Annotated in this window: 53 protein-coding genes (1 of these 53 only partly in view); 16 read left to right on the top strand and 37 right to left on the bottom strand. The window is 66.1% G+C overall.

The window, feature by feature from the left end; translation table 11 throughout:
• The 25 genes from JMF86_RS00490 to JMF86_RS00370 all read right to left on the bottom strand — a co-directional run.
• A protein-coding gene (locus JMF86_RS00490) for an AMP-binding protein (protein ID WP_078040517.1) crosses the window boundary here: on the bottom strand, positions 1-861 show its 5' portion. Its footprint begins 867 nt before the window's first position; the window shows 861 of its 1728 coding nt (coding positions 1-861); its start codon is at positions 859-861; its stop codon lies off the left edge, out of view.
• 263 nt (positions 862-1124) lie between these two features.
• On the bottom strand, positions 1125-1550 hold the full coding sequence (locus tag JMF86_RS00485) for a F0F1 ATP synthase subunit epsilon (RefSeq protein ID WP_006477288.1): 426 nt from the start codon (positions 1548-1550) through the stop codon (positions 1125-1127).
• Positions 1551-1670: 120 nt separating this feature from the next.
• Complete coding sequence (atpD, locus tag JMF86_RS00480; protein WP_006477287.1) at positions 1671-3065, bottom strand: F0F1 ATP synthase subunit beta; 1395 nt, start codon at positions 3063-3065, stop codon at positions 1671-1673.
• 66 nt (positions 3066-3131) lie between these two features.
• Positions 3132-4007 (bottom strand): F0F1 ATP synthase subunit gamma, encoded by an 876-nt coding sequence (atpG, locus tag JMF86_RS00475; protein WP_006482709.1) that lies wholly within the window; start codon positions 4005-4007, stop codon positions 3132-3134.
• 69 nt (positions 4008-4076) lie between these two features.
• Entirely contained in the window at positions 4077-5618 is a 1542-nt protein-coding gene (gene atpA / locus JMF86_RS00470) for a F0F1 ATP synthase subunit alpha (RefSeq protein ID WP_006477285.1), read from the bottom strand.
• Between the two features lie 44 nt (positions 5619-5662).
• Positions 5663-6202 carry a F0F1 ATP synthase subunit delta gene (locus JMF86_RS00465; protein ID WP_006477284.1) on the bottom strand — a complete coding sequence of 180 codons (540 nt, stop codon included), beginning with the start codon at positions 6200-6202 and terminating at the stop codon, positions 5663-5665.
• Between the two features lie 2 nt (positions 6203-6204).
• Positions 6205-6675 carry a F0F1 ATP synthase subunit B gene (locus tag JMF86_RS00460; protein WP_006477283.1) on the bottom strand — a complete coding sequence of 157 codons (471 nt, stop codon included), beginning with the start codon at positions 6673-6675 and terminating at the stop codon, positions 6205-6207.
• 129 nt (positions 6676-6804) lie between these two features.
• Positions 6805-7074, bottom strand: coding sequence for a F0F1 ATP synthase subunit C (gene atpE / locus JMF86_RS00455; protein WP_006482730.1), 270 nt, complete (start codon positions 7072-7074; stop codon positions 6805-6807).
• Positions 7075-7149: 75 nt separating this feature from the next.
• A complete protein-coding gene (atpB, locus tag JMF86_RS00450; RefSeq protein ID WP_006477281.1) occupies positions 7150-8001 on the bottom strand; it encodes a F0F1 ATP synthase subunit A in 852 nt (283 codons plus the stop codon).
• Positions 8002-8111: 110 nt separating this feature from the next.
• On the bottom strand, positions 8112-8636 hold the full coding sequence (locus tag JMF86_RS00445) for an ATP synthase subunit I (protein ID WP_006477280.1): 525 nt from the start codon (positions 8634-8636) through the stop codon (positions 8112-8114).
• 565 nt (positions 8637-9201) lie between these two features.
• Positions 9202-10332, bottom strand: coding sequence for an SLC13 family permease (locus tag JMF86_RS00440; protein ID WP_175810053.1), 1131 nt, complete (start codon positions 10330-10332; stop codon positions 9202-9204).
• 10 nt (positions 10333-10342) lie between these two features.
• Entirely contained in the window at positions 10343-11236 is an 894-nt protein-coding gene (locus JMF86_RS00435) for a ParB/RepB/Spo0J family partition protein (RefSeq protein WP_011546803.1), read from the bottom strand.
• A 31-nt stretch (positions 11237-11267) separates the two neighbouring features.
• The gene (locus JMF86_RS00430; protein ID WP_011546804.1) at positions 11268-12047 is read right to left on the bottom strand and encodes a ParA family protein; all 780 of its coding nucleotides are present in this window, start codon (positions 12045-12047) and stop codon (positions 11268-11270) included.
• A 51-nt stretch (positions 12048-12098) separates the two neighbouring features.
• Positions 12099-12785 (bottom strand): 16S rRNA (guanine(527)-N(7))-methyltransferase RsmG, encoded by a 687-nt coding sequence (gene rsmG, locus JMF86_RS00425; RefSeq protein WP_027808854.1) that lies wholly within the window; start codon positions 12783-12785, stop codon positions 12099-12101.
• Complete coding sequence (gene mnmG, locus JMF86_RS00420) at positions 12782-14752, bottom strand: tRNA uridine-5-carboxymethylaminomethyl(34) synthesis enzyme MnmG (RefSeq protein ID WP_201316668.1); 1971 nt, start codon at positions 14750-14752, stop codon at positions 12782-12784. Before mnmG ends, rsmG begins: the two co-directional genes overlap by 4 nt.
• Positions 14753-15285: 533 nt before the next feature.
• Entirely contained in the window at positions 15286-16041 is a 756-nt protein-coding gene (locus JMF86_RS00415) for an ABC transporter ATP-binding protein (RefSeq protein WP_011546807.1), read from the bottom strand.
• Positions 16041-17825 (bottom strand): ATP-binding cassette domain-containing protein, encoded by a 1785-nt coding sequence (locus JMF86_RS00410; protein ID WP_011694017.1) that lies wholly within the window; start codon positions 17823-17825, stop codon positions 16041-16043. The genes JMF86_RS00415 and JMF86_RS00410 overlap by 1 nt, the downstream gene beginning before the upstream one ends.
• Before the next feature lie 4 nt (positions 17826-17829).
• On the bottom strand, positions 17830-18885 hold the full coding sequence (locus JMF86_RS00405) for a branched-chain amino acid ABC transporter permease (RefSeq protein ID WP_054928206.1): 1056 nt from the start codon (positions 18883-18885) through the stop codon (positions 17830-17832).
• A gap of 200 nt (positions 18886-19085) precedes the next feature.
• Positions 19086-20243, bottom strand: a complete 1158-nt coding sequence (locus JMF86_RS00400; RefSeq protein WP_011546810.1) for an ABC transporter substrate-binding protein — start codon at positions 20241-20243, stop codon at positions 19086-19088.
• A gap of 1064 nt (positions 20244-21307) precedes the next feature.
• Positions 21308-22285 (bottom strand): branched-chain amino acid ABC transporter permease, encoded by a 978-nt coding sequence (locus JMF86_RS00395; RefSeq protein WP_006477270.1) that lies wholly within the window; start codon positions 22283-22285, stop codon positions 21308-21310.
• Positions 22285-23169 (bottom strand): branched-chain amino acid ABC transporter permease, encoded by an 885-nt coding sequence (locus tag JMF86_RS00390; protein ID WP_012327599.1) that lies wholly within the window; start codon positions 23167-23169, stop codon positions 22285-22287. The genes JMF86_RS00395 and JMF86_RS00390 overlap by 1 nt, the downstream gene beginning before the upstream one ends.
• A gap of 128 nt (positions 23170-23297) precedes the next feature.
• Positions 23298-24497 carry an ABC transporter substrate-binding protein gene (locus JMF86_RS00385; protein ID WP_011546813.1) on the bottom strand — a complete coding sequence of 400 codons (1200 nt, stop codon included), beginning with the start codon at positions 24495-24497 and terminating at the stop codon, positions 23298-23300.
• 77 nt (positions 24498-24574) lie between these two features.
• Positions 24575-25330, bottom strand: coding sequence for an ABC transporter ATP-binding protein (locus JMF86_RS00380; RefSeq protein ID WP_006477267.1), 756 nt, complete (start codon positions 25328-25330; stop codon positions 24575-24577).
• The gene (locus JMF86_RS00375) at positions 25327-26106 is read right to left on the bottom strand and encodes an ABC transporter ATP-binding protein (protein WP_006477266.1); all 780 of its coding nucleotides are present in this window, start codon (positions 26104-26106) and stop codon (positions 25327-25329) included. The genes JMF86_RS00380 and JMF86_RS00375 overlap by 4 nt, the downstream gene beginning before the upstream one ends.
• 433 nt (positions 26107-26539) lie before the next feature.
• Positions 26540-28225: a GMC family oxidoreductase gene (locus tag JMF86_RS00370; RefSeq protein WP_041489276.1), complete on the bottom strand. Its 1686-nt coding sequence runs from the start codon at positions 28223-28225 to the stop codon at positions 26540-26542.
• A 282-nt stretch (positions 28226-28507) separates the two neighbouring features.
• Here JMF86_RS00370 and JMF86_RS00365 point away from each other — a divergent pair, with 282 nt between their 5' ends.
• Both JMF86_RS00365 and JMF86_RS00360 read left to right on the top strand, forming a co-directional pair.
• Entirely contained in the window at positions 28508-29407 is a 900-nt protein-coding gene (locus JMF86_RS00365; protein WP_041489277.1) for a LysR family transcriptional regulator, read from the top strand.
• Between the two features lie 208 nt (positions 29408-29615).
• Entirely contained in the window at positions 29616-30149 is a 534-nt protein-coding gene (locus JMF86_RS00360; protein ID WP_011546816.1) for a class IV adenylate cyclase, read from the top strand.
• Between the two features lie 66 nt (positions 30150-30215).
• Here the strand turns inward: JMF86_RS00360 and JMF86_RS00355 are convergent, their stop codons facing one another.
• Complete coding sequence (locus tag JMF86_RS00355; RefSeq protein ID WP_006408082.1) at positions 30216-30701, bottom strand: Lrp/AsnC family transcriptional regulator; 486 nt, start codon at positions 30699-30701, stop codon at positions 30216-30218.
• A 138-nt stretch (positions 30702-30839) separates the two neighbouring features.
• Between JMF86_RS00355 and phhA the strand changes: the two genes are divergently transcribed.
• Both phhA and JMF86_RS00345 read left to right on the top strand, forming a co-directional pair.
• Positions 30840-31733: a phenylalanine 4-monooxygenase gene (gene phhA / locus JMF86_RS00350; protein ID WP_041489343.1), complete on the top strand. Its 894-nt coding sequence runs from the start codon at positions 30840-30842 to the stop codon at positions 31731-31733.
• 62 nt (positions 31734-31795) lie between these two features.
• Positions 31796-32173, top strand: coding sequence for a 4a-hydroxytetrahydrobiopterin dehydratase (locus JMF86_RS00345; RefSeq protein ID WP_011546818.1), 378 nt, complete (start codon positions 31796-31798; stop codon positions 32171-32173).
• Between the two features lie 99 nt (positions 32174-32272).
• On the opposite strand, the gene JMF86_RS00340 is transcribed toward JMF86_RS00345, so the two are convergent.
• The gene (locus tag JMF86_RS00340) at positions 32273-32503 is read right to left on the bottom strand and encodes a DUF3717 domain-containing protein (RefSeq protein WP_006401493.1); all 231 of its coding nucleotides are present in this window, start codon (positions 32501-32503) and stop codon (positions 32273-32275) included.
• 122 nt (positions 32504-32625) lie between these two features.
• Here JMF86_RS00340 and JMF86_RS00335 point away from each other — a divergent pair, with 122 nt between their 5' ends.
• Both JMF86_RS00335 and JMF86_RS00330 read left to right on the top strand, forming a co-directional pair.
• Entirely contained in the window at positions 32626-33318 is a 693-nt protein-coding gene (locus tag JMF86_RS00335) for a response regulator transcription factor (protein WP_006401494.1), read from the top strand.
• Positions 33319-33439: 121 nt separating this feature from the next.
• Complete coding sequence (locus JMF86_RS00330; protein WP_006477258.1) at positions 33440-34924, top strand: sensor histidine kinase; 1485 nt, start codon at positions 33440-33442, stop codon at positions 34922-34924.
• Between the two features lie 157 nt (positions 34925-35081).
• On the opposite strand, the gene JMF86_RS00325 is transcribed toward JMF86_RS00330, so the two are convergent.
• The 7 genes from JMF86_RS00325 to mnmC form a co-directional block, all read right to left on the bottom strand.
• Entirely contained in the window at positions 35082-35612 is a 531-nt protein-coding gene (locus JMF86_RS00325; protein ID WP_027808863.1) for an SET domain-containing protein, read from the bottom strand.
• Between the two features lie 177 nt (positions 35613-35789).
• Positions 35790-36902 (bottom strand): NADH:flavin oxidoreductase/NADH oxidase, encoded by a 1113-nt coding sequence (locus JMF86_RS00320; protein WP_054928205.1) that lies wholly within the window; start codon positions 36900-36902, stop codon positions 35790-35792.
• Between the two features lie 227 nt (positions 36903-37129).
• On the bottom strand, positions 37130-37840 hold the full coding sequence (locus JMF86_RS00315; protein WP_027811016.1) for a glutamine amidotransferase: 711 nt from the start codon (positions 37838-37840) through the stop codon (positions 37130-37132).
• Positions 37841-37868: 28 nt separating this feature from the next.
• On the bottom strand, positions 37869-38507 hold the full coding sequence (locus JMF86_RS00310) for a MarR family winged helix-turn-helix transcriptional regulator (protein ID WP_006477254.1): 639 nt from the start codon (positions 38505-38507) through the stop codon (positions 37869-37871).
• Positions 38508-39011: 504 nt separating this feature from the next.
• Complete coding sequence (locus JMF86_RS00305) at positions 39012-40127, bottom strand: YbdK family carboxylate-amine ligase (RefSeq protein ID WP_006490006.1); 1116 nt, start codon at positions 40125-40127, stop codon at positions 39012-39014.
• Between the two features lie 14 nt (positions 40128-40141).
• Positions 40142-41356 (bottom strand): cation:proton antiporter, encoded by a 1215-nt coding sequence (locus tag JMF86_RS00300; protein WP_012327590.1) that lies wholly within the window; start codon positions 41354-41356, stop codon positions 40142-40144.
• 670 nt (positions 41357-42026) lie between these two features.
• On the bottom strand, positions 42027-43958 hold the full coding sequence (gene mnmC, locus JMF86_RS00295) for a bifunctional tRNA (5-methylaminomethyl-2-thiouridine)(34)-methyltransferase MnmD/FAD-dependent 5-carboxymethylaminomethyl-2-thiouridine(34) oxidoreductase MnmC (RefSeq protein WP_054928204.1): 1932 nt from the start codon (positions 43956-43958) through the stop codon (positions 42027-42029).
• Between the two features lie 388 nt (positions 43959-44346).
• On the opposite strand from mnmC, the gene JMF86_RS00290 reads away from it, so the two are divergent.
• A complete protein-coding gene (locus tag JMF86_RS00290; protein ID WP_006401505.1) occupies positions 44347-44625 on the top strand; it encodes an HU family DNA-binding protein in 279 nt (92 codons plus the stop codon).
• Positions 44626-44753: 128 nt separating this feature from the next.
• Here JMF86_RS00290 and JMF86_RS00285 read toward each other — a convergent pair whose 3' ends face one another.
• Both JMF86_RS00285 and JMF86_RS00280 read right to left on the bottom strand, forming a co-directional pair.
• On the bottom strand, positions 44754-46064 hold the full coding sequence (locus JMF86_RS00285; RefSeq protein ID WP_054928226.1) for a GTP-binding protein: 1311 nt from the start codon (positions 46062-46064) through the stop codon (positions 44754-44756).
• A gap of 153 nt (positions 46065-46217) precedes the next feature.
• Entirely contained in the window at positions 46218-46703 is a 486-nt protein-coding gene (locus JMF86_RS00280) for a lytic transglycosylase domain-containing protein (RefSeq protein WP_023476565.1), read from the bottom strand.
• Positions 46704-47071: 368 nt separating this feature from the next.
• Between JMF86_RS00280 and gspD the strand changes: the two genes are divergently transcribed.
• Genes gspD through gspF form a run of 3 tightly spaced genes read left to right on the top strand, consistent with a single transcriptional unit; the run spans position 47072 to position 52102 of the window.
• Complete coding sequence (gene gspD, locus JMF86_RS00275) at positions 47072-49384, top strand: type II secretion system secretin GspD (RefSeq protein ID WP_054928203.1); 2313 nt, start codon at positions 47072-47074, stop codon at positions 49382-49384.
• Positions 49381-50880, top strand: coding sequence for a type II secretion system ATPase GspE (gene gspE, locus JMF86_RS00270; RefSeq protein WP_006490004.1), 1500 nt, complete (start codon positions 49381-49383; stop codon positions 50878-50880). Before gspD ends, gspE begins: the two co-directional genes overlap by 4 nt.
• A gap of 4 nt (positions 50881-50884) precedes the next feature.
• Positions 50885-52102 (top strand): type II secretion system inner membrane protein GspF, encoded by a 1218-nt coding sequence (gene gspF, locus JMF86_RS00265; RefSeq protein ID WP_201316667.1) that lies wholly within the window; start codon positions 50885-50887, stop codon positions 52100-52102.
• A 37-nt stretch (positions 52103-52139) separates the two neighbouring features.
• Here the strand turns inward: gspF and JMF86_RS00260 are convergent, their stop codons facing one another.
• Positions 52140-52550, bottom strand: coding sequence for a type II secretion system protein N (locus JMF86_RS00260; RefSeq protein WP_011544450.1), 411 nt, complete (start codon positions 52548-52550; stop codon positions 52140-52142).
• 175 nt (positions 52551-52725) lie between these two features.
• On the opposite strand from JMF86_RS00260, the gene gspG reads away from it, so the two are divergent.
• The 6 genes from gspG to gspL all read left to right on the top strand — a co-directional run.
• Positions 52726-53178 carry a type II secretion system major pseudopilin GspG gene (gspG, locus tag JMF86_RS00255; protein ID WP_006477246.1) on the top strand — a complete coding sequence of 151 codons (453 nt, stop codon included), beginning with the start codon at positions 52726-52728 and terminating at the stop codon, positions 53176-53178.
• A gap of 39 nt (positions 53179-53217) precedes the next feature.
• Positions 53218-53787 (top strand): GspH/FimT family pseudopilin, encoded by a 570-nt coding sequence (locus tag JMF86_RS00250; RefSeq protein WP_054928202.1) that lies wholly within the window; start codon positions 53218-53220, stop codon positions 53785-53787.
• Entirely contained in the window at positions 53784-54191 is a 408-nt protein-coding gene (gspI, locus tag JMF86_RS00245; protein WP_063934015.1) for a type II secretion system minor pseudopilin GspI, read from the top strand. Before JMF86_RS00250 ends, gspI begins: the two co-directional genes overlap by 4 nt.
• Positions 54169-54867, top strand: a complete 699-nt coding sequence (locus JMF86_RS00240) for a type II secretion system protein J (RefSeq protein WP_125380906.1) — start codon at positions 54169-54171, stop codon at positions 54865-54867. Before gspI ends, JMF86_RS00240 begins: the two co-directional genes overlap by 23 nt.
• A 2-nt stretch (positions 54868-54869) precedes the next feature.
• Positions 54870-55979 carry a type II secretion system minor pseudopilin GspK gene (gene gspK, locus JMF86_RS00235; RefSeq protein WP_054928224.1) on the top strand — a complete coding sequence of 370 codons (1110 nt, stop codon included), beginning with the start codon at positions 54870-54872 and terminating at the stop codon, positions 55977-55979.
• Between the two features lie 26 nt (positions 55980-56005).
• A partial coding sequence (gspL, locus tag JMF86_RS00230; protein ID WP_236592993.1) for a type II secretion system protein GspL occupies positions 56006-56466 on the top strand: 461 nt, incomplete at its 3' end.

The raw sequence follows: 56466 nt of genomic DNA, 5'->3' as shown, positions 1-56466 counted from the left end.
GAACACCATCGCGGCGCCCTTCGACACGCAGGCGAGCACGGCCAGCACCATCCCGAAGCAGTGATAGAGCGGCACCGGGATGCAGAGCGAATCCTGTTCGGTGAAACGCATCGCCATCGCGATCGAGCGCGCGTTGTTGACGACGTTGCGGTGCGTGAGCGTCGCGCCCTTCGGGCTGCCGGTCGTGCCGCTCGTGAACTGGATATTGATCGGATCGTTGGCCGTGAGCGCCGCGCCGATCGCATCGAGCAGCGCCGGATCGACGGCCTGGCGGCCGCGCGCCATCAGGTCCGCGAAGCGGAACATGCCGGCAGGCGCCACCTCGCCCATCGACACGATCGTGCGCAGTTTCGGCACGCGCGCCGCATGCAGGTCGCCCGGCGTCGCGGTCGCGAGCTCCGGCGCGAGGGTCTGCAGCATCTCGACGTACGCGGAGCTCTTGAAGCGCTCGGCCGCGATCACGGCCTTGCAGCCGACCTTGTTCAGCGCGTATTCGAGTTCCGACAGCCGGTAGGCCGGGTTGATGTTGACGAGCACCGCGCCGATTCGCGCGGTCGCGAACTGCGTGAGCAGCCATTCGCTGCGGTTCGGCGACCAGATGCCGACGCAGTCGCCCTTCACGATCCCGAGCGCGGCGAGGCCCGCCGCCAGCACATCGACCTCGTTCGCGAACTCGCGCCAGGTCCAGCGCACCTGCTGCTCGCGGAACACGACCGCCGGGCGGTCGGGGAAGCGGCCGGCCGTGTCGAGCAGGAACCGGCCGATCGTCGCGTCGGATAGCGGCACGTCGGTCGCGCCGCGCACGTACGACAGTCCGTTTTCGGGCGCGATCAGCGCCCCCTTGCCAAGGTCTGCTGCCATCGATGTCTCCGTCCGTTTTTGTCTGATCGGCCCGCGCGCGCCTGCTGCGCGCCTCCGCCGCACGATCGCGACGGCCGGCCTCACCGCGGATGATGCCGCGCTCCGCTGACGATACTCTGACATCGAATCGCGGCGGACGGGTGAAATAGCACGACCGGCCGATACGATCCGGCCCGCAAAAAGATGGACGAAATGCAGGCGAAACGCGGGCGAAAAAAAAGCAGCCCGAAGGCTGCTTTCTTTCGCGGGATACGCGGCGCGGCTCAGTGCCGGCTGCGGATCTTCGCCAGACGCTGGATCGCCTCGAGCTGCGCCATCGCGGTCGCGAGCTCGGATTGCGCTTTCGCGAGGTCGAGATCCGACTTCGCGTTCTGCAGCGTTTCCTCGGCACGCTTGCGCGCTTCCTCGGCTTTCGCCGCGTCGAGGTCCTTGCCGCGGATCGCGGTATCGGCGAGCACCGTCACGGCGCCCGGCTGCACTTCGAGAATGCCGCCTGCGACGAACACGAATTCGTCGTTGCCGCCCTCGACCTCGATGCGCACCGCACCCGGACGAATCCGGGTAATGAGCGGCGTGTGACCCGGCAGAATGCCCAGCTCACCCGTTTCGCCCGGCAGCGCGACGAATTTCGCCTCGCCCGAGAAGATCTGCTCTTCCGCGCTGACGACGTCTACTTTGATGGTTGCCATATCGACTCCAATCTCATCCACGGGTTGAGCGTATTGCGGCCGGCGCAGGCGGCCGGAATACAAGTCATCACTGACTTATCGTTCCGGCCGGCGCTCGCCGGCTTGCGACTCACTCAGCCCTTACTGGATCTTCTTGGCCTTTTCGAAGGCTTCGTCGATCGTGCCGACCATGTAGAACGCCTGTTCCGGCAGGTGGTCGCACTCGCCGTCGACGATCATCTTGAAGCCACGGATCGTTTCCTTCAGCGGCACGTACTTGCCCGGCGAGCCCGTGAACACTTCAGCGACGTGGAACGGCTGCGACAGGAAACGCTGGATCTTACGCGCACGTGCGACCGACAGCTTGTCTTCCGGCGACAGTTCGTCCATGCCCAGAATCGCGATGATGTCGCGCAGTTCCTTGTAGCGCTGCAGCGTCTGCTGAACGCGACGGGTGATCGAGTAGTGCTCTTCACCGATCACGTTCGGGTCGATCTGGCGCGACGTCGAGTCGAGCGGGTCGACCGCCGGGTAGATACCCAGCGAAGCGATGTCACGCGACAGAACGACGGTTGCGTCCAGGTGGCCGAAGGTGGTTGCCGGCGACGGGTCGGTCAAGTCGTCCGCAGGGACGTACACGGCCTGAACCGACGTAATCGAGCCCTTCTTGGTCGACGTGATGCGCTCTTGCAGCTTGCCCATTTCTTCAGCCAGCGTCGGCTGATAACCCACTGCCGACGGCATACGACCGAGCAGTGCCGACACTTCGGTACCGGCCAGCGTGAAACGGTAGATGTTGTCGACGAAGAACAGCACGTCGAGGCCCTCGTCACGGAAGTGCTCGGCCATCGTCAGGCCGGTCAGCGCGACGCGCAGACGGTTGCCCGGCGGCTCGTTCATCTGGCCGTACACCAGCGCGACCTTGTCGAGAACGTTCGAGTCCTTCATTTCGTGGTAGAAGTCGTTCCCTTCACGGGTACGCTCGCCCACGCCCGCGAACACGGAGTAACCGCCGTGTTCCTTCGCGATGTTGTTGATGAGCTCCATCATGTTGACGGTCTTGCCCACGCCTGCACCACCGAACAGGCCAACCTTGCCGCCCTTTGCGAACGGGCAGATCAGGTCGATGACCTTGATACCCGTTTCGAGCAGTTCGGTCGACGGCGACAGTTCGTCGAACGCCGGTGCCTTCTGGTGGATCGAACGCGTCACGTCGCTCTCGATCGGGCCGGCTTCGTCGATCGGACGGCCGAGCACGTCCATGATTCGGCCGAGGGTCGGCTTGCCGACCGGCACCGAGATCGGCTTCGCCGTGTTCTTCACGGTCAGGCCGCGGCGCAGGCCGTCGGATGCACCCAGACAAATGGTACGGACCACGCCGTCACCCAGCTGCTGCTGGACTTCGAGCGTCAGTTCCGAGCCATCGAGAATGAGCGCGTCGTAGATCTTCGGCATGCTGTCGCGCGGGAATTCCACGTCGATAACGGCGCCGATGCACTGTACGATCTTGCCTTCTACCAAAGCAGCAGTACTCATCGCTTTTCCTTTAAATACCTGATTCTTTACTCGCGCAAAGGCGCAGTTGTCGTCCCGGGCGCGCGCTTAAACAGCGGCTGCGCCGCCGACGATCTCCGACAGTTCTTTCGTGATCGCGGCCTGACGGCTCTTGTTGTATACGAGCTGCAGTTCGCTGATCACCGTCTTCGCGTTGTCGGACGCGGCCTTCATCGCGACCATGCGCGCCGATTGCTCGGACGCCATGTTTTCCGCGACGGCCTGGTACACCAGCGCCTCGACGTAACGCACGAGCAGTTCGTCGACGACTGCCTGCGCGTCCGGCTCGTAGATGTAGTCCCACGACGTCGCCGGCGTACCGTCATCGGCTTCGAAGTGGTCCGACGACAGCGGCAGCAGCTGCTCGATCACGGCTTCCTGCTTCATCGTGTTGACGAAGCGCGTGTAAGCGATATAAACCGCCGACAGCTTGCCTTCCGAGTACAGATCGAGCTGCGTCTTCACGGCGCCGATCAGCTTGTCCAGGTGCGGGGTGTCGCCGAGGTGCACGACCTGCGACATCACCTTCGCGCCGAAGCGGTTCAGGAACCCGAGGCCCTTGCCGCCGATCGCGGTGGCTTCGACCTTCTGGCCCTTCTCTTCCAGCTCCTTGAACTTCTGCACCGTCGCACGCAGCACGTTGGTGTTCAGACCACCGCACAGACCCTTGTCCGTCGTGACGAGGATGATGCCGGCCGTCTGCGCGCCGTCGTTCGCCACCATGAACGGGTGACGGTACTCGGGGTTCGCACGGCTCATGTGCGCGGCGATGGCACGGACCTTGTCTGCATACGGACGAGCGGCGCGCATGCGTTCCTGCGCGCGACGCATCTTCGATGCAGCCACCATCTCCATCGCCTTCGTGATCTTGCGCGTGTTCTGCACGCTCTTGATCTTGCCGCGAATTTCCTTCATTCCAGCCATAGCTTGCTCCTTGACCAAGGCGGCGCGGGCGCATCAGCACCCGCGCGGCCTCAGTGTGTCACTCGCGGATCAATAGGCACCGGACTTCTTGAAGGCTTCGATCGCCGAGCGCAGCGCGCCTTCGTCGTCCTTCGAGAGATCCTTGGTGTCTTCGATGCGCTTGATGAGGTCAGCGTGGCTGGTCTTCAGGTTGTCGCGCAGGCCCTTCTCGAACGGCAGCACTTGCTTGACGTCGAGATCGTCGAGGTAGCCGTTGTTCGCGGCGTACAGCGACACGGCCAGTTCCCAGACCTGCAGCGGCTGGTACTGCGGCTGCTTCAGCAGTTCCGTCACGCGGCGGCCGCGCTCGAGCTGCTTGCGGGTCGCTTCGTCGAGGTCCGATGCGAACTGCGCGAATGCGGCCAGTTCACGGTACTGCGCGAGGTCGGTACGGATACCGCCCGACAGCTTCTTCACGACCTTCGTCTGCGCGGCGCCACCGACACGCGACACCGACACGCCGGCGTTGATTGCCGGGCGGATGCCTGCGTTGAACAGGTCGGTTTCCAGGAAGATCTGGCCGTCGGTAATCGAGATCACGTTCGTCGGAACGAACGCGGTCACGTCGCCAGCCTGCGTTTCGATGACCGGCAGTGCCGTCAGCGAGCCGCTCTTGCCCTTCACTTCGCCGTTCGTGAACTTCTCGACGTACTCTTCCGACACGCGAGCCGCACGCTCCAGCAGACGCGAGTGCAGATAGAACACGTCGCCCGGGTACGCTTCACGGCCCGGCGGGCGGCGCAGCAGCAGCGAGATCTGACGGTATGCCCAGGCCTGCTTGGTCAAGTCGTCATAGATGATCAGCGCGTCTTGGCCACGGTCGCGGAAGTATTCGCCCATCGTGCAGCCGGCGTACGGTGCCAGGTACTGCATCGCAGCCGAATCCGACGCCGAAGCGGCGACGACGATCGTGTATTCCATCGCGCCCGTTTCTTCGAGCTTGCGAACCACGTTCATGATCGACGAAGCCTTCTGGCCGATCGCGACGTAGATACAGATCAGGTCCTTGCCCTTCTGGTTGATGATCGCGTCGAGCGCCACCGCGGTCTTGCCGCACTGACGGTCGCCGATGATCAGCTCACGCTGGCCACGGCCGATCGGCACCATCGCGTCGATCGACTTGATGCCCGTCTGCACCGGCTGCGACACCGACTTACGCCAGATCACGCCCGGGGCGATCTTTTCGATCGCGTCGGTCAGCTTCGCGTTGACCGGGCCCTTGCCGTCGATCGGGTTGCCGAGCGCGTCGACCACGCGGCCGACGAGTTCCGGGCCGACCGGGACTTCGAGAATGCGGCCCGTCGTCTTGACGATGTCGCCTTCCGAGATGTGTTCGTATTCGCCGAGAATCACCGCGCCGACCGAGTCGCGCTCGAGGTTCAGCGCGAGACCGAACGTGTTGCCCGGAAACTCGAGCATTTCGCCCTGCATCACGTCCGACAGGCCGTGGATACGCACGATACCGTCGGTCACGGAGATCACGGTGCCCTGGTTGCGAACGTCTGCGCTCGCTTCAAGGCCCTGGATCCGGCTCTTGATCAGCTCGCTGATCTCAGAGGGATTGAGTTGCATTATTCGCTCCTGATAGTCAATTCTGTTGCGTGCCGGCGTGGCGCTCAGGCGGTCAAGGCAGCCTGCATCGATGCGAGGCGCGCGCGAACCGAGGTGTCGAGCACTTCGTCGCCGACCGTCACGCGCACGCCGCCGATCAGCGACGAATCGACTTCGACCGTCGGTTTCAGCTTGCGCTTGAACTTGCGTTCGAGGCCCGAGACGAGACTGTCGAGATCCGCGCCGTTCAGCGGGAACGCGCTCACGATCTCGGCGTCGGCTGCGCCTTCACGTTCGTTCTTGAGCGCCTCGAACTGCTCGGCAATTTCCGGCAGCAGCGCGATGCGATGATTGTCGACCAGCATCTGCACGAAGTTCTTCGCTTCGGCGCCGGCCGCGACGGGCGACTTCACCGCAGCAAGCAGCAACTCGGCTACTTGCGTGCGCGTCACCTTCGGGCTCGACGCGACCGACAGTACTTCCGGCAGACGCGCAACCTGGGCCAGCTCTTGCACGAGCGTGGACCAGGCGGCGATGTCACCGCCCTCGGCCACGCGGAACAGCGCTTCTGCGTAAGGGCGGGCGATGGTTGCAAGTTCGGCCATGATCAGAGCTCGGCTTTCAGTTGATTCAGCAGTTGGGCGTGGGCCGTTTGATCGACTTCGCGCTTCAGGATCTGCTCGGCGCCCTTCACGGCCAGCGCGGCGACTTCGCCACGCAGCGCTTCGCGCGCCTTCACGATTTGCTGTTCTGCTTCCGCCTTCGCCTGGGCGACGATGCGGGCGGCTTCAGCCTGGGCGTTGGCCTTGATTTCCTCGGCGACCGCCTGGGCACGCTTTTCAGCGTCGGCGATGCGCTGCTGGCCGTCGTTGCGGGCCTGCGCGAGTTCCTGGTCCACGCGCTTGTGCGCTGCGTCGAGTTCCGCCTTGCCCTTCTCCGCGGCGGCGAGGCCGTCGGCGATCTTCTTCGAACGTTCGTCGAGGGCGTTGATCAACGGCGGCCACACGAATTTCATCGTGAACCACGCGAGGACCAGGAACACGACCATTTGCGCAAACAGAGTTGCGTTGAGATTCACGGTGTTTCCTTATCTGCTATTCCGGAAAAATGAAACGGTAAGGCGCTCATCGAGTTGCATTCGATCAGCGCCCCAAGTCTCCGTTCCGCCCTGCGCCGGCTCACGCCGGACGCATATTTCCGAGGAACCTTAGCCTGCGAGCTTCGACAGGAGCGGGTTCGCGAACGCGAACAGCATTGCGACACCAACGCCGATCAGGAATGCAGCGTCGATCAGACCAGCCAGCAGGAACATCTTCGTTTGCAGCGGGTTGATGAGTTCCGGCTGACGTGCGCAGGCTTCGATGTACTTGCCACCCATCAGCGCGATACCGATACAGGCGCCGATTGCACCCAGGCCGATGATGATGCCGATACCGATGGCGGTCAGACCCTGGATGTTGGCGATGTAAGCTTGCATGATCACTCCTTTGTGAAAAGACTTGGAACTGAGATTTAAAAAACTAAAACGAAGACTCTTTGTTGCACGCCACGCTTAGTGCGTGTCGTGCGCCTGGCCGAGATACACCAGCGTCAGCATCATGAAAATGAATGCCTGCAACAGAACAATCAGAATGTGGAAGATTGCCCAGACGCTACCCGCGATCACATGACCAACGAAGCCGAGGAACGTTGCGTCGCCACCGAAGCTCCACATGCTGCCGAGCAGGGCGATCAACAGGAACAACAGCTCACCCGCGTACATGTTGCCGAACAGCCGCATGCCGAGCGAAACGGTCTTTGCAACGTATTCGACGATGTTGAGCGCGAGGTTCGGGATCCACAGCGCCGGGTGGCCGCCGAACGGCGCCGACAGCAGCTCATGCGCAAAGCCGCCCGCGCCCTTGATCTTGATGCTGTAGTAGATCATCAGGACGAACACGCCGAGCGCGATGCCGAGCGTGCCGTTCAGGTCGGCCGTCGGGACGATGCGATGGTGGGAAATCACGTCCGACAGACCGAGCAGGCCGATCACGCGGCCCGGCAGGTCGACCGGGAGGAAGTCGAGGGAGTTCATCAGCGCGACCCACACGAACACCGTGAGGGCGAGCGGCGCGATGAAGGTACGATTGCCGTGGACGATGGCCTTCGACTGGTCTTCGACCATTTCGACGAGCATCTCGATCGCGCACTGGAAACGGCCCGGCACGCCCGACGTCGCCTTGCGGGCGGCCAGACGCAGCAGGACGATCGTCACGATGCCGCAAACGATCGACCAGAACAGCGTGTCGAGATTCCAGACGTGAATGTCGAAAATCGACGTCTGATGCGAGGTGGAGAAATTCTGCAAGTGGTGCGCAATGTACTCGGACGGATCCGGACCGCGCGTGCCTTCGCTAGCTGCCATATCGTTAATGCCACCCAAATTGTCGAAAATCGTTTTGCCCCGTTCCGCAACACGCTATTGCGGGAACGGGCCGGTGCGGTTCGTTGTCGAAACCGCACGCTGCTTGTTCCTTACCGCCAGGCCAGCGCGATCCAGTACGTCTTCAGCACGACGAGGTACGTGACGAGGAACGGCACCCAGTGCACGCCGGCCCAGCCGAACGCCACCGCGGTGAACATCCCGATCGTCAGAGCCAGTTTCAGGGCTTCGCCCATCACCCAGCTCATCACGGTGGCCGAGCCACCTGCCTTCAGTCGTGCCACGAATACCGCACTGGGCACCCAGCCGATCGCTCCGCCCAGAAACGCGGATTGCGCAGCGGCGCCCGGCGACTTCGAAAACAGCCACCACGCCAGCGTTGCAACCAGGGACAGGACCACTTGCGCGAACACCACCTTGTAGGGGGTCACGCGCGAGGGCTTGCTCACGTTCGGGCCAAACAGCCTTTCGGCCTCGGCCCGCGTCAGCGGAACGATGTTGTTATCTTGCTGCTCGACATCCCAGTCATCGTCGGATTCACGCCGCGCGCCAACCGCCGAAGCGGTGCGTTGCGTGCGCTGATCATCGTGCCTGTCGTCCGGCGCCTGACCCGCCATCGCAATCTTCCGCAGAATCCTTCAAACCGACCCCAAGCTTTCTGAAAGCTTTCAGGGGTGCCTAGCTAACAAATCCGGGCGATTGTAAGCGATAGTTGCAAGTGATTCAAGGCTTTAGACGCGACAAAAACCTGCATAAAACGACGCCTCATGATGTGAAAAAACGCCCGATTCGACGACGTACGATGACAGTTGTAAGGTCGGTTTTTCGCACCGGTATTTCCTGCGCGAAAAAGTCCGGTGACGGGGTAAATGGCGGGGAAACGATGCCTGATGCGGGCCAGGCGGAAGCGGTGCGATCGCCGCGGGAAATGGGCTGCAAGCGAACCATCTCGAATGACTCGGCGCAACGCGGCGGAACAAGCAACGCGCGGCGACCGGACCACCACGCGCGACGCATGAAATTCGCCGGATGTTCGCGCATCGATTCATCCAATCAGTTGTCGCGCCGCCACAGATGTTCGACTGTGAGTTGCGGCACTTATCAACAATCCTGATCACTGCGCACGCTGTGCGCCCTGCCCGTCACCCGAGCGGCATGCCTGTGCCGCACGCACCGGCTCGCTCAACCGTGCATGAGCAACCACGCACCGAGCGCCGCGCTCACCAGCGCGAACGGAATCGAAACGAGGTGGAACGGCAGCCACATGCGCGGCTCCTTCGCGAGACGCACTGCGATCAGGTTCGCGAGCGAGCCGATCGCGAAACCGAAGCCGCCGACCGATACGCCGAACGCAAGCGCGCGCCAGTCGTGCGTGAACTCCGACAGCAGGATCGCGGCCGGCACGTTGCTGATCACCTGTGACAGCACGGCGCCGGCGGCATAGACGCGCAGCGGCGAATCGAGTTGCGCGTGCGCGATCGCGTCGTGCACGACGGGCAGCGCAGCCGCGCTGCGCAGCACGACGAACATCAGCACGAAGATCAGCAGCAGCAGCCAGTCGATCTTCAGGACTGCGTCACGTTTGACGGCGAATAGCACGATGGCGACACCGACGAGGCCCGGCAGCGGATGGTGCGCATCGGCGAGCAGCACGAACGCGGCGAACAGCACGGCCGCGATCAGCGCGTGCATGCGCTGTACGGGCAACGCGGCGGCGTCGCCCGACAAGTCGAGCGGCTTCGCGCGAAACATCAACGCGGTCAGCACGAGCAGCAGCGCCATCAGCGCGAGGGCGAGCGGCCCGAGCGTGACCACGAAACGACCGAACGACACGCCGCTCAACTGCCATAGGAAAAGATTCTGCGGATTGCCGAGCGGTGTCGCGACGGACCCCGCGTTGACGGCCAGCGCGACGACGATCACGAGCCGCCGGAACGGCAGCGGTGTCAGCGCGCGCAGCGACACCATCAACGGCACGACGACGAACAAGGCGACGTCGTTGGTGAGCCACATCGACAGCACGGCGGCGAAGCCGACGAGCAGCATCGCGAGCCCGCGTTCGGAATGCACGTGATGCACGATGCGATGCGCGAGCCACATCAGGCAGCCGGACAACTCGAGCGCCTTGGTCAGCATCAGCAGGCCCGCGAGCGTCGCGACCGTCTGCCAGTCGACGCGTTCGGCCAGTACCGAAAATGGTTGCGGACGCACCCATTGCAGCACGATCAGCCCAAGCGCAAGCACCGACAGCACCGGTTCCTGCGCAAGCCAGCCGAGCCACCGGCGCGGTGCCGGTGCACCCGTTTGCTCCATGGCCGGCCCGTTATTCTTCCGTTGCGACGTTGCCGCGCAGTCGCGCGAGAATGCCCTCGAGTGCATCGAGGTTGCCGAAGTCGATCAGCACCTGCCCTCGCCCGCGGCGGCCCAGCTTGATCTTCACCGTCGACGCGAGCAGGTCCGACAACTCCTCTTCGAGGCGACGCGTATCGCGGCCGCCATCGTCCTTCGCACGCGCCTTCACGGCCGGCGCTTCCTTCGTCGTGTGCGAGACGAGCTTCTCGGTCTCGCGCACCGACATGCGCTTGTTGACCACCTGATGCGCGAGCGTGATCTGCGTGGCCGCGTCGACCGCGAGCAGCGCGCGTGCGTGCCCCATGTCGAGATCGCCGGCCAGCAGCATCGTCTGCACCGGCGATGCGAGGTTAAGCAGGCGCAGCAGGTTCGATACCGCGCTGCGCGAACGGCCGACCGATTCGGCCGCCTGTTCGTGCGTGAAACCAAACTCGTCGAGCAGGCGCTGGATACCGTGTGCCTCTTCGAGCGGATTCAGATCCTCGCGCTGGATGTTCTCGATCAGCGCCATCGCGGCGGCAGCCTGATCGGATACGTCCTTCACGAGCACCGGCACTTCATCGAGGCCGGCCAGGCGCGCCGCGCGGAAACGCCGCTCGCCCGCGATGATCTCGTATTTGTCTGATGAAATGGGCCGTACCAGGATCGGCTGCATCACGCCCTGCGCGCGAATGCTGGCCGCGAGCTCCTGCAAGCTGCCCTCGTCCATCCGCGTACGCGGCTGGTACTTGCCGGCTTGCAGCTTGCCGAGCGCGAGCGTGTTCGGTGCCCCTTCGATCTTCACCGCTTCGGTGATATCGGCACTGCCGCCGAGCAGCGCTTCGAGGCCACGTCCCAAGCCCTTCTTCTTTGGTACCGCGTTCATGTCTTTCTTCCTCGCTTCGCTCATGTCCGGATCACGACACCTCGAACGCGCGCACGCGCTCGATCATTTCGGCACCGAACTGGATATACGCTTGCGCACCGCGCGAACTGCGGTCGAACACGACGCCCGGCAACCCGTAACTCGGCGCTTCCGCCAGGCGCACGTTGCGCGGAATCACCGCGTCGAACACCTTGTCGCCGAAGTGCGCTTTCAGTTGATCGGAGACTTGCTGCTGCAGCGTGATGCGCGGGTCGAACATCACGCGCAGCAAGCCGATGATCTTCAGGTCGCGGTTCATGTTCGCGTGAACCTGCTTGATCGTATTGACGAGGTCCGACAGCCCTTCCAGCGCGAAGTACTCGCACTGCATCGGGATCACGACGCCATGCGCCGCGCACAGTCCGTTCAGCGTCAGCAGCGACAGCGTCGGCGGGCAATCGATCAGCACGAAATCGTAGTCGTCGGCCACGCGCTCGAGCGCGGCCTTCAGGCGGCGCTCGCGGTTGTCGATGCTGATCAGTTCGATCTCCGCGCCGGACAGCTCACGATTGGCGGGAAGCACGTCGTAGGTGACGCCCTCCGGACGCACGCGCGCATCGGCCACCGACACGCCGTCGACCAGCACTTCGTACACGGTCGCTTCGCAGGCGGCCTTGTCGATCCCGCTGCCCATCGTCGCGTTGCCCTGCGGGTCGAGATCGATCAACAGGACTCGTTGCTCCTGCGCTGCAAGGCTTGCGGCGAGATTGACCGATGTCGTCGTCTTGCCGACGCCCCCCTTCTGGTTCGCAACGCAGAAGATCTTTGCCATCGTTGGTGTGTTCCCTTTACCTTCAAACAAACGGCGCGCTACCGCGCGCCTTCAATTCGCGTCGTCGACGGCCACTTCGAACAGATGCCGCTCCGCATCGAGCATCGGCACCGCCAGCCGGATCGTCTGCGTGACACGGCTGCCTTCCGGCAACCGCGCAATCTCGTCGTCCGGGTGAACGCCCTTCATCGCCCAGATCGAACCGCCCGGCGCGACCAGATGTCGAGCAAGTTTAACGAAGTCGGACAGATCCGCGAAAGCGCGGGATACGATCATGTCGAATTTTTCCGGCACTTCGACACCCGGTTGCAGCGATTCGACCCGCCCGGTGACCACCGACAGGTTCGCGAGCTTCAGCTCTGCGCGCATCTGCGTCTGGAAGGCAGACTTCTTCTGCACGATATCGTTCAGCGTGACCTGCCAGCCCGGCTCGACGATCGCGAGCACGATACCGGGCAGCCCGCCGCCCGAGCCGACGTCGAGCACGCGCGCCGACGTACGGCCGCGCAGATGCGGGACGATGGAAAGCGAATCGAGGATGTGCTGGATCAGCATCTGCTTCGGGTCGCGGATCGCGGTCAGGTTGTAGACCGCGTTCCACTTGCCGAGCAGCGCGACATAATCGAGCAACTGGTTGCGTTGCGTATCCGTCAGCGTGAGGTCGAGCGCCGCCGTACCTTCGACGAGCATCCCTTCCAGTACGTCCCGATTAACCGCCGGCGCGCGACGCGCCGTCATTGTTGCGTCGGGACGGCGCCGTCCCCCTGCTCCGCGGCCTCTGCCGCCGTACCGTTACGGCGGCCCAGGCCGCGACGCTTCAGGTGCACCATCAGCAGCGAGATTGCCGCCGGTGTGACGCCCGAGATACGCGACGCCTGCCCGATCGTTTCCGGCCGGAATTCGTTGAGCTTCTGGCTCACCTCGAATGACAGGCCGCGCACTTCGCGGTAATCGATACCGTCCGGCAGACGTGTGTTCTCGTTCGCGTCGTTGCGCTCGATTTCGGACGCCTGACGCTCGATATAGCCCTGATACTTGATGCCGATCTCGACCTGCTCCTTGATCTGCTCGAGCAGCACCGGATCGTCCGCCAGCGGCTCCGCGGGGCCGCACTCGCCGCCCTTCAGTCCGCACACGCCGTCGTAGCTCACGCCCGGCCGACGCAGCAGTTCGGCGAGGCTGTACTCGTGATCGATCGCCTTGCCGAGCAACGCCGTCGCTTCTTCCGCCGGCAGCGTCTTCGGCGTGACCCAGGTCGACTTCAGGCGTTCGGTTTCACGTGAAACAGCGTCGCGCTTCCGGCTGAATGCGTCCCAACGCGCATCGTCAACGAGCCCGAGCTCGCGGCCGATTTCGGTCAGACGCATGTCGGCATTGTCTTCGCGCAGGCTCAGGCGATACTCGGCGCGGCTCGTGAACATGCGGTACGGCTCGGCCACGCCGCGCGTGACGAGATCGTCGACCAGCACGCCCAGATAGGCCTGATCGCGACGCGGGCACCACGCATCCTTCTCCTGCACGTAGCGGCCCGCATTGAGGCCGGCCAACAGCCCCTGCGCCGCCGCTTCTTCGTAGCCGGTCGTGCCATTGATCTGGCCCGCAAAGAACAGCCCATTGATCGCCTTCGTCTCGAGCGACGCCTTCAGCGCGCGCGGGTCGAAGTAGTCGTACTCGATCGCGTAGCCGGGGCGCAGGATGTGCGCGTTCTCGAGGCCGGGCATCGAATGCACGAGTTCGAGTTGGACATCGAACGGCAGGCTGGTCGAGATCCCATTCGGGTAGAACTCGTGGGTCGTCAGCCCTTCCGGCTCGAGGAAGATCTGGTGCGACTCCTTCGAGGCGAACCGGTGGATCTTGTCCTCGATCGACGGGCAATAGCGCGGGCCGACGCCTTCGATCACGCCTGTATACATAGGCGAACGATCGAGACCGCCGCGAATGATGTCGTGCGTGCGCTCGTTCGTGTGTGTGACCCAGCACGGCAGCTGCTGCGGATGCTGTTCAGCGCGGCCCAGGAACGAAAACACGGGAATCGGATCGAGGTCACCCGGCTGCTCGTCGAGCTTCGAGAAGTCGATCGTGCGACCGTCGATACGCGGCGGCGTACCGGTCTTCAGCCGGCCCTGCGGCAGCTTCAGCTCCTTCAGGCGCGACGACAGCGACACGGCCGCCGGATCGCCCGCGCGACCGCCCGTGTAGTTGTTCAGGCCGACGTGGATCTTGCCGTCGAGGAACGTCCCGGCCGTCAGCACGACCGCGCGAGCGCGAAAGCGGATGCCGATCTGCGTAACGGCGCCGACCACGCGGTCGCCTTCGACCATCAGGTCGTCGACAGCCTGCTGGAACAGCCACAGGTTCGGCTGATTTTCGAGCCGATGGCGGATCGCGGCCTTGTACAGGATACGATCGGCCTGAGCGCGTGTCGCGCGCACGGCCGGGCCCTTCGACGAATTGAGGATCCGGAACTGAATACCGCTTTCATCCGTCGCGGCGGCCATTGCGCCGCCGAGCGCATCGACTTCCTTGACCAGATGGCCCTTGCCAATACCGCCGATCGACGGATTGCAGCTCATCTGCCCAAGCGTTTCGATGTTGTGGGTCAGCAGCAGTGTCTTCGCGCCCATACGGGCCGACGCCAGCGCGGCTTCCGTGCCGGCATGGCCGCCACCGACGACGATGACGTCAAATTCTGTGGGAAAAAGCATGGTGGATTCCGTACGCGGAGCTGCGCACGAACCTATCAGAGAAATGTATGGGCCGAATTATAGCGGGTTCGCTTTTCACCCGAAGGCCATCCGAATGGTAGGGCCTGTGCATTTGGGCGTTTTTTTCGCTGTGAGCGAGCGGATTTGTCGTTCCGAGCCGCCGTGGCAATGCTTCGCGCGGTTCAATGCACATCTTCGCGCCTGTGCAAAAACCGGAGTACTAGCCCCCAACAGGCGTGGAACGCCTGACTCGACCCGGCGCCTGTGCCCGGCACAAGAGGCGAACGCGATGCCCTGTGCCCCTCATCCACACAGCATTTCTGTCGATTGTCCGGGCGCTTATCCACCGAGATGCGGTGCGTCGCCCAGCCTGCGGGGGCCTAACAGCCGGCACCGCACAGCGCTTCCGATTGTTCCCGCATGACTTATCCCCGGCCTTGAACCGTCGAAGCCTCGACACTCGTGGCTCACAAACAAAAGCGGCGTGTTTCACGTGAAACACGCCGCCCGTTTCCCGCCCACCGCGTCACCAATCAAGCCGTCTTCTTCGCCAACCCCAGATACGTCTCGATCACCTGCGGATTCTGCGCAAGCTCGGCCGCCGGCCCTTCCAGCGCAAACTCGCCCGTCTCCAGCACGTAGCCGTAGTCCGAGATCTGCAACGCAGCCCGCGCGTTCTGTTCGATCAGCAGCGTCGCCACGCCCGTACCGCGCAACGCGCTGATGATATGAAAGATCTCCTTCACGATCAGCGGCGCCAGCCCGAGGCTCGGCTCGTCGAGCATCAGCAGGTCGGGCTTGCCCATCAGCGCACGGCCGACCGCCAGCATCTGCCGCTCGCCGCCGGACAACGTGCCGGCCGCCTGCCTGCGGCGCTCCTTCAGCCGCGGAAACAGCGCGAACACGTGATCGAGCTGATCGAGGAAGTTCGATTCCCCCGCCTGCTTGCGCCGATACGCGCCCAGCACGAGGTTGTCTTCGACCGTCATCGTGCTGAACAGCTCGCGCTTCTCCGGTACGAGGCACATGCCGCGGGCGACACGCTGCTCGACCGGCAACGCGCCGACGTCGTTGCCGCGATACACGACCGCGCCCGACGCATGCCCCGTTACCGGCAGCGCCCCCATGATCGCGTTCAGCAGCGTCGATTTACCGGCGCCATTCGGGCCGATCACGCTGACGATCTGCCCCGCCCCGACCTTGATTGCGGCCCCGTGCAGCGCCTCGACCTTCCCGTACCGCACCGCCAGCCCGCGCACTTCGAGAATCGGCATCGTCGTGTCCGTCATCACTCCACCCCGCCCAGATACGCTTCCAGCACGGCCGGGTCCTGCTGCACATCCTGCGGCAGCCCTTCCGCGATCCGCGTGCCGAATTCCATCACCACCAGCCGGTCGGTGAGATTCATCACGAAATCCATGTCATGTTCCACGAGCAACACGCTCATGCCTTCGGCCTTCAGCCGCCGCAGCAGGTCGGCGAGTTGCTGTTTCTCCTGGTAACGCAGCCCCGCGGCCGGTTCGTCGAGCAACAGCAGCGTCGGATCGCAGCACAGCGCCCGCGCGATTTCGAGAATCCGCTGCTGGCCGAGCGCGAGACTGCCTGCTTCGTCGTACATGTGCTTCTCGAGCCCGACGCGGCGGATCTGGCGCGCGGCTTCGGCCAGCAACTGCGCTTCCTCGTGCGCATTGAGCCGCGCGATGCTGCGCCACACGCCGGTATGACCACGCAGGTGGGCGCCGATCGCGACGTTCTCGAGCACCGTCATCGCCGGCAACAGCTTCACGTGCTGGAACGTGCGACCGATGCCGCGGCGCACGATCTGACGCGACGTCAGCCCGTCGATGCGCTCGCCACGGAACGTGATCGCACCGCCAGTGGGCCTCAGCACCCCGGTCACGAGGTTGAACGTGGTCGACTTGCCCGCGCCGTTCGGGCCGATCAGCCCGATGATCTGCCCCGCTTTCACGTCGAAGCTGACGTCGTTGACGGCCACCAGCCCGCCGAACTGCTTGCGTGCGTTGTCGACGACCAGCAGAGGCTCGCCGGCCACGGGTTTCGCGCGCTGCGGCAGCGGGTCGGCCTGCTCCGGCACATGCGCGCGCGGTCCGCGCGGGAACAGCCTCGCGACGAACGGCCATACGCCCTGGCGCGCGTACTGCAGCAGCAGCACCATCAGCACGCCGAACACGATGATTTCGAAGTTGCCTTCCGAGCCGAGCAGCTTCGGCAGCAGCGTCTGCAGGTAGTCCTGCAGGACGGTCAGGATCGCGGCGCCGAGCACCGCGCCCCACACGTGCGACACGCCGCCCACCACGGCCATGAACAGGAATTCGATCCCGTGGTTCAGGCCGAACGGCGTCGGGTTCACCGCGCGTTGCAGGTGCGCGTACAGGAAGCCCGATACCGCCGCGAGCACGGCTGCGTAGACGAAGATCACGACGCGCATCCACGCGGTGTTCACGCCCATCGCCTCGGCCATCACGCCGCCGCCGCGCAGCGCGCGGATCGCGCGACCCGGGCGGCTGTTCAGCAGATTCTGTACCGACACGATCGCGGCCAGCACCACGGCCCAGATCAGGAAATACAGGCTGCGGCCGCTCTCGAGCACGATGCCGAACAGGTTCAGCGCCGGAATCCCGTTGATCCCGTCGTACTTGCCGAGCAGTTCGAGGTTGCCGAACAGGTAGAACAGCGCGAGGCCCCACGCGATCGTACCGAGCGGCAGGAAATGCCCGGACAGCCGCATCGTCACGGCGCCGAGCACGAGCGCGACGAGCGCCGTCAGCACGACGCCGACGATCAGCGCAAGCCACGGCGACACGCCGTAGCGTGTCGTCAGGAACGCAGTCGCATACGCGCCGATGCCGACGAACGCGGCCTGCCCGAAACTCGTCATCCCGCCGACGCCCGTCAACAGCACGAGCCCGATCGCGACGATCGCGTACAGGCCGATGTAGTTCAGCAGCGTGATCCAGTACTCCGGTACCTGGAGCGCGCCGGGTAGCACCGGCAGCGCGAACAGCACCACGAGAAACAGCCAGAAGGTCTTGTTGCGTACCATCGTCTTCATCGCGTCACTCCTCTTCCTCTTCCGCATGCGGCGTCACGAAGCTCCGCCACAGCAGCACCGGAATGATCAGCGTGAACACGATCACCTCCTTGTAGGCGCTCGCCCAGAACGACGAATACGATTCGAGCACGCCGACGAGCAGCGAGCCGGCGGCCGCGAGCGGATAGCTGACGAGCCCGCCGATGATCGCGCCGACGAAGCCCTTCAGCCCGATCAGGAAGCCCGAGTCGTAGTAGATCGTCGTCAGCGGGCCGACGAGGATCCCCGACAGCACGCCGAGCCCCGCCGCGAACGTGAACGCGAGCCGCCCGGCTTCGGTCGTGCCGATGCCGACGAGCCGCGCGCCGAGCCGGTTCACCGAGGTCGCGCGCAGCGCCTTGCCGGCGATCGTGCGGCCGAAGTACACGTAGAGCGCACCGATCAGCACGAGCGCCGTGACGACGACCAGGACGCTCTGCACCGACACAGTCATGCTGCCGATCGCGAGCGACGCGTCCGAGAACCCGTTGGTGCGCGAGCCTTCCGCGCCGAACATCACGAGGCCGAGGCCGACCATCGCGAAATGGACGGCCACCGACACGATCAGCAGCAGCAGCGTCGTGCCTTCGGCGATCGGCTGGTACACGAGCCGGTAGACGAACGGCCCCATCGGCACGACGATCGCGAGCGTCAGCGCGATCTGCGCGAGCATCGGCATCGGCTGCGCGGTGAAGCTGCGCGTGATCGCGAACACCGCGAGCGGCAGCAGGATGTAGCGGCTGCCGAGCGTCGCGAGCGTGCGGCCGAGCTGATGGCGGCGTTCGCGATGCCGGATCAGGCCGCCGACTTCGAGCAGGAAGCACGCGATGCCCATCACGAACAGCAGCCAGCAGGTGGCGGGGAATTTCTGCGCCTGCAACGCGGCGAGCGTCAGCGCACCGTAGGCGACGAACTCGCCCTGGGGAATGAAGATCACCCGCGTGACGGAAAACACCAGCACGAGCGCCAGCGACAACAATGCATAAATGGCGCCGGTCGTGATGCCGTCTTGCGCGAGGATCGCCGCAATCGAGAGATCCATACGTTTCGTGTATCGAGAGAAGGCTGCGGAGAAACGAAAGGCGGAAACGGCCGGGACGCGCGCGACGCGATCGGCACGTCGCGCGCCATGCGGCGGGCCCCGGTGGTTCCAGGCGGCACGGCGGCGGCCATGAGGCGCACCACCCTGCCGACGGCACACGCGGCGCCGTTCGCGCCGCGCATGCCGGTTTCACGTGATGCTTACTCGGCCTGCAGCTTCCACTTGCCGTCGACGATCTGCACCATCACGCGCGCACGCGTGTCGAAGCCATTGTGATCGGTCGCCGTCATGTTGATCACGCCATGCGAGACCGGCAGATCCTTCACGCTTTCGAGCGACGCGCGCAGCGCTTCGCGGAACGCCTCGGTGCCCGGCTGGCCCTTCTTCAGCGCTTCCGGGATCGCCCGCTGCAGCAGCAGGCCCGCATCCCACGCATGGCCGCCGAACGTCGACAGCGAACCCGCGCCGTAGGCCTTCTCGTACGCGGCCTTGTAGCCGAGCGCCGGCTTCTTCACCGGATTCGAGTCGGGCAGCTGGTCGGTCACGAGCACGGGGCCGGCCGGCAGGATCTCGCCTTCGCAATCCTTGCCGCACACGCGCAGGAAATCGTTGTTCGCGACGCCGTGCGTCTGGTACACCTTGCCCTTGTAGCCGCGCTCCTTCAGCGTCTTGGCCGGCAGCGCCGCCGGCGTGCCGGAGCCGGCGATCAGCACCGCATCCGGGTTCGCGCCCAGCAGCTTCAGCACCTGCCCCATCACCGACGCGTCGGTCCGGTTGTAGCGCTCGTTCGACACGAGCTTCAGCCCGTTCTTCGCGGCCGCCGCGTCGAACGTCTTGTACCAGCTGTCGCCGTACGCATCGGCGAAGCCGATGAAGCCGACCGTCTTCACGCCGTGCTTGGCCATGTAGCCGGCGATCGCGTCGGCCATCAGCTGGTCGTTCTGCGGCACCTTGAACATCCATGCGCGCTTCGCGTCCATCGGCGCGATGATCTGCGCGCTCGCCGCGAGCGAGATCGCCGGCGTCTTGCCCTGCGACACGGGATCGAGCATCGCGAGCGAATTCGGCGTGACGGACGAGCCGATGATCGCGTCGACGTGGTCCTCGTCGATCAGCTTGCGCACGTTCTGCACCGCGCGGCTCGTGTCGGACGCGTCGTCCAGCACGATGTACTGCACGCTCTTGCCCGCGATTTCCTTCGGCAGCAGCGCGATCGTGTTCTTTTCCGGAATCCCGAGCGACGCGGCCGGGCCGGTAGCCGACAGCGTCACGCCGATCTTCACCTGCGCCGACGCCGTGGCCGCCGCACACACGAGACCCGCGGCAAGCAGGGCCTCCATCCATCGATTCATCTTCATTTACGTTGTCTCCAAACGCTGCTCGAAAAAACCACGGTCGCTCGGGCGGCTCCCCGTTCCCAAACAAGTTAATATATTAATTATTGCGTTCATCCGCGCCATGCTCGTTTTCCCGTGAAACGCCGCACCCATGCGTCGCACGCCAGTCGAAACGGTCATTCGACCATCACGATGCGCAGCAGCAATGTCGTCAGGATGAAGCAGACAGAAAAATGCGGAATCGCGAGGAAAATCGGTGCGTGCGCAACGATGGCGGGAACGCCCGCCGTGCCGGCCCGAGGCGGCCGACCACGCGTGTGATGAAACGTCGGAAAGCCGGCGGCTCATGAGAATGCGGATACGGATGCGAACGCAACGACATTCAATGGCATCGGAGCACGCATACAGGCCGCAAAACGGCTCGGTAAAGCCGCGCCGACCATTGCCCCACCCCGCGACGAGCGAACGGCGCCAGCCGCCCTTCCTGCCCCTAACCATCGTCCCGCGCTGCTCATCCAACCGTACTCCCTCTTCTGCATTTTGCTTGTAGGAGAACTGCCGACCGTTTTCCCGACCGCTCGGTCGGCGAAAGCTGAGTGTAACGGACGCGTTTCGCGCACGCCAACCGGGTAAGCCCGGACAGCAGGTACGCGAAGGCGCTGTCTGCAAACGAATTACTGGAACGGAAAAACGGAGAACGCGGCGAAGCGCGGAAAGACGCGGTGCGAACGCAAACGCGGAAGATGGCCGTCACGCGGGCCGATGCACCATCGAGGGAATCCGTGCACGCAAATGAAAAAGCGCTGTTGGATTCCGTCCAACAGCGCTTTGGGGTCCGGGCACTTGGTGCCTCGATTGTCTCCTCGTTCTCCACCTGCAAATTCGTTTCGCGGTGCATCAGAACTAAGGTGAATCTTAAAGAGGCTTAAGCACCACGACAACTTAGCATTTACCCCTATGGTGCATCGCCGCACGAAAATGGGGCACCAATCTGCCGCGCGGTGACGGCCCGAGCCCGCCGCAGCGCCCTTCCCGCGCATGCCGGATGGTGCTTCGCATCAACGCGCGGGCCACGCGCCGCAGGTTCACGACGAGGCCCTGAGCGGCTTGATCCGCGCGACCATCTCGCCGACGATGCCGCGCCGGAACGCCAGCACGCATGCGATGAAGATCAGCCCGGTGACGATCGTCGCCGATTCGCCGAGCGAATGGAACCACGCGACGCCCGTCGTCGACGCGAGCCATTCGCCGATGTCGCCGAGCCGGTCTTCCAGCGCGACGATCAGCGCGGCGCCGAGCAGCGGCCCGAACAGCGTGCCCATCCCGCCGACGAGCGTCATCAGTACGACGAGGCCCGACATCGTCCAGTACGCGTCCGATAGCGTCTCGAAGCCGAGCACCAGCACCTTCAGCGAGCCGGCCAGCCCCGCGAGCCCGGCCGACAGGATGAACGCGAGCAGCTTGAAGCGGTCGGTGTCGTAGCCGAGCGAGATCGCGCGCGCTTCGTTCTCCTTGATGGCGACGAGCACCTGGCCGAACGGCGAATGGACGACCCGCACGATGAACGCGCACGCGGCCACGACCACCGCCAGCACGACGTAGTACAGCGCGACGTCGTTCGACAGGTCGAGCAGCCCGAACAGGCGGCCGCGCGGCACGCCCTGCAGGCCGTCCTCGCCGTGCGTGAACGGCGCCTGCAGATAGATGAAGTAGACCATCTGCGCGAACGCGAGCGTGATCATCGCGAAGTAGATGCCCTGCCGGCGGATCGCGAACAGCCCGACGACGAGCCCGAGCACCGTCGCGGCGACGGTGCCGGCCAGCACGCCGAGCTCCGGCGTGAAACCGAGCGTCTGCATCGAATAGCCGGTCGCATAGCCGGCCGTCGCGAGGAACATCGCATGGCCGAACGACAGCAGCCCCGTATAGCCGATCAGCAGGTTGAACGCCGCCGCGAACAGCGCGAACGCGAGCACCTTCATCACGAACACCGGATACGCGCCGATGAACGGCGCGGCGAGCAGTGCGGCGAGCAGCACGCCGTAGAGCACTTTTCTCTGCATCATTTTTCCTTGCCGAAGAGGCCCGCCGGGCGGAACAGCAGCACGATCGCCATGATCACGAACACGACGGTGGCCGACGCTTCGGGATAGAACACGCGCGTGAAGCCCTCGATCACGCCGAGCAGCAGGCCCGTGACGATCGAGCCGAGGATCGAGCCCATCCCGCCGATCACGACCACCGCGAACACGGTGATGATCATCGGCTGGCCCATCAGCGGCGACACCTGGATCACCGGCGCGGCCAGCACGCCCGCGAACGCGGCGAGCGCGACGCCGAAGCCGTAGGTGAGCGTGATCATCATCGGCACGTTCACGCCGAACGCCTCGACGAGCTTCGGGTTCTCGGTGCCGGCACGCAGATACGCGCCGAGCCGTGTCTTCTCGATCACGAACCAGGTGGCGAGGCACACCGCGAGCGATGCGACGACGACCCACGCGCGATAGTTCGGCAGGAACATGAAGCCGAGGTTGGTCGCGCCGGACAATTGCGACGGCACGTCGTACGGCTGGCCCGACGATCCGTAGATCGACCGGAACACGCCTTCGACGACCAGCGTGAGGCCGAACGTGAGCAGCAGCCCGTACAGGTGATCGAGCTTGTACAGCCAGCGCAGCATCGAGCGCTCGATCGCGATCCCGAACGCGCCGACGAGCACGGGCGCGAGCACGAGCATCGCCCAGTACGGCAGCCCGAAATACGACAGGCCCATCCACGCGAGCATCGCACCCAGCATGAACAGCGCGCCGTGCGCGAAGTTGATCACGTTGAGCAGCCCGAAGATCACCGCGAGCCCGAGGCTCAGGATCGCGTAGAACGAGCCGTTGACGAGCCCGAGCAGCAACTGGCTCAGCATCGCCGGCAACGGAATGCCAAAGATGTCCATCGACTTAGCCGTCAGAATGAGTTTCGTTGCGTGCGCAACGTTCCTGCATCGCGCACGCGGGCGGCGCAGCGGGCACATCGCTGCAGCCGCCACCATGCGACGCGCCCGTGCGCGCCGCTACGCGATGCCTACTTCCACAGCGCGCAGCGCGTTTCCTGCTTGGTGCCGAACGCCTGGTCGCCCGGAATCGTCGCGAGCACCTTGTAGTAGTCCCACGGCTCCTTCGATTCGGACGGCTTCTTCACTTCCATCAGGTACATGTCGTGGATCATGCTGCCGTCCTGACGGATGTAGCCCTTCGCGTAGAAGTCGCTGATCTTGATCTTCTTCAGCTCGGCCATCACCTTGTCGGAGTCGGTCGTCCCGGCGGCCTGCACGGCCTTCAGGTAGGTCGTAACCGACGAGTAGTCGGCCGCCTGCAGGCTCGACGGCATCTTCTTCATCTTGCCGAAGTAGCGCTGCGCCCACTGGCGCGACGCCGCGTCGCGGTTCCAGTACCAGCTGTCGGTCAGCACGAGGCCCTGCGTCGTCTCGAGGCCGAGGCTGTGCACGTCGTCGATGAACATCAGCAGCGCGGCGAGCTTCATCGTCTTCGTGATGCCGAATTCCTTCGCGGCCTTGATCGAGTTGATCGTGTCGCCGCCCGCGTTCGCGAGGCCGAGGATCTGCGCCTTCGACGATTGCGCCTGCAACAGGAACGACGAGAAATCCGACGCGGACAGCGGGTGACGCACCGCGCCGAGCACCTGGCCGCCGTTCGCCTTCACGACGTCCGACGTGTTCTTCTCGAGCGCCTTGCCGAACGCGTAGTCGGCCGTCAGGAAGAACCAGCTCTTGCCGCCCTGCTTCACCACCGCCGAGCCGGTGCCCTTCGCGAGCGCCATCGTGTCGTACGCGTAGTGGACCGTGTACGGCGTGCACTGCTCGTTGGTCAGCGTGTCGGCGCCCGCGCCGATGTTGATGTAGACCTTCTTCTTCTCGGCCGCGACCTGGTTCATCGACAGCGCGGTGGCCGAGTTCGTGCCGCCGACCAGCAGATCGAGGCCGCCGCGGTCCATCCATTCGCGCGCCTTCGACGCGGCGATGTCGGCCTTGTTCTGGTGGTCGGCATAGACGACCTCGATCGGCTTGCCGAGCACCTTGCCGCCGAAGTCCGCGACCGCCATGCGGATCGCCTCGAGACCGCCCTGCCCGTCGATATCCGCGTAAAGCCCCGACATGTCGGTGATGAAGCCGATCTTCACGGTATCCGCCGCGTGGGCGGCGCCGGCGGTGAGCGCGGCGGTCGCGAGCGCGAGACAGGCCTGTGCGAGGGTCTTCATTTTCATTGACGTCTCCTGTTGTTCTGATGCGTTGTGGTTGTTCGAGGGCCGCCACGGCTAGCGGCAAGGGAAACGGGGCGGCGTCACACCCCGAGCAGGTCGTGCAGCGTCGGCATCTTGCCTTCCAGTTCGGAGGCGCGGAAATGCTCGACGATGCTGCCGTGCTCCATCACGTAGAAGCGGTCGGCGAGCGGCGCGGCGAAGCGGAAATTCTGCTCGACCATCACGATCGTATAGCCGCGCGCCTTCAGCGCGACGATCATCCGTGCGAGCGCCTGGACGATCACCGGCGCGAGGCCTTCGGAGATTTCGTCGAGCAGCAGCAGGTTCGCGCCGGTGCGCAAGATCCGCGCGACCGCGAGCATCTGCTGCTCGCCGCCCGACAGCCGCGTGCCCTGGCTCTGCCGGCGCGACGCGAGGTTCGGGAACATCGCGTAGATCTCGTCGAGCGACATCGCGTGCTCGCGCGGCCCGATCAGCGGCGGCAGCATCAGGTTCTCCTCGCACGACAGGCTCGAGAAGATCCCGCGCTCCTCCGGGCAGTAGCCGATGCCGAAATGCGCGATGCGATGCGTCGCGAGGCCGATCGTCTCGTGGCCCGCGACCTTGATCGACCCGCTGCGGCGTCCCGTGAGGCCCATGATCGCGCGCAGCGTCGTCGTGCGGCCCGCGCCGTTGCGGCCGAGCAGCGTGACGACCTCGCCGCGATGCACGGTCAGGTCGACACCGTGCAAGATGTGGGATTCCCCGTACCAGGCCTCCAGGCCCGTGATCTCCAGCGCAGGCGTACCGCTCTCGACGCCGCTCAATTCGCGTTCCTCCCGTTCGCTGTGCTTCATGCGTGCGCCCCCGCGAGCGCCGCGTCGGCGCTGCCCATGTAGGCCTCGATGACGAGCGGATTCTTCGACACTTCCGCATACGAGCCTTCGGCCAGCACCTCGCCGCGTTGCAGGACGGTGATCGTGTCGGAGATCCCCGCGATCACGTTCATGTTGTGTTCCACCATCAGGATCGTGCGGCCGCTCGCGACCTTCTTGATCAGCGCGGTCACGCGGTCGACGTCCTCGTGGCCCATCCCCTGCGTGGGCTCGTCGAGCAGCATCAGTTCGGGCTCCATTGCCAGCGTCGTCGCGATCTCGAGCGCGCGCTTGCGGCCGTAGGCCAGCTCGACGGTCGGCACGTGCGCGAAATCGGTGAGACCGACCTGCGTGAGCAGGTCCATCGCGCGATCGTCGAGCCGCTTCAGCGTGCGTTCGCTGCGCCAGAAATGGAATTCGGTGCCGAGCGCGCGCTGCAGGCCGATGCGCACGTTCTGCAGCGCGGTCAGGTGCGGGAACACGGCCGAGATCTGGAACGAGCGGATGATGCCGCGCCGCGCGACCTGCGCGGGCCGCTCGTCGGTGATGTCGATGCCGTTGAAGACGATCTGGCCGGCCGTCGGCGTCAGAAATTTGGTGAGGAGGTTGAAACAGGTGGTCTTGCCCGCGCCGTTCGGCCCGATCAATGCGTGGATCGCACCGCGGCGCACACGCAGGTTGACACCGTTCACGGCGGTGAAGCCCCTGAATTCCTTCGTCAGTCCGCGTGTTTCCAGAATCGTGTCGCCGAGAATCATGTTCCCTTCCGTACGAAGTCAGGCGAAGCACCGGGAAGCCTGGCGCAAGCGGCCGCGAACAGGTCAGCGGATCAGCGGGCTGCCCCCGGGCGCCGTGGTACGCCTCGAGGGTTGGTCTCCCGCGCCGACGCGTATGCACATTACAGAACATTGTCGCGCCGTTGGTGCAGTGCAATCATCGGGATTTGCACTTATAGGGCTGGCCGCCATATCGGCCGAGACTGCGCGCGGTTATTCACCGCGCTTTTTTGACACGTGCATCATCACGCGTTGACCTGCTGCAGGACCGGGCACACACGCGATGAAAAAAGCCGCGCGACGGCGCGGCTTGCACGGATCTTGCCGTTCGAGCGGATGCGACGGCAGCTTGTTTCGCATAGCGAATCAGCGGGCGTTCGCATGACCGCCCGCTGGCGTGCGCGTCAGCGGGTCGTCATGCCGCCGTTACCGCGGCTTCGGTGCGCACCGCCATCGCTTCGCGCGCCGCACGGCGGTCGGCACGAATCATGTCGCTCGCGCGCTCGGCGATCATCAGCGTCGGCGAATTGGTGTTGCCCGACGTGATGAACGGCATCACCGACGCATCGACGATCCGCAACCCGGCGATGCTGCGCACGCGCAGCCGGCTGTCGACCACCGCGCGCGCGTCGTCGGCGCGCCCCATCCGGCACGTGCCGACCGGGTGGAAGATCGTCGTGCCGACGGCGCCGGCTGCGTCGATCAGTTCGGCCTCGGTCCGGTACTGCGGGCCGGGCAGGATTTCCTCGGGGCGATAGCGTGCGAGCGCCGGTGCGGCGGCGATCCGGCGCGTGAGGCGCAGCGCGTTCGCGGCGACGTGGCGATCGTGGTCGGTCGACAGATAGTTCGGCGCGATCGCCGGTGCGCTGGCCGGATCGGCGCTCGTGACGTGCACGCTGCCGCGCGAGCTCGGCCGCAAATGGCAGACCGACGCCGTAAAGGCGTTGAAGCCGTGCAACGGCTCGCCGAAGCGTTCGAGCGACAGCGGCTGCACGTGGTACTGGAGATCGGGGCGCGTGAGTGCGGGATCGTCCGGATCGGATTTCGCGAACGCGCCCAACTGCGATGGCGCCATCGACATCGGCCCGCGCTGCAGCAGCGCATATTCGGCGCCGATCATCAGCTTGCCCCACCAGCGCGCGGACAGCGTGTTCAGCGTGCGCACGCCGTCGACACGAAACGCCATCCGCAATTGCAGGTGATCCTGCAGGTTTTCGCCGACGCCCGGCAGATCCTGCACGACGTCGATGCCGAGCGCCTGCAGCCGCCGGCCATCGCCGATACCCGACAGTTCGAGCAGTTGCGGCGAATTCACCGCGCCCGACGTCAGCAGCACTTCCGAGCGCGCCCGCGCGACGTAGTCGGTGCCGCCGCCGTGGTACTCGACACCCACCGCGCGCCGCCCGTCGAAAATCACGCGTTGCGCATGCGCGCCGGTGATCACGGTCAGGTTCGGGCGCGCCATCGCGGGCCGCAGGAACGCCTTCGACGTATTCCAGCGCACGCCGCGCTTCTGGTTCACTTCGAAGTAGCCGACCCCGGCATTGTCGCCGCGGTTGAAATCGTCGGTGGCGGGGATGCCCGTCTGCTGCGCGGCCTGCGCGAACGATTCGAGGATTTCCCAGCGCAGCCGCTGCTTCTCGACGCGCCAGTAGCCGCCCGCGCCGTGCGCATCGCTCGCGCCCGCATGATGATCCTCGCTGCGCTTGAAGATCGGCAGCACGCTGTCCCACGACCAGCCGGCGTCGCCGGTTTCCTGCGCCCAGTTGTCGTAGTCCTCGCGCTGGCCGCGCATGTAGATCATTCCGTTGATCGACGAGCAGCCGCCGAGCACACGGCCGCGCGGATACGACAGCGCGCGGCCGTTGAGCGCCGCTTCGGGCTGCGTCTTGTACAGCCAGTCGGTGCGCGGGTTGCCGATGCAATACAGATAGCCGACCGGGATATGAATCCAGTGGTAGTCGTCCTTGCCGCCCGCTTCGAGCAGCAGCACGCTGATGTCGGGATCCTCGGTCAGGCGGTTTGCGAGCACGCAGCCCGCGGTGCCCGCGCCGACGATCACGTAGTCGAATTCGCCCTCGAGCGTGCGTTGAGTACTCACGGCGTGTCTCCTGTCGACCCGAGCGACTGCTTTGGCACTGACTCGGGCCTCATGCTTCGCGGTCGACCCGGACGAGCGCTCCAGCGCTGACTCCGGCCCCTGCGAGCGCGTTGTTGTGTACCGCGCGGCGCGATACCGCGCGTCATTTTCAGCATAGTGCGTCGCGAGCCGCGCCTGCAGCCCCGCGCGCCATGACGACCCGATGAAGCGTACTCCCGCGCCCGGCCGCCGATCCAATGAGTTATGCTGAACTGCGTTATAAGCCACGCTCATATCACGACGATGGATCTCACCCTGCTCCGCGCGTTCGCGACGGTCGCGCGCGAAGGCAACCTGACGCGCGCCGCCGCGCAACTGCACGTCACGCAGCCGGCCGTCAGCCTGCAGATCAAGCATCTGCAGGAAACGCTCGGCGTCGCGCTGTTCACGCGCACGTCGCGCGGGCTCGCGCTCACGCGCGACGGACAGACGCTGCTGCCGCATGCGGAACGCGCGCTCGCCGCGGCGGCCGACGTGCAGCGCGCCGCTGCCGCGCTGCGGCACGAAGTGCGCGGCCGGCTGCGGATCGGCACGATCCTCGATCCGGGCTTCCTGCGGCTCGGCGGCTTCCTGCGCGCGCTGGTCGAGACCCATCCGCAGATCGAGACCGCGCTGCGGCACGGGATGTCGGGCTGGGTGATCGAACAGGTGCGCGCGCAGGCGCTCGACGTCGGCTACTACATCGGCCGCCCCGAAGAGGACTCGCCGCGCGACGACGCGCTGTTCCACACCGTCACGCTCACGCGCTTCGAATATCGCGTCCTGGCGCCGGCCGGCTGGAAGGAGCGCGTGCAGCGCGCGCACGACTGGCGCGCGCTCGCCGCGCTGCCGTGGATCTGGACGCCGCCGGCGTCCGCGCACCATCGGCTGCTGTCGCGACGTTTCGCGGCGGCCGGCGCGCAGCCGGTGAAGGTCGCCGAGGTCGACCAGGAGCAGTCGATGCTCGATCTCGTCAAATCGGGGATCGGCTTGACGCTCGCGCGCGATTCGACCGCGCTGGCCGAAGCGCACGCGCATGCGCTGACGATCGTCGAACCCGTGACGGTGCCGACCGAACTGACGTTCGTGACGCTCGCCGCGCGGCGCGACGAGCCGGCGATCGCGGCCGCGCTGCGGCTGATCGAAGCGCAGTGGGCGATATGAGCGTGGCTGATGTCGAGGTGACCGGTTGCGCAGCGGGTTTCGGTGCCTGATGCCTGCCGCGGATCGCCATCGCGGGCGAAATCGCCGCCGAGCCCGCCCCGCCCCGCGTCGCGTCGCCGCGCCCCGTCCGCTCGTCACGCCACCATCGCAGGCTTTTTGCTAGATTGTGCGTTCGCACACCGCGAGACCCCGATTGAAGGAGACCCGCATGGCCCGCAACATCGAGATCAAAGCCCGCGCCCGCGAATTCGACCGGCTGCGCGAACAGGCGGCCCAACTCGCGACCGAAGCACCGCTGTTCTACCGCCAGCAGGATTTCTTCTATGACGTGCCGCGCGGCCGGCTCAAGCTGCGCCGCTTCGAGGACGGCACGCCGGCCGAGCTGATCTTCTACCAGCGCGACGACCGCGACGGCCCGAAGGCGTCGTACTACACGCGCAGCCCGGTCACGAACCCCGACGCGATGCATTCGCTGCTCGCGACCGCGCTGACCACGCGCGGGATCGTGACGAAGGAGCGGCACGTGTACCTCGCGGGCCGCACGCGCATCCACCTCGACCGCGTCGACGGCCTCGGCGATTTCATCGAGCTCGAGGTCGTGCTCGGCCCCGACGACGACGAAGCGGGCGGCGAAGCGGAAGCGCACGAGGTGTTCGCGAAGCTCGGCGTGGCGCAGGACGACCTCGTCGCGGTCGCGTACGTCGATCTGCTGAACGCCGACACCGAGCCCGAAACGGCCTGATCCGGCCCCACCGAAGGCGGCGCCGCGCGTGCCACCTTCAGCGCCCCTGCCGCTGCCGCCTCCCGGTCACGCAGCGCCGGGCGCCAGATGCGCGAGTGGCAGCGCACCGTTGCGCTTGAAGGTGGTCAGCACGATGTTCGAGCGCACGCTGTCGACGCCCGGCACCCGCATCAGCTTCTTCATCACGAACTGCGACAGCGCGTTGAGATCCGGCGCGACGATCCGCAGCAGGTAGTCGGCATCGCCCACCACCGCATGGCATTCGAGCACTTCGGGCAGCACGTCGATCTGCTGCTGGAACTGCTCGATGATCGAATCGCCGTGATGCTTGAGCTTCAGGCTCGTGAACGCGGTCACGCCGAGCCCGAGTTTTTCGGGGCGCAGCATCACGCGGTAGCCTTCGATCACGCCGGCCGCCTCGAGCCGCTGCAGCCGCCGGCCGATCTGCGACGGCGATAGCGGCACCTCCTCGCCCAGCTGCTGATGCGTCGCGCGACCGAAGCGCTGCAGCACGTCCAGCAGCGCGAGATCGAAGTGATCGAGTTCCAGCATGAGCATTCTCCGCATTGATTCGTGATTTGATGCGCGATTATCGCATCAGTCAGCAAATCGACGCCAACTATGCGCCCAATCCGCGCGCAGCCCGCTCTACACTTGCATGGTTCCAACCCCAGCGTGCAGAGCCTGATCATGTCCACCGTCGTCACCGCGAAACTGCAGGAGCAGTTCGATGCGGGCCTCGAAACCCGCGCCGATTTCACCATCGACCAGCCGCTGCAGCGCTACGGCCAGGTCGATCACGCGGTGTGGCAGCAGCTCTATGCGCGCCAGTCCGCCCTGCTGCGCGGCCGCGCGTGCGATGCGTTCGTCGCCGGACTCGGCAAGATTGCGCTGCCGGCCGATCGTGTACCGTCGTTCGCGGACGTGAACCGCCAGTTGAAGCCCGCGACCGGTTGGGAAATCGTCGCGGTGCCGGGCCTCGTGCCTGACCGCGTGTTCTTCGAGCACCTCGCGAACCGGCGTTTCCCCGTCACCTGGTGGATGCGCCGTCCCGACCAGCTCGACTACCTGCAGGAACCCGACTGCTTCCACGACCTGTTCGGCCACGTGCCGCTGCTGATCGACCCGGTGTTCGCCGACTACATGCAGGCGTATGGCCGCACCGCGCTCGCGGTCGCCGACGACGAAGCGGCACTGGCGCGGCTCGCGCGCCTCTATTGGTATACGGTGGAATTCGGGCTGATCCGCGACCCGCGCGGGACCAACGGGCTGTCGATCTACGGCGCCGGGATCGTGTCGAGCAAGGGCGAAAGCCTGTACAGCCTCGAAAGCGCGGCGCCGAACCGGCTCGGGTTCGACCTCGAGCGCGTGATGCGCACGAAGTACCGGATCGACACGTTCCAGAAGACTTACTTCGTGATCGACGATTTCGCGCAGTTGTTCGCGCTCGCCGACGTCGACGGCCGCGCACTGGCCGATCGGCTCGCGGCGCTGCCCGAATTCGCGGCCGGCGCGGTGCTCGACACCGACCGCGTGCTGCATCGCGGCACGGGCGAAGGCTGGCCCGACGACGCCGACGCGTAACGTACCGCGGCGCCGACCGCCGTCGGCCGACCGCCCGTCACCCTTTGCGCAACTATGAAACAATGAACGATGCCGGCCTCGCCGCGCGGTGCAGCCGCGCGTGGGCGCCGTTACCGAACGAGAGGTGCAAGATGATCCACAAGCTCACATCCGAAGAACGCAAGACCCGGCTCGAAGGCCTGCCGCACTGGACGGCCGTGCCGGGCCGCGACGCGATCCAGCGCCGCCTGCGCTTCGCCGATTTCAACGAAGCGTTCGGCTTCATGACGCGCGTCGCGATCAAGGCGCAGGAGATGAACCACCATCCGGAATGGTTCAACGTGTACAACCGTGTCGACATCACGCTGTCGACTCACGACGCCGACGGCCTGACCGAACGCGACATCGAACTCGCGCGGTTCATCGACGGCGCCGCCGCGCACGCGCAACCGGGCGCCTGAATCCCGAGTCCTGCCTCTACCGCCGCGCATCTTTCCGTGCGCGGCGCGTCAACTTTTCATTTCGCTGAACGTTTTCTAGGATGTACTCAGCGAAAGCCTTCAGCTTTCCAAGCCATCCTTAAGGCGCACGTAAGTCTCGTACGCTTTCCGCGCCTTGGGGTCCAATCCTTCCAGTTGCAGCGCGCTTTCGCGCTGTACAATCAGCAGCGCATACGGCTTGGAGAGCGCGCTGGCCTCTTCGCAGAGTTTGAGTTCGTCGCCGCTCGACGGCGAGCGGGCGCGCCAGAAATTGATCGCGGCTTCGAGGTCGTGGATCGAAATATCGGACATGATTGGATTTAATCGTTCGCTGGCCGCCATGCTTGATGTCAGGCGATGCGGCGTCCCTGTGGAAACGGCTTCGTGCTGTCCGCGTGCCTGAACCGCCAACCCATTGTACTTGAGCGAACTTCATGCGACTCCTTCTGATCGAAGACGACCGCCCCATCGCACGCGGTATCCAGAGCAGCCTCGAACAGGCTGGCTTCACCGTCGACATGGTGCATGACGGCATTTTTGCCGAACAGGCGCTGGCACAGAACCGCCACGAACTCGTGATCCTCGACCTCGGCCTGCCGGGCATCGACGGGATGACGCTGCTCACGCGCTTCCGCCAGACCAACCGCCACACGCCCGTGATCGTGCTGACCGCGCGCGACGAGCTGAACGACCGGATCCAGGGCCTGAACTCCGGCGCCGACGACTACATGCTCAAGCCGTTCGAGCCGGCCGAACTCGAAGCGCGCATCCGCGCGGTGATGCGCCGCAGCGGCCCGCACAGCGACATGCCGCGTCCGGAAGTGTCGCTCGGCGGCGTCCGCCTGTCGGGCGTCGACCGCCGCATCTTCAACGACGACAAGCCGCTCGAACTGTCGCCGCGCGAATTCGCGGTGCTGGAAATGCTGCTGCTGCGTCACGGCCGCGTCGTCAGCAAGGCCCAGTTGCAGGATCACCTCACGCACTTCGGCGGCGATCTTGGCGACACCGCGATCGAAGTCTACGTGCACCGCGTGCGCAAGAAACTCGAGCAATGCCGGGTCGAAATCGTCACGGTGCGCGGCTTCGGCTACCTGCTGCAGGAAATCCGCCAGACGGCGAGCGTCTGAGCGACGCCGCGCGCCGGCCGGCCGCGTGCCGCCGACGCGCATGCGTACGGCTTCCGCGTCGCCGCCCGGCGCACGACCGCGCCGCTCCCCGTGAGCGGCGCTTATCCATTTGCCCGTCGAAATGTCTCCTGATCCGGCTGTGACCACCAGCCTGCGCCGTTCGCTGCTCCGGCGCCTCGCCGCCCCGCTGTCGATGCTCGCGCTGATGAGCGGCCTGATCGCCTACTGGCTCGCGTGGCAATACACGCAGCACGTGATCGACCGCTCGCTCGCCGATCTCGCGACCGCCATCTCCAAACAGATCCAGATCGCCGGCCCCGACGCACCGTTCACGGTGCCGCCGCTCGCGCAGGCGATGTTCTCCGATCCGGCCGAAGCGCTGATCTACCGGATCAGCGATGGCGAGCAGGAGCTCGCCGGCGACCCGAAGCTGCCGCTGCAGGGCATCAACGTGCGCCGCATGCACCACGCGTACGTGTTCGAGGCCGAGTACGACAACCGCGCGGTGCGGGTCGCGCAGGTGCGCGTCGACGACGTCGAGGGCGGCAAGCCGATGGTCGTCGAAGTCGCGCAGCCGGTGCGGCACCGCTACCGGATCGCGGCCGAATTCCTCGTCGCGATCATGATGCCGCTGCTGCTGCTGCTGCTCGCCGGCTGGGGCATCGTGTGGCGCGTGGTGAACCAACAGCTGGGCCCGCTCACGCATCTCGCCGATTCGCTGAACCGGCAGACCCACACGTCGCTGGAGCCGGTCGACGAAACCGACGTGCCGCTGGAGATCCGGCCGCTGACGAGCGCGATGAACGCGCTGCTCGGCCGCCTCAAGACCGCGCTCGACGCGCAGCGCAAGTTCATCGCCGATGCCGCGCACCAGTTGCGCACGCCGCTCACCGCGGTGAAGCTGCATGCCGAGCAGGCGGCCGTCGCGCGCGACCCGCACCAGACCTTCGCCGCGGTGCGCGAGCTGCGCGCAGCGGCCGACCGGGCGGTGCGGCTGTCCAACCAGTTGCTGTCGCTCGCGCGGGCCGAGCCGGGCGAGCAGGCCGCGCGCTTCGTCGACGTCGATCTCGCGGCGATGGCGTTCGAGACGGGCGCCGAATGGGTGCCGCGCGCGCTCGCGTCGCATGTCGACCTCGGCTTCCAGCGCAGTGACGATCCGGGCGACGACGAGAAGCTGATCGTGCGCGGCAACCCCGTGCTGCTGCGCGAGGTGATCGCGAACCTGCTCGACAATGCGCTGAAGTACGTGCCGCTCGCGCGGCCGGACGGCGCGCGAATCACGGTGAACGTCGCGCGCGCCTCGCTCGAGGGCAGCCAGCCGGCCGCCGAGATCGTAGTCGAGGACAACGGCCCCGGCGTGCCCGCGAACCAGCAGGCCGACCTGTTCAAGCGCTTCTTCCGCGGCGATGCGCAAAGCGGCAATGGCGTCGAGACGGGCGCCGGGCTCGGGCTCGCGATCGTGCACGACATCATCGCGATGCATGGCGGCACCGTGTCGTACGAGGATGCATCGGAAGGCGGCTCGCGCTTCGTGGTGAGGGTGCCGCTCGCTGCGCATACGGCGCAGCCGGCCAGCGAAACGCCGGCTGTGGCGCCGACGCACTGAGCAGCGCGATTGTCGGCGGGCAACGGTTGGCCCGTCGACCGGGCCGCCCGCCGGAACAGGAACGGAAAGACGGAAAGCAGATGACGCGCCGCGACGACGCGCCAACCAACCGTCGACTGAAACGACAGCGGCAGCGCGCGATGCGCTGCCGCCTGCATCACTTCTTGCTCTTCTTGTCCTTCGAACCGGACGCCGGCTTGCCGTCCTTCTTGTCCTTCTTCTTTTTCTTCTTCCCGCCTTCGTCGGACGTCGCGAGCAACGTGCCGCGGCACGACTCCGCCCCGCAGTGGCACGCGTATTCGCGCTTGAGCTTCTTCGTCAGCTTCGCGTCGATCACGAGGCCGTAGTCGTAGAACAGCTCCTCTTCCGGCCCGATGTCGCGCAGCGCGTGGATGTACACGCGGCCTTTGACTTCCTCGGCTTCGCAGTTCGGCGCGCACGAATGGTTGATCCAGCGCGCGCTGTTGCCGTCGATCTTGCCGTCGATCACGCCGCCTTCGTCCAGTGCGAAGTAGAACGTATGGTTCGGCTCGCTCGGGTCGTGCGGATGGCGGCGCAGCGCTTCCTTCCACGAGATTCGCTCGCCCTTGTATTCCACTACGCGCTCGCCGGCCTTGATCGGCGCCACGGCGAACACGCCTTTGCCGTGTACTCCCGAGCGGCGCACCGCGATCCTGCGTGAACTCATCGAACCAATCCTTGTGAAGACGACTTGAATGGAAGCGGCCGCGATCGCGGCCGGGCGCCGCGCAAAACGAAAACGCGGCACCGGTCGGTGCCGCGTCGGGGCATGCGGCGAATCATCCGCATCCTACACGTTCACGATTGCTTCGTTCAACATCGCGCGCAATATTGCGCGATGTGCTCAGCGCTGGCCGAACGAGACGTCGCCGAACAGCGCCTTGTGCTCGCGCGGTTGCGAGCGCCAGTACTGCGGCGGCGCCGTCACCTGCGCACCGAGTTCGGCCGCCGCGTGCCACGGCCAGCGCGGGTCGTACAGCATCGCGCGCGCCATCGCGACGAAGTCGGCGTCGCCGGCCTCGATCAGCCGGTTCGCGTGCGCGGGTTCGTTGATCAGGCCGACCGCGATCGTCGGCATGCCGACCGCCCGCTTCACGGCCTGCGCGAACGGCACCTGGTAGCCGGGCGACAGCGGAATCTTCTGCAGCGGCGACACGCCGCCGGACGACACGTCGATCCAGTCACAGCCGCAGCGCTTCAGTTCATGTGCGAACGCGATCGTATCGTCGAGTTCCCAGCCGCCTTCGACCCAGTCGGTCGCGGACACGCGCACGCCGACCGGCCGGTCTTCCGGAAACGCGGCGCGCACGATCTCGAAGATCTCGAGCGGAAATCGCATCCGGTTTTCGCGCGAGCCGCCGTATTCGTCGGTGCGCCGGTTCGCGAGCGGCGACAGGAACTGATGCAGCAGGTAGCCGTGCGCCGCGTGCACTTCGATCGCATCGATGCCGAGCCGTGCGGCACGCCTGGCCGATGCGGCGAAGGCTTCGCGAATGCGGTTCAGGCCCGCCGCATCGAGCGCGAGCGGCGGCGTCTCGCCGTCCTTGTGCGGCACGGCCGACGGCCCGTGCGGCAGCCAGCCGCCGTCGGCGACCGGCACGAGCTGGCCGCCCTCCCACGGCGCCGCGCTCGACGCCTTGCGGCCCGCGTGCGACAGCTGCATCGCGACGCGGATCGGCGAATGCTTGCGGATCGCGGCCAGCACCGGCTTCAGCGCCGCTTCGGTCACGTCGTCCCACAGGCCGAGGTCGCCATGCGTGATGCGCCCGTCGGGTTCCACCGCGGTCGCTTCGATACACAGCAGCCCCGCGCCCGACAGCGCGAGATGGCCGAGGTGAATCATGTGCCAGTCGGTCGCTTCGCCGCGTTCGGCCGAGTACTGGCACATCGGGGAAATCACGATCCGGTTCGGAAGGGTCACCCCGCGCAGCGTGAACGGGGAAAACAGCGCAGTCATGGAAGCCACTCGCCAGGAAAGAGAAAGAGCGGACGAGCGTAGCACGCAGGCTGGAAGCGTGCAGACGGCGCCATCGGCAGTAAGCGGATGGTCAGGTACGGCGCCGGCTGGATGCCGGCGAGGCGCGGAATGAGCGGAATGCGCGACGTACGGCGACGGCGAGGCGTCGGCCCGTAACGGATCCAGGCCGGCTCAAGCCTTTGCAGTGACCGCAGCCGCCCGCGACGTCAGAGCCCGACGCTGCCGAGCCACTCCGCGAACATGTGCCGGGCGGCCGTCTCGAGCGCGGGGCCGTGCCGAACGGTATCGGCCCGCAACTGGCGCGCGTCGACGCCTGGCGTCGCCGCGATTTCGCCGGCATTCGCGATCAGCCACGGTTCGAAGCGATCGGTACGGATTTCGGGATGACATTGCAGCGCCAGCACGTGCTGCCCCCACGCGAAGGCCTGGTGGCGGCAGGCCGGCGTCGATGCGAGATGGATCGCACCGCCAGGCAGGTCGAACGTATCGCCGTGCCAGTGCAGCATCGACGTCGTCGCGCCGTCGAGATGACGCAGCGGCGATGCGCGGCCGGCGTCGGTGAGCGTCAGCGGCGCCCAGCCGAGTTCATGCTGCGCGGCCGGGTAGACGCGCGCTCCGAGCGCCCGTGCGATGAACTGCGCGCCGAGGCAGATGCCGAGGATCGGGAGCCCCGCGTCGATGCGCTGGCGCACGAGCGCCAGGAGCGGCGCGATCGTCGGATACTGCGCGTCGTCGTACACGCTGAGCGGCCCGCCGAGCACGACGAGCAGCGACGGCTCGAGCACGTCGAGCACCTCGACCCGCGACGATCCGACATCGACATAGCGCACCCGCCGACCGCGTTCGCCGAGCACCTGCTCGAAGCTCCCGAGATCCTCGAAATGCACGTGGCGGATCGCCACGACTTCAGCGTTCATCATCGGCCTCCCGGTCGATCGACGGACGTCAGCCTGCGAAAATCTTCCAGGTCTTCTTCTGCGTCGCCGCGTCGGCTTCTTCCTGCACCGAGCAGTCGAGACGCAGATCGCTGTCCGACATCGCGATGTCGAGCACCGCGCAGTGATGCACGGTCTTCTTCGACGGCTTGCTCGGCTGGAAATGCGTGCACGTGAGACACATGCGTTGCGGCGGCGTCGCGCCGGCCACCTGCAGCTCGCGCAGCGTCTTCAGCAGCGCGCGATACAGCGTGCCCTGCTCGTCCGCGCCGAGCTTGCCGACCGCTTTCGTCAGGAATTCAGGCCATTGCAGCGCCTTCTTCGCGGCCGTGCGGCCACGCGCCGACAGGCGTACGGCCAGTGCCCGGCCGTCGTCCAGCGCACGGCGCTTCTCGACGAGCCCCTTCGTCTCGAGCGTGCTGACCGCATCGCTCGTGGTGGCCGCGGTGAGCTGCGTCTCGCGCGCGATCTCGCCGAGCCGCATCGGGCCCTTGCGCTGCAGCAACAGCACGAGAATCTCGCCCTGCGTCGGCGTGAGGCCAGCGCCTTCCGCCCAATCCCATGCCTCGCTCCGCATGGCCGTGCTCAACCGCAGCAGGCTGTGGGTCACACGTCCCGCAGCCTGGTTCCCGTAAACGCCTTCGCTCATAGTCTTTTCGCTTTGCCGCCGCCCGGATGGCCGAGCAGCCGTAGTGTGGAGATCGAATCTATCTCAAAACAGACGCACCCATTCGAATGCATCAGCACGGCCGTCGCGAGGCACACGCGGCGGTCGCGTTCGCGGCGACCGGAGAGACACACGTCGTTCCGGTGTCCGCAAAGCCGACATTCTAAGCGAGAGCGGAAAATCGCACAGCTAAGTTATCCCCTGCATTCTGTGGAAAATCGCTGGATAACCGCAAATTCTTGTTGTGCGTGCAATGTCGCGCGCCCGCGAAACGGGGCGCGCCAGCATTGTCCTGTTCGAATCGGCCATTGGCCGCATGGGAATGATCCACCGGTTATCCCGCCTGCAGAGCGTTGACTTTGCAGTGGAATATCGGGTTATCCACAGATTTTCAGGACGCCTCGCATCGATTTCGGCGGGACACGGCGCCGATTACCGCTCAGCGAATCGCCATGCGGTCGATCCTGCTATCTGCAAAACATATTTTCACTCGCGCCAACGTAAGCACTGCTGCCGGACCGTCTCGTTCAGCGATTTTTCCTGTTTGAAAACGGTTCTCAACCACGATGCGTCGTTCACGCGCGCCTTCGCGAGCGCGCCGATCTCGTCGAGCGCCGCGCGCGAGCCGAGCGCGGCCGCATGCGGCGCGATCCGGTCGAGCGTGTCGAGGATGTCCTCCGCGATCGTGCGGCGCTCGCCCGTCTGAGGATTCACGCAGGTGCCTTCGAGCCCGAAGCGGCACGCTTCGAAACGGTTGAACGTGTAGACGAGGTAATCGTCCTCCGACAGCTTCAGCGGCCGGTCGGTCAGCAGGTAGCGTGCGAGCGTCTGGATGTAGCAGGCGATCGCCGCCGCGCGATCGACGGACAGCGGCGTGTCCATCACGCGCACCTCGATCGTGCCGTAGCCGGGCTTCGGCCGGATGTCCCAGTAGAAGTCCTTCATCGAGTTGACGACGCCCGTGTTCACCATCTTCGTGAAGTATTCCTCGAAGCTGTCCCACGTGAGCACGAACGGCGCGCGGCCCGACAGCGGGAACGCGAACACCGAATTCAGGCGTGCCGAATGGAAGCCCGTGTCGACGTTCTGCACGAATGGCGACGACGCCGACAGCGCGATGAAGTGCGGAATGAAGCGCGACATCGAGTGCAGCAGGAACAGCGCGCTATCGGGATCGGGACAGCCGATGTGCACGTGCTGGCCGAACACGGTGAACTGCTTGGCGAGATAGCCGTACAGCTCGGAAATGTACTGGAAGCGCGGCGCATCGTAGATCTGCCGGTCGCTCCATTGCTGGAACGCATGCGTGCCGCCGCCGGCCAGCCCGACGTTGAGCTGGTCGGCCGCCTTCACGAGCACGTCGCGGATCGCATGCAGCTCGCTGACGGCCTGCTCGTGCGAATGGCAGATGCCGGTCGACAGTTCGATCATGCTTTCGGTGATTTCCGGCGTGATGTTGCCCGGAAAGGTCTCGCCCTGGATCAGGCGCATCAGGTCGGATGCCGCTTTGGTCAGGTCGTAGTTGTGCGTGTTGACGACCTGGATCTCCAGTTCGACGCCGAACGTGAACGGTTCGGAATTGACGAAGGTTTCGAGTGCCATGGCAGGTTCCGGAATCAGTTGCCGTCGCTGCGTTCGCCGACCGCCGACAGGCAGCGATAGACGACGAACGGGCTGACGAGCTGCAGGATCACGATCGAGCACATCACGATCGCGCGCAGGTGCGGGTCGAAATTGGGATAGAGCTGGTAGGTATCGTCGACGAGCAGGTACGACAGCGCGGACATCGGCGTGAGCGCGATGCCGAGCGCGACGCCCTGCTTCATCCCGAGGCCGCTCGGCTTCGCGAACGCGACGACGCCGGCCAGCTTCGCGACGAGCCGCGTGACGATCAGCACGATCGCGAGCAGCCCGCCGAGCGCGATGTCGCCCCACGTGAACGACGTGAGCGTCAGCACGAACAGCACCACCGTCAGCAGCCAGCCGGCCGTGCCGAAGTGCTCGGGCCACAGCTGCGGCCGCGCTTCGAGGTTCTTCACGATGATGCCGGCGAGCAGCAGCGTGAGCAGCGTCGACAGCTTCAGCGCCTGCGCGACGGCGATCGCGAGCATCACGAGCCCGAACAGCGCGACGAACGAATGCTCGTCGCGCATCGTCGCGGTCATGTGACGGAACAGGTAATTGCACGAACGCGCGACCAGATACGCGACGATGAACGAACCGGCGAGCAGGTAGAGCGGCTGCAGGATCGTCGCGAAAACGTTGCCGTACGCTTCCTGGTGCAGCCAGCTCGTCACGAGCTTGGTCAGTACGATCGCATACACGCTGTTGAGCGCGGTGAGCGTGATCAGGCGCTGCGACACCTGCCCTTCCGCACGCAGTTCGGTCTTGAGCTGGATCACCATCGACGGCGACGTCGCGATCGCGATCGCCGACAGCACGAGGGCGACCATCCCCGATACGCCGAGCGCGAGCATCACGAACAGCACGAGCACGAAGGTGAGCGTGGCTTCCGCGAGGCTCGACGCGACGAGCCACGGATTGCGCCGGATCCAGCGCAGGTCGAGGCGGCTGCCGAGCTCGAACAGCAGCAGGCCGAGCGCGACGTCCATCAACAGTCGCGAGGTTTCGTCGGTGCTCGTGTCGATCACGCCGAATCCGAACGAACCGGCGATCAGGCCGATCACCGCATAGCCGGTGATGCGCGGCAAGCGCCACGCGCGATAGCACAGCTCGCCGCACAGGCCGGCTGCGAACAGCGCGAGCCCGGCCCAGAACACGGCATCCGGCGCGAGCGGCCAGTTGGGCAGGAATGAGAACGCCGACTTCATCGTGGTGACTTCTCCTTTGGAAGCAACCGCCAGCGACGCGGGGTCAAGCGACAGGAATGGATGCGCGCCGGCTGGGTATCGCCCCGAATGTGATTGTTGTGCTCGACGATGGCGGTACATGGGGTCCGCCTGTTCCGCCACAAGGCGGAACGTCGTTCAGGTTGCCGATCTGGATTGTCGGCCTGGTGTGTGAACGGACTGCGCAGTCTCGAAGATTCAGATTCGAAATCGTGCCGACCGTTCCGTTGAAGCATGTCCGGCGCTTGGCCGAACGAACGCGAAGGAAACCGATTGTGCCACAGCTTTTTCGTTCCGGAACCGACTGAATCGACTCGCGGCGCTGTGCGGCGCCACAGGTCTTTGGTTTCAAAGGTTTACCTGTATATATACGTAGTAGAAGTTAACAAAGGACGCACAGTTCTGTGGATAACTCCGGTTTACGTTGGAAGATCAAGGTGTTGGCGAAACCATAACCGGTTGCACAGGCTGTTCGCTCACAGGCGTTTGAGTTGAGCAACTTTCGGGCCGCTTCACAGCTGTGCAGAGTTACCCAGTTTACGTCCACTGTGATTGCACACGAAGTGCGCGCGGATTCCGCGCGGTTATCCACAGCATCGCGTGGATAACCTTGCGCGGAAAAATCGGGAAACTGTGAGCGGCGCGCGCGAGGTCAGCCCGCCGAGCCGACGCGGCGGGCGCGCAGGGCGCGGATCAGGAAGCGGGCGGGATCGACGGCGTCGGCGAGTTCGCGCTCGAGCGGCCAGGGCTCGCCTTCGAGTTGCGAGGCGATGAGTTCGGCGCCGAGCGCGGCCCACACGAGGCCGCGCGAACCGAAGCCGAATGCGCCGTAGAGGCCCGGCATGCGCGGCAGGTCGCGCGCCTGCGCACCGCCCAGCGCGCGTGCGTTCGCGGTGGCCTGCGCTTCGTCGGCGAGCGGGCCGATGAGCGGCAGGCGGTCGCCGACGACCCAGCGGAATGCGACGCGGCCGTGCAGCGTGGCGGGATCCGGCAGCGCGCCGATCAGGCCCGGCAGCAGGTGCCGCACGCGATCGAGGTTTTCGGCGTGGCCGGCCGCGCGCATCGCGGGATCGGTGTCGTCCGGTTCGAAGGTGGCGCCGATCAGCAGCGTGCCGTCGTCGAGCGGGACCGCGTAACCGTCGCCGATCGCCGGGCACGGCAGCGGCGCCGTCGTGCCCGGCGGCAACAGCGTGAGCTGGCCGCGCACCGGTTGCAGCGCGACATGCCGCAGCCCGGCAAGACGCGCTGCGTCGCCCGCGTTCGCGAGCACGACGACGGACGCATCGGCCAGCGTGGCGCCCGTATCGTCGAGCGCATGCCAGGTGTCGTCCCGCCGTTCGAGCCGTGCGACGCAGGTGGACGCCAGCAGCCGCACGCGCTCGCCGGCCGCCGCATACTGCGCGGCGCACAGCCCGGCCGGCCATACGGCGCCGCCGTGCGGAAACAGCAGGCCGCCCTGCGCGACCGGCAGATTCAGGTGCGCCCGCGCGGCATCGGCATCGAGCAGCGTTGCATAGTCGGACGGCGCCCCGAAAGCGTCGAACGCGTCGCGCATCCGCGCGAAATCGTCGGCCGATTCGGCGAGATGGAGCATCCCGTGCGTGCTGCGTGCGAATGCATGCCCCGCGCGTTCGAGGGCGCGCCAGCGGGCGAGCGCGTGCAGGAAGCCGCCGCGCGTGAGCCGGCTCGCGACGTTGTCGTCGCGCGTCATCAATGGATGGAACACACCGGCCGGATTGCCCGACGCTTCGCTCGCGATCCGTTCGTGCCGTTCGATCAGCGTGACGTCCCAGCCGCGCGCGGCCAGACGTTCGACGACCGCGCAGCCGGCGAGACCCGCGCCGATCACGATCGCGCGGCGCGCGGCAACGGGCAGCGCGCGCGGCGGCTCGTGCCGGCGCGCGCGCCAGCGCGGCGCATAGTCGCCGACGAGCCGATCGTCGACTTCGCGGAACGTGAAACCTGTTTCGCCGAGCGCGTGTTTCACGTCGTCGGACTTTGCATGCGTCGCAAACGTCGCGTGTTCGCCGGCGAGTTTCGCGAGTGCGCGAATCCCGTCGCTCGATGCCGCGGCGCCTTCGAGAAAAAACGCATCGGCACGCGCGACGAGCTTCTTCAACAAGTCGATCGCATCGCCGAACGCGAGCGTGAGCACCACGCGCCCTGCGTCGAATTCGAGCCGATGCAGGCCCGGCACGAGTATCGGCCAGGCATCGAGCAACGCGTCGACGTCTGCCGATATGGTTGTGTCTACAACCATATGCGAGACCGCGCGGTGCAGGTCGTCGCGTGAGAACGGATGCGGTTCGATCGCGACGACGTGCAGCCGTTCGCAGCGCGCCGGATCGTCGCGCCACGCGGCCCAGGCCGCGAGGAAGCCGGCGCCCGCGCCGAACGCGGTCGTGACGATCGTGAACGTTCGGCGGCGCTGCCAGCGCGCGGGCAGCCCGTTGCCCGCGACGAACGTGCGATGCGCGCGAGCGAGCGTGCCGGATGCACCGCGATGAAGCTCGCCGAACTCGGGCGAGACGAGCGTGCCGTCGTCGCGAAGCGCGAGCGTGGCGGAAACAAGTCGGTCGGGCATGCGAAACAAAAAACGTGGCAGCCAAGCCTGGCAAGGGATTGCGGGAGGCCGTCCAACCGGCCGTTGGAAAGGGGCAACGGCGCGACGATCGGGCGGACCACGCCGCGGACCCTGTCCGGTTGGCGCAGGTCAAAAAATGGGCAGTCGACGATTCATTCGGCGAAATACCGATGAAAATCTTTGAAACCCTTGTCGTTATTGGGTTTGCGCTGCGCTATCATAGCAACGCCGTACCGCGGGGTGGCCGCCGGCAAGCCGGAGGGCGCGTCGCGCGGGCCAGGATTCGGCGCTGTGTCGTCGGAGTCTGACTCTCGACGGCACGGTTCGCGCACGTATAATCGGCGCGTTCGCGCTGTTCGTGTCAACCTAACCTGATAAAGGAACCTTAATGAACAAACAGGAACTGATCGACGCCGTCGCCGCCCAAACGGGCGCCAGCAAGGCTCAAACCGGCGAAACGCTGGACACGCTGCTCGAAGTCATCAAGAAGGCCGTGTCGAAGGGTGATGCGGTTCAGCTGATCGGCTTCGGCAGCTTCGGTTCGGGCAAGCGCGCAGCACGTACGGGCCGCAACCCGAAGACGGGCGAAACCATCAAGATCCCGGCAGCCAAGACGGTCAAGTTCACGGCTGGCAAGGCGTTCAAGGACGCCGTCAACAAGCGTTAAACCCGCGCCTGTTCCATGAAAAACCCGCCTCTCGGCGGGTTTTTTGTTGGGCGCGCGCGGCATTTTCGCCACAGTTCGCGCCGCTCTTGCAAAAGTTAACGGTTATTTTACAAGCCGTTACCACGCGATCATGCGTGCACGATCTGCGTGTCGCCGTGATCGTCGTCGTGCGAATCGACGTCCCACGCCGGGAACGGATCGTCGAACGCCGCCCATCCCGCCGCGCCGAGTGCGAACTCCGCATCGGTCAGCAGGCATGCATCGAGTTTCGCGCGCCACGCATCGGCGTCGAGCGCGATGCCGATCAGCACGAGTTCCTGGCGGCGATCGCCGACCGTGCGATCGTCGAGATCGCCGAGCCATTCGGTGCGGATTTCAGCGAGCAGTTCGTCGTCGTCCGGCCATTCCGTGCGATCCTGCGCCGCCCACCACAAACCTGCCGGGCCATGCCGGCATACGCCGCCCGCCTGCGACAGCGAACCTGCGATGTCGTTGCGCGTCGCGAGCCAGAAGAAACCCTTGCTGCGCAGCACGCCAGGCCACTCCTGATGCAGCAGCGCCCAGAGCCGTGCCGGGTGAAACGGCCGGCGCGCACGGTAAACAAAATTGCCGATGCCGAATTCGTCGGCTTCGCCGTGCACGTGCGCATGATGGTCGTCATGGCAGTCCGGGTCGTCGCAATGCGTGTGATCGTGATCAAGCGACGCGAGCCAGCCCGGCGCGTTCGCGGCTTCGTCGAAATCGAAGCGGCCGGTGTTCAGCACTTCGTCGAGCGGCACGTTGCCGAACGTCGAGACGACCTGGTGCGCACGCGGATTGAGGCGCGCGAGGATGTGCTGCAGGCGGGCGAGATCGTCCGCGCCGACGAGGTCGGCCTTGTTGATCACCAGCACGTCGCAGAATTCGATCTGCTCGATCAGCAGCTCGACGAGCGTGCGGTCGTCGTCTTCCGACGCGGCGATGCCGCGTGTCGCGAGCGCGTCGTCGGAGCCGTAGTCGCGCAGGAAGTTGTACGCGTCGACCACGGTGACGAGCGTGTCGAGCCGCGCGATGGCCGACAACGACGTGCCGTCGTCGTCGACGAACGTGAAGGTCTCGGCGATCGGCATCGGCTCCGCGATACCGGTCGATTCGATCATGATCGCGTCGAAGCGGCCTTCGGACGCAAGGTTGCGGATCTCGACGAGCAGATCGTCGCGCAGCGTGCAGCAGATGCAGCCGTTCGACATTTCGACGAGGCGTTCCTCGACGTGCGACAGCGCCTGCGCATCGCGCACGAGCGACGCGTCGATGTTGACCGCCGCGAGATCGTTGACGATCACCGCGACTTTCAGGCCCGCGCGGTTCGCGAGGACGTGGTTGAGCAGCGTGGTCTTGCCGGCGCCGAGGAAACCGGACAGCACGGTGACGGGCAACGGCTGTTTCATTGCCGGATTCATGATGATATGCACCAACGGAAGAGATGAAAAAGCGGCCGCGGCGCCCTGCCGGGGCGCGATCGGCCCGCGCACGGGCGAAACGGCGGCGTCAGCCCGCATTGTGCATCAAACGCGCGCGGCCGGCCCGGCGTCAGCCGGCGACGCGGCGCGGAATCACTGAGCGGCTTGAGGCGCTTGAGCGGCCTGGGTGGTCTGCGCGGGCGGCAGCAGCTTCCATTGCGTCAGGATGCCGGCGATCTGCCGCGCGTACTTGTCGCGCAGCGACGGCGTTTCCGAATGATAGGCGCCGACTGCCTGCCAGGTGTTGCCGTAGCGGTTCATCTTCTGCTTGAGATGCCACGCGGCGATGTACACGTTCTTGCACGGCTCCATCAGCGTGTCGCGGCCGATCCCGTAGCGCGACAGCGTCGGCAGGTGGATCGAATTGATCTGCATCAGGCCGTAGTCGACCGAGCCGTTCGTGTTCTTGTTCAGCGCCTCGGGCCGGTTGCGCGATTCCTGCCACGCGATCGCGCGCAGGATCAGCGGATTGACCTGCTGATATTTGGCCGCTTCGTCGAAACAGTCCGCGCGTGCGTTGCCGCTGGCGAACCACGCGCCGGCGGCGATCAACGCGATCGAAGCGAACCGTCTGTTCATCGTGCGGAAACGAAAGGAAATTGCGCGAAGCTCGGGAAAACCCGTGCCTGTTATTAGTGCGACGAGAAACGCGCCGCCCGTATCATACCGGCAGACCGTCAGATTGCGACAGGCAGGAATACGGCAGCCCGGTTATACCGCATTTCCGTGTCGGTTCATCGCGAAAACCAGGGAGAGGGCCGGCATGCGGAGGGTTACATCTATCCTTACATCTTGCATACGATTCGTCGGATACCTGTCGTATGTGAGACAGTCTTCGGATCAATGTGATATTTCGGACATGAAAAACTGCTAATGTCGCCTCTTTCGGACTTGGATCCCAGCACTACCGCCGGAAGTGGCCTGAGCCGGCATCGACCCATTCATCCATGACAAGAAATCGCTTCGTTATGCGGCGTATCGCCACGACCCTGCTCGTGGCAGGCATCATCGTCTCGCAGGCCGCCTACGCTCAGGTCACGCTCAATTTCGTGAATGCGGATATCGACCAGGTCGCGAAAGCGATCGGCGCCGCGACCGGCAAGACCATCATCGTCGACCCCCGCGTGAAGGGGCAGCTCAATCTCGTGGCCGAACGGCCGGTGCCGGAAGACCAGGCGTTGAAGACGCTGCAGTCGGCGCTGCGCATGCAGGGCTTCGCGCTCGTGCAGGATCACGGCGTGCTGAAGGTCGTGCCGGAAGCCGACGCGAAGCTGCAGGGCGTGCCGACCTACATCGGCAATGCGCCGCAGGCGCGCGGCGACCAGGTGATCACGCAGGTGTTCGAGCTGCACAACGAATCGGCGAACAACCTGCTGCCCGTGCTGCGGCCGCTGATCTCGCCGAACAACACGGTGACGGCCTACCCGGCGAACAACACGATCGTCGTGACCGACTATGCGGACAACGTGCGCCGCATCGCGCAGATCATCTCGGGCGTCGACAGCGCCGCGGGCGCGCAGGTGCAGGTCGTGCCGCTGCGCAACGCGAACGCGATCGACCTCGCCGCGCAACTGCAGAAAATGCTCGATCCGGGCGCGATCGGCAACAGCGACGCCACGCTGAAGGTATCGGTCACGGCCGACCCGCGCACCAACGCGCTGCTGCTGCGTGCGTCGAACGCGTCGCGCCTCGCGGCCGCGAAGCGTCTCGTGCAGCAGCTCGACGCGCCGAGCGCGGTGCCCGGCAACATGCACGTCGTGCCGCTGCGCAACGCCGATGCGGTGAAGCTCGCGAAGACGCTGCGCGGGATGCTCGGCAAGGGCGGCAACGACAGCGGCTCGTCGGCGTCGTCCAACGATGCGAACAGCTTCAACCAGAACGGCGGCTCGTCGTCGAGCGGCAACTTCTCGACCGGCACGTCGGGCACCCCGCCGCTGCCGTCGGGCGGCCTGGGCGGTTCGTCGTCGTCGTCCGGGTATGGCGGCGGCTCGTCCGGCGGTGGCCTCGGTACCGGCGGCCTGCTCGGCGGTGACAAGGACAAGAGCGGCGACGACAACCAGCCGGGCGGGATGATCCAGGCCGACTCGGCCACCAACTCGCTGATCATCACCGCGTCCGATCCGGTGTACCGGAACCTGCGCTCGGTGATCGACCAGCTCGACGCACGGCGTGCGCAGGTCTATATCGAAGCGCTGATCGTCGAGCTGAACTCGACGACGCAGGGCAACCTCGGCATCCAGTGGCAGGTCGCGAGCGGCCAGTTTCTCGGCGGCACGAACCTGGCGCCGACGGCTGGCAACGGTTTGGGCAACAGCATCATCAACCTGACGGCCGGCGGCCTGACCAACGCCGCCGGCGGGATCACCGGCGGCGGCCTCGCGTCCAATCTCGGGCAGCTGTCCCAAGGCCTCAACATCGGCTGGCTGCACAACATGTTCGGCGTACAGGGGCTCGGCGCGCTGCTCCAGTATTTCGCGGGCGTGAGCGACGCGAACGTGCTGTCGACGCCGAACCTGATCACGCTCGACAACGAGGAAGCGAAGATCGTGGTCGGCCAGAACGTGCCGATCGCGACCGGCTCGTATTCGAACCTGACGAGCGGCACGACCAGCAACGCATTCAATACGTACGATCGCCGCGACGTCGGCCTGACGCTGCACGTGAAGCCGCAGATCACCGACGGCGGAATCCTGAAGCTCCAGCTCTATACCGAGGATTCGGCCGTCGTCAACGGCACCACCAACTCGCAGACCGGCCCGACCTTCACGAAGCGCTCGATCCAGTCGACGATCCTGGCCGACAACGGCGAGATCATCGTGCTCGGCGGCTTGATGCAGGACAACTACCAGGTGTCGAACAGCAAGGTGCCGCTGCTCGGCGACATTCCGTGGATCGGCCAGCTGTTCCGTTCGGAATCGAAGGTGCGCGCGAAGACCAACCTGATGGTGTTCCTGCGTCCGGTGATCATTTCCGATCGCAGCACCGCGCAGGAAGTCACGTCGAACCGCTACGACTACATCCAGGGCGTGACGGGTGCGTACAAGTCGGACAACAACGTGATCCGCGACAAGGACGACCCGGTCGTCCCGCCGATGCCGATCGGTCCGAGCCAGGGTGGCACGGCCGCAGGCAACCTGTTCGATCTCGACAAGATGCGTCGCCAGCAGTTGCAGCGCCAGGTGGCGCCCGTGCCGGCCCAGCCGCTGCCGGAGGCGACGCCCGCGCAGCCGCTGACCACCGCGCCGGGAGCCTCGCAGTGAGCGACGTGCTCGCGTCCTCCGCCCACGACGGCGCGCCGGGCGAACGCCAGCCGCCGTCGCCGCTCGCCGCGCGCCTGCTGCCGTACGGCTTTGCGAAGAGCGGCCAGGTGCTGATCGCGCATCAGCTCGACGACACGCTCGAGGTGTGGATCAGCGAACGCACGAGCGACGCCGCGCTCGCGGAAATCGCGCGCAACTTCGGCTCGATCGCCGTGCATCGCGTGCCGGCCGACGAGCTCGCGCAGGCGATCAACCAGGCCTACGCGCGCCAGGACGGCAGCGCCGCGCAGGTGGTCGGCGAGGTCGAAGGTGAAGTCGACCTGTCGCGGCTGATGCAGGACATCCCCGAAGTCGAGGATCTGCTCGAATCGGAAGACGACGCGCCGATCATCCGGATGATCAACGCGCTGCTCACGCAAGCGGCGCGCGAACAGGCGTCGGACATTCACATCGAGCCGTTCGAGAATGCGTCGGTCGTGCGCTTTCGCGTCGACGGCACGCTGCGCGACGTCGTGCGCCCGAAGAAGGCGCTGCACGGCGCGCTGATCTCGCGGATCAAGATCATGGCGCAGCTCGACATCGCGGAGAAGCGCCTGCCGCAGGACGGCCGCATCACGCTGCGCGTCGGCGGCCGGCCGGTCGACGTGCGCGTGTCGACGCTGCCGACCGGGCACGGCGAGCGCGCGGTGCTGCGTCTGCTGGAAAAGGATGCGCAGCGCCTGAACCTCGAAGCGCTCGGGATGGGCCGCGACACGCTCGTCCAGTTCGACAAGCTGATCGGCCGCCCGCACGGCATCGTGCTCGTCACCGGCCCGACCGGTTCGGGCAAGACGACCACGCTGTACGCGTCGATGTCGCGGCTCGAAACCGCGACGACCAACATCATGACCGTCGAGGACCCGATCGAATACGACCTGTCCGGCATCGGCCAGACGCAGGTGAACGAGCGGATCGGGATGACCTTTGCCCGCGCGCTGCGCTCGATCCTGCGCCAGGACCCGGACGTGATCATGATCGGCGAAATCCGCGACCTCGAAACCGCGCAGATCGCGGTGCAGGCGTCGCTGACGGGCCACCTCGTGCTCGCGACGCTGCACACGAACGACGCGGCGTCCGCCGTCACGCGCCTGACCGACATGGGCGTCGAGCCGTACCTGCTCGCGTCGTCGCTGCTCGGCGTGCTCGCGCAGCGCCTCGTGCGCCAGCTCTGCCCGGTCTGCAAGGAAGAGCGGCATGAGGACGGCCGTACCGTGTGGCATCCGGTCGGCTGCGCGAAGTGCGGACATTCTGGTTATGCGGGCCGGCGCGGTGTGTACGAACTGCTGGTGATCGACGATTCGATCCGCTCGCTGATTCACCGCAACGCGGCCGATGCCGAGATCCTGGCCGCCGGCCGCGCGGAAGGCATGCGCACGCTGCGCGACGACGCCGAGCGCTGGCTCGCGTCCGGCGCGACGTCGCTCGAGGAAGTGCTGCGCGTGACGGGAGGCGCATAGCGCGATGCCGGCATTCCGTTTCGAAGCAATCGATGCGGCGGGACGCGCGCAGAAAGGCGTCATCGATGCCGACAGCGCGCGCGCCGCGCGCGGCCAGCTGCGCACGCAGGGGCTCACGCCGCTCGTCGTCGAGCCGGCCGCGAGCGCGACGCGCGGCGCGCGTTCGCAGCGGCTCGCGTTCGGCCGCAAGCTGTCGCAGCGCGAACAGGCGATCCTCACGCGCCAGCTCGCGAGCCTGCTGATCGCCGGGCTGCCGCTCGACGAGGCGCTCGGCGTGCTGACCGAGCAGGCCGAGCGCGACTACATCCGCGAACTGATGGCCGCGATCCGCGCGGAAGTGCTCGGCGGCCATTCGCTCGCGAATGCGCTCGGCCAGCATCCGCGCGATTTTCCGGAAATCTACCGCGCACTCGTTGCCGCGGGCGAGCACACCGGCAAGCTCGGCATCGTGCTGTCGCGCCTGGCCGACTACATCGAGCAGAGCAATGCGCTCAAGCAGAAGATCCTGCTGGCGTTCACGTATCCGGGCATCGTCACGCTGATCGCATTCGGCATCGTCACGTTCCTGCTGAGCTACGTCGTGCCGCAGGTCGTCAACGTGTTCGCGAGCACGAAGCAGCAGCTACCGATCCTCACGGTCGTGATGATGGCGCTGTCGGAATTCGTGCGGCACTGGTGGTGGGCGGTCCTGATCGCGGTCGCGCTCATCGTGTGGTTCGTGAAGGCGACGCTGTCGCGCGCCGGGCCCCGGCTCGCGTTCGATCGCTGGGTGCTGACCGCGCCGCTCGCGGGCAAGCTCGTGCGCGGCTACAACACGGTGCGTTTCGCGAGCACGCTCGGCATTCTCACCGCGGCCGGCGTGCCGATCCTGCGCGCGTTGCAGGCGGCCGGCGAGACGCTGTCGAACCGCGCGATGCGCGCGAACATCGACGACGCGATCGTGCGCGTGCGCGAAGGCTCCGCGCTGTCGCGCGCGCTGAACAACGTGAAGACGTTTCCGCCGGTGCTCGTGCACCTGATTCGTTCGGGCGAGGCGACGGGCGACGTGACGACGATGCTGGATCGCGCGGCCGAAGGCGAAGCGCGCGAGCTGGAGCGCCGAACGATGTTCCTGACGAGCCTGCTGGAGCCGCTGCTGATCCTCGCGATGGGCGGCATCGTGCTCGTGATCGTGCTGGCCGTGATGCTGCCGATCATCGAGCTGAACAACATGGTGCAGTGACGGAGCGGCCCGATTCTGCTTGCCGGGCCGCCGCCGTTCAGCGCATGTAGATCGCGGGGGACGGCGTGTTCGCCGGGAGCTGGATTTCGGCGCGGGCGCCGTTGCGGTCGACGATGATCGAGCGCGGGCGGACTTCGGCGAGCTTCGCGCCGGACGTGACGTCCGCGCCGAGCGACACGGCGCGCGGCGGTTCGCCGCCGACGCTGACGATCGCGGCGCCGCCGTGGTCAAGCGCGAGAATGCCGAACAGGTGGATGTCCTGGACGGGATTCTTGTCAAGCTGACCGCCGAAGAGCGCCGCGGCGTCCTCGGTGCGGATCGGCAGCCGCGCGGCGGCGGCGGGCAGCGGCGCTTCGCGAGCGGACAGCGTGACGACCCAGTAGGTGGCCGTCGCGCACAAACCCGCGAAGAGGGCGAGGGAAAGGATCCGGATCGAGAGCGCGTTCATGCGCGCTATTGTACGGATGTATATGAAATTTGCGTTGGGTGAAAGCCCTCGGCGATGCGCGCCTTACAATGCGTGCTCCGCGCCCGCCGGTCCGGAAGGTTGCCGTCAGGCAATCGTCCGGTGCGCCGGGTGCGTCACTCAATCGACGACATTTTTTGGAAAGAGGTAGTCAGTCATGCAAACGTGGATCACTCGCCGCAACGCGGCCGTGCGTCGTCAGCGCGGTTTCACGCTGATCGAGATCATGGTGGTGGTCGCGATCCTCGGGATCCTGGCAGCGCTGATCGTGCCGAAGATCATGAGCCGCCCAGACGAGGCGCGCCGCATCGCCGCGAAGCAGGACATCGGCACGATCATGCAGGCGCTCAAGCTGTACCGTCTGGACAACGGCCGCTATCCGACCCAGGAGCAGGGCCTGAATTCGCTGATCCAGAAGCCGACCACCGATCCGATCCCGAACAACTGGAAGGACGGCGGCTATCTCGAGCGCCTGCCGAACGATCCGTGGGGCAACGGGTACAAGTACCTGAACCCGGGCGTGCACGGCGAGATCGACGTGTTCAGCTACGGCGCCGACGGCAAGGAAGGCGGCGACGGCAACGATACCGACATCGGCTCGTGGCAATAGGCCGGCACTGATCGGCCCGACGTTTCATTCCCGTTCTTCATGCTCGCCATTCGCACGACCTCCCGCTGCGGCCGCGATTGCCGTGTGCGTCGCGGTGCGGTGCCGTTCGTACTGGCACGTGCCGATGGCGGCCTGATGAAGCACGGCGCGGCACGACGTCGCACGCGCGGCTTCACGCTGCTCGAAATGCTGGTCGTGCTGGTGATCGCGGGGCTGCTCGTGTCGCTCGCATCGCTGTCGCTGACGCGCAATCCGCGCACCGACCTGCGCGAGGAAGCGCAGCGTATCGCGCTGCTGTTCGAGACGGCCGGCGACGAAGCGCAGGTGCGCGCGCGGCCGATCGCGTGGCAGCCGACCGCGCACGGTTTCCAGTTCGACGTGAGCTCGCCCGACGGCTGGCGCACGCTGCGCGACGACCTGCTGCGTCCGCGCGACTGGGACGGCGGCGTCACCGGCGCCGACATCGATTACCCGGGGTCGGACACGCGCGCGAGCCGCGTCGTGTTCGGCACCGAGAGCATCGACACGCCGGTGCGCGTGACGCTGCATTCGGCCGCCGGCAGCGCGACGATCGTCGGCACCGGCAACGGCCGCTACGAGGTGCAATGACGATGCGTCGTCGCCTGCCCTTCCCCGTTTCTTCCGCCTGCGGCTTCACGATGATCGAGGTGCTGGTCGCGCTCGCGATCATCGCGGTCGCGCTCGCCGCGTCGATCCGCGCGGTCGGCACGATGGCGACCAACGCGTCCGAGCTGCATCGCCGGCTGCTCGCCGGCTGGAGCGCCGACAATGCGCTCGCGCAGCTGCGGCTCACGCATGCGTGGCCGGAGGTCGGCGAACAGAGTTTCGACTGCTCGCAAGGCAACGTGCAGCTCGTCTGCACGCAGCGCGTGAGCACCACGCCGAATCCGGTGTTCCGGCGCGTGCGGATTTCGGTGAGCATGCCCGGCCGCGCCGGCGTGCTCGCGCAGATGGTGACGGTGGTCGCGAATGAAACCAGCCGTCCGCTCTGACGCGCCGATGCGCCGCGCGTCCGCCCCCTCGTCCCGTGCTGCCCGCGGCTTCACGCTGATCGAGCTGATGATCGCGATCGCGATCCTCGCAGTGGTCGCGATTCTCGCGTGGCGCGGGCTCGACCAGATCATGCGCGGTCGCGACAAGGTCGCGGCCGCGATGGAGGACGAGCGCGTGTTCGCGCAGATGTTCGACCAGATGCGCATCGACGCGCGGCTCGCCGCGACCGACGACGAGGCCGGCCAGCCGGCGATCGGCGTCGCCGGCAATACGCTGCAGATCGTGCGCGAACTCGACGTGCCGGGCGTCGCGCCGCGGCTGCAGGTGGTCCGCTACCGGATCGCCGGCGGGCGCGTCGTGCGCTACGCATCGCCGCCGATCGACGACACGAACCGGTTGCGCACCGTGCTGAAGGACAGCAGCGTCGACGGCTGGAGCTGGGTCGCGCTGATGGGCGGCGTCGGCGCGATCGACGCGAAGCTGTACGTGCCGCGCGTGGGCTGGACCACCAACCTGCAGACGGCCGACGACGCGCTCGCGCAGAACAACGACGCGCTCAAGGTGCCGCAGATCGGCAACGCGCCGCCGGCGCGCGCGGTGACCGGGCTGCAGGTCAGCATCGGCGCGACGTCGCTGCGCGTGCCGATCACGCGCATCTTCCTCGTCGGGGAATGACGATGCGCGCGCGCCCTTTCCGTCGAATGCCTGCCCGCCGCCAGCGCGGCGCCGCGATCATCACCGCGCTGCTCGTGGTCGCGCTGTCGGCGATCCTCGTGTCGGGGATGCTGTGGCGCCAGCAGGTTCAGATCCGCCGCATCGAGAACCAGCGCGTGATCGCGCAGGCGCAGTGGGTCGCGCGCGGCGCGCTCGACTGGACCCGGATGATCCTGCGTTCCGAAGGCGACACGGCGCCCGGCATCACCTATCTCGGCGGGATCTGGGGCGTGCCGATCGCGAAGACGAAGCTGTCGGATTTCCTCGGCCGGATCGGCGCACCGAACGACACGGACGCCGAAGACACCTATCTGTCCGGCTCGATCGAGGACGCGCAGGCGAAGTTCAACCTGCGCAACCTCGTGTCGTCGCCGGCGCCCGGCGTGCTGCAACTGAACGTCACGCAGATGCAGGCGTTCCAGCGCCTGCTGACGACGCTCGGCTACGACAGCGCGTTCGCGAAGCGCATCGCGCTGCAGGTGCGCGCGGGGCTGCTGCATTCGGCCACGCGGTTCCAGATGCCGAACCTGCCCGGCGGCGGCGGGACCGCCGCGAACGCCGCGACCGCGCCGGTGACGAGCGGCGACATGCAAGGCAGCGGCTTCACCGACGATCCTGGCATGGCCGGCGGCGACCGCGGACCCGCGCCGCTGATGATGACGCGCGTCGACAGCCTGCTCGACGTCGACGGCGTGACGCCGGAGATGGTCGCGCGGCTGCGCCCGTTCGTCACGGTGCTGCCGACCACCACGCCCGTGAACATGAACACCGCACCGGCCGAAGTGATCGCCGCGCTGATACCGGGGATGAGCGTGTCGTCCGCGCAGGCGCTCGTGTCGCGCCGCGAGACCGTATTTTTCCGCAACGTGGGCGACGTGCAGCTCGCGCTGCGCGGCGCCGGCGCGCCGCCGAACGTGACGATCGACTCGAGCCTCGTCGACGTCAATTCGAGCTATTTCATCGTGCATGGCCGGATTCAGCACGAACGCGCGGAGGTCGACCGCACCTCGCTCGTGTATCGTGATCCGACCACGCACTCGACGCGGGTCGTGCGCATCCGCGACCAGCTATAACGACGCCAATCGGGAGAGGAGCTCTTGTGAGCACGTTGATTGTTTCTTTGCCGCCGCGCGAGCCTGCCGTGCCGTTGCAGGAATGGCAGTGGCCCGAGCTGCCGTTCACGCTCGTCGACAAGGCCGGCCAGGTGCAGCGCGCGGGCCGCGCCGCGCTCGCGCTGCTGCCGCGCGCGAACGCGACGGTGCTGATCGTCGCCGCGCGCGACGTGCTGCTGCTGGCCGCGACCGTGCCGCCGCTGAAGGGGCCGAAGCTGCGCCAGGCGCTGCCCAACATCGTCGAGGATCAGCTGATCCAGGACCCGCTCGGCTGCCACATCGCGCTCGATCCGGCCGCGCTGCCCGACGGGCGCCGCGTGCTGGCCGTCGTCGACCGCGCATGGTTCCGCACGATCTGCGACGCGTTCACCGCGGCCGGCCACCGGCACCTGAGCGCGGTGCCCGCGACCCGCTGCCTGCCGGCGCCGCGCGCGTCGGCCGACGCGGG

It is taken from the genome of Burkholderia sp. E168m15 (assembly GCF_016586105.1).
GTDB lineage: Bacteria > Pseudomonadota > Gammaproteobacteria > Burkholderiales > Burkholderiaceae > Burkholderia > Burkholderia orbicola.
The sequence above is the reverse complement of the archived record's forward strand: the minus strand, read 5'-3'. Positions and strand labels throughout refer to the sequence as shown.

What these genes read in the sequence shown, in the direction of transcription:
- JMF86_RS00485 (WP_006477288.1), bottom strand. Translation starts at nt 1,550, where the DNA reads ATGGCAACCATCAAAGTAGACGTCGTCAGCGCGGAAGAGCAGATCTTC.
- atpD (WP_006477287.1), bottom strand. Translation starts at nt 3,065, where the DNA reads ATGAGTACTGCTGCTTTGGTAGAAGGCAAGATCGTACAGTGCATCGGC.
- atpG (WP_006482709.1), bottom strand. Translation starts at nt 4,007, where the DNA reads ATGGCTGGAATGAAGGAAATTCGCGGCAAGATCAAGAGCGTGCAGAAC.
- atpA (WP_006477285.1), bottom strand. Translation starts at nt 5,618, where the DNA reads ATGCAACTCAATCCCTCTGAGATCAGCGAGCTGATCAAGAGCCGGATC.
- JMF86_RS00465 (WP_006477284.1), bottom strand. Translation starts at nt 6,202, where the DNA reads ATGGCCGAACTTGCAACCATCGCCCGCCCTTACGCAGAAGCGCTGTTC.
- atpE (WP_006482730.1), bottom strand. Translation starts at nt 7,074, where the DNA reads ATGCAAGCTTACATCGCCAACATCCAGGGTCTGACCGCCATCGGTATC.
- atpB (WP_006477281.1), bottom strand. Translation starts at nt 8,001, where the DNA reads ATGGCAGCTAGCGAAGGCACGCGCGGTCCGGATCCGTCCGAGTACATT.
- JMF86_RS00445 (WP_006477280.1), bottom strand. Translation starts at nt 8,636, where the DNA reads ATGGCGGGTCAGGCGCCGGACGACAGGCACGATGATCAGCGCACGCAA.
- JMF86_RS00440 (WP_175810053.1), bottom strand. Translation starts at nt 10,332, where the DNA reads ATGGAGCAAACGGGTGCACCGGCACCGCGCCGGTGGCTCGGCTGGCTT.
- JMF86_RS00435 (WP_011546803.1), bottom strand. Translation starts at nt 11,236, where the DNA reads ATGAACGCGGTACCAAAGAAGAAGGGCTTGGGACGTGGCCTCGAAGCG.
- JMF86_RS00430 (WP_011546804.1), bottom strand. Translation starts at nt 12,047, where the DNA reads ATGGCAAAGATCTTCTGCGTTGCGAACCAGAAGGGGGGCGTCGGCAAG.
- rsmG (WP_027808854.1), bottom strand. Translation starts at nt 12,785, where the DNA reads ATGACGGCGCGTCGCGCGCCGGCGGTTAATCGGGACGTACTGGAAGGG.
- mnmG (WP_201316668.1), bottom strand. Translation starts at nt 14,752, where the DNA reads ATGCTTTTTCCCACAGAATTTGACGTCATCGTCGTCGGTGGCGGCCAT.
- JMF86_RS00415 (WP_011546807.1), bottom strand. Translation starts at nt 16,041, where the DNA reads ATGACGGACACGACGATGCCGATTCTCGAAGTGCGCGGGCTGGCGGTG.
- JMF86_RS00410 (WP_011694017.1), bottom strand. Translation starts at nt 17,825, where the DNA reads ATGAAGACGATGGTACGCAACAAGACCTTCTGGCTGTTTCTCGTGGTG.
- JMF86_RS00405 (WP_054928206.1), bottom strand. Translation starts at nt 18,885, where the DNA reads ATGGATCTCTCGATTGCGGCGATCCTCGCGCAAGACGGCATCACGACC.
- JMF86_RS00400 (WP_011546810.1), bottom strand. Translation starts at nt 20,243, where the DNA reads ATGAAGATGAATCGATGGATGGAGGCCCTGCTTGCCGCGGGTCTCGTG.
- JMF86_RS00395 (WP_006477270.1), bottom strand. Translation starts at nt 22,285, where the DNA reads ATGCAGAGAAAAGTGCTCTACGGCGTGCTGCTCGCCGCACTGCTCGCC.
- JMF86_RS00390 (WP_012327599.1), bottom strand. Translation starts at nt 23,169, where the DNA reads ATGGACATCTTTGGCATTCCGTTGCCGGCGATGCTGAGCCAGTTGCTG.
- JMF86_RS00385 (WP_011546813.1), bottom strand. Translation starts at nt 24,497, where the DNA reads ATGAAAATGAAGACCCTCGCACAGGCCTGTCTCGCGCTCGCGACCGCC.
- JMF86_RS00380 (WP_006477267.1), bottom strand. Translation starts at nt 25,330, where the DNA reads ATGAAGCACAGCGAACGGGAGGAACGCGAATTGAGCGGCGTCGAGAGC.
- JMF86_RS00375 (WP_006477266.1), bottom strand. Translation starts at nt 26,106, where the DNA reads ATGATTCTCGGCGACACGATTCTGGAAACACGCGGACTGACGAAGGAA.
- JMF86_RS00365 (WP_041489277.1), top strand. Translation starts at nt 28,508, where the DNA reads ATGGATCTCACCCTGCTCCGCGCGTTCGCGACGGTCGCGCGCGAAGGC.
- JMF86_RS00360 (WP_011546816.1), top strand. Translation starts at nt 29,616, where the DNA reads ATGGCCCGCAACATCGAGATCAAAGCCCGCGCCCGCGAATTCGACCGG.
- JMF86_RS00355 (WP_006408082.1), bottom strand. Translation starts at nt 30,701, where the DNA reads ATGCTGGAACTCGATCACTTCGATCTCGCGCTGCTGGACGTGCTGCAG.
- phhA (WP_041489343.1), top strand. Translation starts at nt 30,840, where the DNA reads ATGTCCACCGTCGTCACCGCGAAACTGCAGGAGCAGTTCGATGCGGGC.
- JMF86_RS00345 (WP_011546818.1), top strand. Translation starts at nt 31,796, where the DNA reads ATGAACGATGCCGGCCTCGCCGCGCGGTGCAGCCGCGCGTGGGCGCCG.
- JMF86_RS00340 (WP_006401493.1), bottom strand. Translation starts at nt 32,503, where the DNA reads ATGTCCGATATTTCGATCCACGACCTCGAAGCCGCGATCAATTTCTGG.
- JMF86_RS00335 (WP_006401494.1), top strand. Translation starts at nt 32,626, where the DNA reads ATGCGACTCCTTCTGATCGAAGACGACCGCCCCATCGCACGCGGTATC.
- JMF86_RS00330 (WP_006477258.1), top strand. Translation starts at nt 33,440, where the DNA reads ATGTCTCCTGATCCGGCTGTGACCACCAGCCTGCGCCGTTCGCTGCTC.
- JMF86_RS00325 (WP_027808863.1), bottom strand. Translation starts at nt 35,612, where the DNA reads ATGAGTTCACGCAGGATCGCGGTGCGCCGCTCGGGAGTACACGGCAAA.
- JMF86_RS00320 (WP_054928205.1), bottom strand. Translation starts at nt 36,902, where the DNA reads ATGACTGCGCTGTTTTCCCCGTTCACGCTGCGCGGGGTGACCCTTCCG.
- JMF86_RS00315 (WP_027811016.1), bottom strand. Translation starts at nt 37,840, where the DNA reads ATGAACGCTGAAGTCGTGGCGATCCGCCACGTGCATTTCGAGGATCTC.
- JMF86_RS00310 (WP_006477254.1), bottom strand. Translation starts at nt 38,507, where the DNA reads ATGAGCGAAGGCGTTTACGGGAACCAGGCTGCGGGACGTGTGACCCAC.
- JMF86_RS00305 (WP_006490006.1), bottom strand. Translation starts at nt 40,127, where the DNA reads ATGGCACTCGAAACCTTCGTCAATTCCGAACCGTTCACGTTCGGCGTC.
- JMF86_RS00300 (WP_012327590.1), bottom strand. Translation starts at nt 41,356, where the DNA reads ATGAAGTCGGCGTTCTCATTCCTGCCCAACTGGCCGCTCGCGCCGGAT.
- mnmC (WP_054928204.1), bottom strand. Translation starts at nt 43,958, where the DNA reads ATGCCCGACCGACTTGTTTCCGCCACGCTCGCGCTTCGCGACGACGGC.
- JMF86_RS00290 (WP_006401505.1), top strand. Translation starts at nt 44,347, where the DNA reads ATGAACAAACAGGAACTGATCGACGCCGTCGCCGCCCAAACGGGCGCC.
- JMF86_RS00285 (WP_054928226.1), bottom strand. Translation starts at nt 46,064, where the DNA reads ATGAATCCGGCAATGAAACAGCCGTTGCCCGTCACCGTGCTGTCCGGT.
- JMF86_RS00280 (WP_023476565.1), bottom strand. Translation starts at nt 46,703, where the DNA reads ATGAACAGACGGTTCGCTTCGATCGCGTTGATCGCCGCCGGCGCGTGG.
- gspD (WP_054928203.1), top strand. Translation starts at nt 47,072, where the DNA reads ATGACAAGAAATCGCTTCGTTATGCGGCGTATCGCCACGACCCTGCTC.
- gspF (WP_201316667.1), top strand. Translation starts at nt 50,885, where the DNA reads ATGCCGGCATTCCGTTTCGAAGCAATCGATGCGGCGGGACGCGCGCAG.
- JMF86_RS00260 (WP_011544450.1), bottom strand. Translation starts at nt 52,550, where the DNA reads ATGAACGCGCTCTCGATCCGGATCCTTTCCCTCGCCCTCTTCGCGGGT.
- gspG (WP_006477246.1), top strand. Translation starts at nt 52,726, where the DNA reads ATGCAAACGTGGATCACTCGCCGCAACGCGGCCGTGCGTCGTCAGCGC.
- JMF86_RS00250 (WP_054928202.1), top strand. Translation starts at nt 53,218, where the DNA reads ATGCTCGCCATTCGCACGACCTCCCGCTGCGGCCGCGATTGCCGTGTG.
- gspI (WP_063934015.1), top strand. Translation starts at nt 53,784, where the DNA reads ATGACGATGCGTCGTCGCCTGCCCTTCCCCGTTTCTTCCGCCTGCGGC.
- JMF86_RS00240 (WP_125380906.1), top strand. Translation starts at nt 54,169, where the DNA reads ATGAAACCAGCCGTCCGCTCTGACGCGCCGATGCGCCGCGCGTCCGCC.
- gspK (WP_054928224.1), top strand. Translation starts at nt 54,870, where the DNA reads ATGCGCGCGCGCCCTTTCCGTCGAATGCCTGCCCGCCGCCAGCGCGGC.